Origin of the sequence: Amycolatopsis sp. NPDC004625, from assembly GCF_040609695.1 — a bacterium.
GTDB lineage: Bacteria > Actinomycetota > Actinomycetes > Mycobacteriales > Pseudonocardiaceae > Amycolatopsis.
Genome location: NZ_JBEXKX010000014.1, coordinates 169,568 through 220,202, shown reverse-complemented (window position 1 = coordinate 220,202; position 50,635 = coordinate 169,568). Strand labels below are relative to the sequence as shown.

General features: G+C 72.2%; 43 protein-coding genes (1 of these 43 only partly in view). 27 read left to right on the top strand and 16 right to left on the bottom strand.

Going from position 1 to position 50,635, the window contains the following annotated elements:
• A partial coding sequence (locus tag ABZW17_RS18740) for a GMC family oxidoreductase (protein ID WP_354815090.1) occupies positions 1 to 1,524 on the bottom strand: 1,524 nt, incomplete at its 3' end.
• Positions 1,525 to 1,662: 138 nt separating this feature from the next.
• Between ABZW17_RS18740 and ABZW17_RS18735 the strand changes: the two genes are divergently transcribed.
• The 6 genes from ABZW17_RS18735 to hpaD all read left to right on the top strand — a co-directional run bounded on the left by ABZW17_RS18735 (position 1,663) and on the right by hpaD (position 8,744).
• Positions 1,663 to 3,099, top strand: coding sequence for an aldehyde dehydrogenase family protein (locus ABZW17_RS18735; protein WP_354815087.1), 1,437 nt, complete (start codon positions 1,663 to 1,665; stop codon positions 3,097 to 3,099).
• 72 nt (positions 3,100 to 3,171) lie between these two features.
• Positions 3,172 to 4,590 carry a fumarylacetoacetate hydrolase family protein gene (locus ABZW17_RS18730; protein ID WP_354815084.1) on the top strand — a complete coding sequence of 473 codons (1,419 nt, stop codon included), beginning with the start codon at positions 3,172 to 3,174 and terminating at the stop codon, positions 4,588 to 4,590.
• Complete coding sequence (locus ABZW17_RS18725) at positions 4,572 to 5,240, top strand: GntR family transcriptional regulator (RefSeq protein ID WP_354815081.1); 669 nt, start codon at positions 4,572 to 4,574, stop codon at positions 5,238 to 5,240. The genes ABZW17_RS18730 and ABZW17_RS18725 overlap by 19 nt, the downstream gene beginning before the upstream one ends.
• Positions 5,241 to 5,257: 17 nt before the next feature.
• Entirely contained in the window at positions 5,258 to 6,205 is a 948-nt protein-coding gene (gene dapA, locus ABZW17_RS18720; protein WP_354815078.1) for a 4-hydroxy-tetrahydrodipicolinate synthase, read from the top strand.
• Complete coding sequence (hpaE, locus tag ABZW17_RS18715) at positions 6,202 to 7,707, top strand: 5-carboxymethyl-2-hydroxymuconate semialdehyde dehydrogenase (protein WP_354815075.1); 1,506 nt, start codon at positions 6,202 to 6,204, stop codon at positions 7,705 to 7,707. The genes dapA and hpaE overlap by 4 nt, the downstream gene beginning before the upstream one ends.
• Positions 7,704 to 8,744: a 3,4-dihydroxyphenylacetate 2,3-dioxygenase gene (gene hpaD / locus ABZW17_RS18710; protein ID WP_354815072.1), complete on the top strand. Its 1,041-nt coding sequence runs from the start codon at positions 7,704 to 7,706 to the stop codon at positions 8,742 to 8,744. The genes hpaE and hpaD overlap by 4 nt, the downstream gene beginning before the upstream one ends.
• Here hpaD and ABZW17_RS18705 read toward each other — a convergent pair.
• Together ABZW17_RS18705 and ABZW17_RS18700 are read right to left on the bottom strand one after the other, a co-directional pair.
• Complete coding sequence (locus tag ABZW17_RS18705; RefSeq protein WP_354815069.1) at positions 8,727 to 10,616, bottom strand: prolyl oligopeptidase family serine peptidase; 1,890 nt, start codon at positions 10,614 to 10,616, stop codon at positions 8,727 to 8,729. The genes hpaD and ABZW17_RS18705 overlap by 18 nt on opposite strands.
• A 14-nt stretch (positions 10,617 to 10,630) precedes the next feature.
• Positions 10,631 to 11,062 carry a DUF6292 family protein gene (locus ABZW17_RS18700; protein ID WP_354815066.1) on the bottom strand — a complete coding sequence of 144 codons (432 nt, stop codon included), beginning with the start codon at positions 11,060 to 11,062 and terminating at the stop codon, positions 10,631 to 10,633.
• Between the two features lie 271 nt (positions 11,063 to 11,333).
• Between ABZW17_RS18700 and ABZW17_RS18695 the strand changes: the two genes are divergently transcribed.
• The 5 genes from ABZW17_RS18695 to ABZW17_RS18675 all read left to right on the top strand — a co-directional run bounded on the left by ABZW17_RS18695 (position 11,334) and on the right by ABZW17_RS18675 (position 16,115).
• The gene (locus ABZW17_RS18695) at positions 11,334 to 12,716 is read left to right on the top strand and encodes an FAD-binding oxidoreductase (protein WP_354815063.1); all 1,383 of its coding nucleotides are present in this window, start codon (positions 11,334 to 11,336) and stop codon (positions 12,714 to 12,716) included.
• Positions 12,717 to 12,727: 11 nt separating this feature from the next.
• On the top strand, positions 12,728 to 13,993 hold the full coding sequence (locus tag ABZW17_RS18690; RefSeq protein ID WP_354815060.1) for a class I SAM-dependent methyltransferase: 1,266 nt from the start codon (positions 12,728 to 12,730) through the stop codon (positions 13,991 to 13,993).
• 100 nt (positions 13,994 to 14,093) lie between these two features.
• Entirely contained in the window at positions 14,094 to 14,297 is a 204-nt protein-coding gene (locus tag ABZW17_RS18685; protein WP_004558414.1) for a cold-shock protein, read from the top strand.
• A 286-nt stretch (positions 14,298 to 14,583) separates the two neighbouring features.
• A complete protein-coding gene (locus ABZW17_RS18680; protein ID WP_354815057.1) occupies positions 14,584 to 15,516 on the top strand; it encodes an acyl-CoA desaturase in 933 nt (310 codons plus the stop codon).
• A 56-nt stretch (positions 15,517 to 15,572) separates the two neighbouring features.
• Positions 15,573 to 16,115: a polysaccharide deacetylase family protein gene (locus ABZW17_RS18675; RefSeq protein ID WP_354815054.1), complete on the top strand. Its 543-nt coding sequence runs from the start codon at positions 15,573 to 15,575 to the stop codon at positions 16,113 to 16,115.
• Here the strand turns inward: ABZW17_RS18675 and ABZW17_RS18670 are convergent.
• Positions 16,105 to 17,088 carry an endo-1,4-beta-xylanase gene (locus ABZW17_RS18670; RefSeq protein ID WP_354815051.1) on the bottom strand — a complete coding sequence of 328 codons (984 nt, stop codon included), beginning with the start codon at positions 17,086 to 17,088 and terminating at the stop codon, positions 16,105 to 16,107. The two genes, ABZW17_RS18675 and ABZW17_RS18670, sit on opposite strands and share 11 nt — an antisense overlap.
• Before the next feature lie 113 nt (positions 17,089 to 17,201).
• Between ABZW17_RS18670 and ABZW17_RS18665 the strand changes: the two genes are divergently transcribed.
• Positions 17,202 to 18,272 carry a LacI family DNA-binding transcriptional regulator gene (locus tag ABZW17_RS18665; RefSeq protein WP_354815048.1) on the top strand — a complete coding sequence of 357 codons (1,071 nt, stop codon included), beginning with the start codon at positions 17,202 to 17,204 and terminating at the stop codon, positions 18,270 to 18,272.
• A gap of 179 nt (positions 18,273 to 18,451) precedes the next feature.
• On the opposite strand, the gene ABZW17_RS18660 is transcribed toward ABZW17_RS18665, so the two are convergent.
• Genes ABZW17_RS18660 through ABZW17_RS18645 form a run of 4 tightly spaced genes read right to left on the bottom strand, consistent with a single transcriptional unit; the run spans position 18,452 to position 24,599 of the window.
• The gene (locus ABZW17_RS18660) at positions 18,452 to 21,493 is read right to left on the bottom strand and encodes a glycosyl hydrolase 115 family protein (RefSeq protein ID WP_354815045.1); all 3,042 of its coding nucleotides are present in this window, start codon (positions 21,491 to 21,493) and stop codon (positions 18,452 to 18,454) included.
• A 15-nt stretch (positions 21,494 to 21,508) separates the two neighbouring features.
• Positions 21,509 to 22,333, bottom strand: a complete 825-nt coding sequence (locus tag ABZW17_RS18655) for a carbohydrate ABC transporter permease (protein WP_354815042.1) — start codon at positions 22,331 to 22,333, stop codon at positions 21,509 to 21,511.
• Complete coding sequence (locus ABZW17_RS18650) at positions 22,333 to 23,304, bottom strand: sugar ABC transporter permease (RefSeq protein ID WP_354815039.1); 972 nt, start codon at positions 23,302 to 23,304, stop codon at positions 22,333 to 22,335. Before ABZW17_RS18650 ends, ABZW17_RS18655 begins: the two co-directional genes overlap by 1 nt.
• Positions 23,301 to 24,599, bottom strand: coding sequence for an extracellular solute-binding protein (locus ABZW17_RS18645; protein ID WP_354815036.1), 1,299 nt, complete (start codon positions 24,597 to 24,599; stop codon positions 23,301 to 23,303). The genes ABZW17_RS18650 and ABZW17_RS18645 overlap by 4 nt, the downstream gene beginning before the upstream one ends.
• A 132-nt stretch (positions 24,600 to 24,731) precedes the next feature.
• On the opposite strand from ABZW17_RS18645, the gene ABZW17_RS18640 reads away from it, so the two are divergent.
• The 6 genes from ABZW17_RS18640 (at position 24,732) to ABZW17_RS18615 (ending at position 33,464) form a co-directional block, all read left to right on the top strand.
• Positions 24,732 to 25,742: a LacI family DNA-binding transcriptional regulator gene (locus ABZW17_RS18640; protein WP_354815033.1), complete on the top strand. Its 1,011-nt coding sequence runs from the start codon at positions 24,732 to 24,734 to the stop codon at positions 25,740 to 25,742.
• 39 nt (positions 25,743 to 25,781) lie between these two features.
• Positions 25,782 to 28,079, top strand: coding sequence for a glycoside hydrolase family 3 N-terminal domain-containing protein (locus ABZW17_RS18635; RefSeq protein ID WP_354815030.1), 2,298 nt, complete (start codon positions 25,782 to 25,784; stop codon positions 28,077 to 28,079).
• Positions 28,076 to 29,296 carry an SGNH/GDSL hydrolase family protein gene (locus ABZW17_RS18630; RefSeq protein ID WP_354815027.1) on the top strand — a complete coding sequence of 407 codons (1,221 nt, stop codon included), beginning with the start codon at positions 28,076 to 28,078 and terminating at the stop codon, positions 29,294 to 29,296. Before ABZW17_RS18635 ends, ABZW17_RS18630 begins: the two co-directional genes overlap by 4 nt.
• A gap of 227 nt (positions 29,297 to 29,523) precedes the next feature.
• Entirely contained in the window at positions 29,524 to 30,342 is an 819-nt protein-coding gene (locus ABZW17_RS18625) for an Asp23/Gls24 family envelope stress response protein (protein ID WP_354815024.1), read from the top strand.
• A gap of 357 nt (positions 30,343 to 30,699) precedes the next feature.
• On the top strand, positions 30,700 to 32,517 hold the full coding sequence (locus ABZW17_RS18620) for a ThiF family adenylyltransferase (protein ID WP_354815021.1): 1,818 nt from the start codon (positions 30,700 to 30,702) through the stop codon (positions 32,515 to 32,517).
• Positions 32,514 to 33,464, top strand: a complete 951-nt coding sequence (locus tag ABZW17_RS18615; RefSeq protein ID WP_354815018.1) for a ketoacyl-ACP synthase III — start codon at positions 32,514 to 32,516, stop codon at positions 33,462 to 33,464. The genes ABZW17_RS18620 and ABZW17_RS18615 overlap by 4 nt, the downstream gene beginning before the upstream one ends.
• Positions 33,465 to 33,496: 32 nt before the next feature.
• Here ABZW17_RS18615 and ABZW17_RS18610 read toward each other — a convergent pair whose 3' ends face one another.
• The 5 genes from ABZW17_RS18610 to ABZW17_RS18590 all read right to left on the bottom strand — a co-directional run bounded on the left by ABZW17_RS18610 (position 33,497) and on the right by ABZW17_RS18590 (position 40,130).
• A complete protein-coding gene (locus tag ABZW17_RS18610) occupies positions 33,497 to 34,045 on the bottom strand; it encodes a dihydrofolate reductase family protein (RefSeq protein ID WP_354815015.1) in 549 nt (182 codons plus the stop codon).
• Between the two features lie 69 nt (positions 34,046 to 34,114).
• The gene (locus ABZW17_RS18605) at positions 34,115 to 37,225 is read right to left on the bottom strand and encodes a DUF87 domain-containing protein (RefSeq protein WP_354815012.1); all 3,111 of its coding nucleotides are present in this window, start codon (positions 37,223 to 37,225) and stop codon (positions 34,115 to 34,117) included.
• Positions 37,225 to 37,863 carry a hypothetical protein gene (locus ABZW17_RS18600; protein WP_354815009.1) on the bottom strand — a complete coding sequence of 213 codons (639 nt, stop codon included), beginning with the start codon at positions 37,861 to 37,863 and terminating at the stop codon, positions 37,225 to 37,227. The genes ABZW17_RS18605 and ABZW17_RS18600 overlap by 1 nt, the downstream gene beginning before the upstream one ends.
• Positions 37,860 to 39,479, bottom strand: a complete 1,620-nt coding sequence (locus ABZW17_RS18595) for a CATRA system-associated protein (RefSeq protein WP_354815006.1) — start codon at positions 39,477 to 39,479, stop codon at positions 37,860 to 37,862. Before ABZW17_RS18595 ends, ABZW17_RS18600 begins: the two co-directional genes overlap by 4 nt.
• Positions 39,480 to 39,482: 3 nt before the next feature.
• Positions 39,483 to 40,130: a TIR domain-containing protein gene (locus ABZW17_RS18590; RefSeq protein ID WP_354815003.1), complete on the bottom strand. Its 648-nt coding sequence runs from the start codon at positions 40,128 to 40,130 to the stop codon at positions 39,483 to 39,485.
• 193 nt (positions 40,131 to 40,323) lie between these two features.
• Between ABZW17_RS18590 and ABZW17_RS18585 the strand changes: the two genes are divergently transcribed.
• On the top strand, positions 40,324 to 41,295 hold the full coding sequence (locus tag ABZW17_RS18585) for an SEFIR domain-containing protein (RefSeq protein ID WP_354815000.1): 972 nt from the start codon (positions 40,324 to 40,326) through the stop codon (positions 41,293 to 41,295).
• On the opposite strand, the gene ptsP is transcribed toward ABZW17_RS18585, so the two are convergent.
• On the bottom strand, positions 41,240 to 42,841 hold the full coding sequence (ptsP, locus tag ABZW17_RS18580; RefSeq protein WP_354814997.1) for a phosphoenolpyruvate--protein phosphotransferase: 1,602 nt from the start codon (positions 42,839 to 42,841) through the stop codon (positions 41,240 to 41,242). The genes ABZW17_RS18585 and ptsP overlap by 56 nt on opposite strands.
• A gap of 103 nt (positions 42,842 to 42,944) precedes the next feature.
• Between ptsP and ABZW17_RS18575 the strand changes: the two genes are divergently transcribed.
• Genes ABZW17_RS18575 through ABZW17_RS18555 form a run of 5 tightly spaced genes read left to right on the top strand, consistent with a single transcriptional unit; the run spans position 42,945 to position 46,837 of the window.
• On the top strand, positions 42,945 to 43,706 hold the full coding sequence (locus ABZW17_RS18575) for a DeoR/GlpR family DNA-binding transcription regulator (RefSeq protein ID WP_354814994.1): 762 nt from the start codon (positions 42,945 to 42,947) through the stop codon (positions 43,704 to 43,706).
• Positions 43,703 to 44,647, top strand: coding sequence for a 1-phosphofructokinase (pfkB, locus tag ABZW17_RS18570; protein ID WP_354814991.1), 945 nt, complete (start codon positions 43,703 to 43,705; stop codon positions 44,645 to 44,647). Before ABZW17_RS18575 ends, pfkB begins: the two co-directional genes overlap by 4 nt.
• Complete coding sequence (locus tag ABZW17_RS18565) at positions 44,644 to 45,096, top strand: fructose PTS transporter subunit IIA (RefSeq protein WP_354814988.1); 453 nt, start codon at positions 44,644 to 44,646, stop codon at positions 45,094 to 45,096. Before pfkB ends, ABZW17_RS18565 begins: the two co-directional genes overlap by 4 nt.
• A gap of 2 nt (positions 45,097 to 45,098) precedes the next feature.
• On the top strand, positions 45,099 to 46,547 hold the full coding sequence (locus tag ABZW17_RS18560; protein WP_354814985.1) for a fructose-specific PTS transporter subunit EIIC: 1,449 nt from the start codon (positions 45,099 to 45,101) through the stop codon (positions 46,545 to 46,547).
• Between the two features lie 11 nt (positions 46,548 to 46,558).
• A complete protein-coding gene (locus tag ABZW17_RS18555) occupies positions 46,559 to 46,837 on the top strand; it encodes an HPr family phosphocarrier protein (protein ID WP_354814982.1) in 279 nt (92 codons plus the stop codon).
• Between the two features lie 53 nt (positions 46,838 to 46,890).
• Here ABZW17_RS18555 and ABZW17_RS18550 read toward each other — a convergent pair whose 3' ends face one another.
• Entirely contained in the window at positions 46,891 to 47,445 is a 555-nt protein-coding gene (locus tag ABZW17_RS18550; RefSeq protein WP_354814979.1) for a helix-turn-helix domain-containing protein, read from the bottom strand.
• Positions 47,446 to 47,524: 79 nt separating this feature from the next.
• Between ABZW17_RS18550 and ABZW17_RS18545 the strand changes: the two genes are divergently transcribed.
• On the top strand, positions 47,525 to 48,394 hold the full coding sequence (locus ABZW17_RS18545) for an NAD(P)H-binding protein (protein WP_354814976.1): 870 nt from the start codon (positions 47,525 to 47,527) through the stop codon (positions 48,392 to 48,394).
• A gap of 7 nt (positions 48,395 to 48,401) precedes the next feature.
• Here ABZW17_RS18545 and ABZW17_RS18540 read toward each other — a convergent pair whose 3' ends face one another.
• Positions 48,402 to 48,989 carry a helix-turn-helix domain-containing protein gene (locus ABZW17_RS18540; RefSeq protein WP_354814973.1) on the bottom strand — a complete coding sequence of 196 codons (588 nt, stop codon included), beginning with the start codon at positions 48,987 to 48,989 and terminating at the stop codon, positions 48,402 to 48,404.
• Positions 48,990 to 49,075: 86 nt separating this feature from the next.
• Here ABZW17_RS18540 and ABZW17_RS18535 point away from each other — a divergent pair, with 86 nt between their 5' ends.
• Positions 49,076 to 50,371, top strand: coding sequence for a cytochrome P450 (locus ABZW17_RS18535; protein ID WP_354814970.1), 1,296 nt, complete (start codon positions 49,076 to 49,078; stop codon positions 50,369 to 50,371).
• A protein-coding gene (locus ABZW17_RS18530) for an alpha/beta hydrolase (RefSeq protein ID WP_354814967.1) crosses the window boundary here: on the top strand, positions 50,368 to 50,635 show its 5' portion. Its footprint extends 623 nt past the window's final position; the window shows 268 of its 891 coding nt (coding positions 1–268); it begins with the start codon at positions 50,368 to 50,370; its stop codon lies off the right edge, out of view. Before ABZW17_RS18535 ends, ABZW17_RS18530 begins: the two co-directional genes overlap by 4 nt.

Below are 50,635 nucleotides of genomic sequence, written 5' to 3'. Positions count from 1 at the left end.
TTCGCCGTAGGACACCTGGCCGCCGAACAGGGTGACGCGCCGGCGGATGCCCGCCAGCCCGCGGTGCGCGTGCTCGCCCCCGGCCGGGCGGTTCGATGCGCCGAGGAGGAAGCGGGCGGCCTGCTCACCGACCAGCACGGCCGGGGCGTTGGTGTTGCCCGTCGTCACGCGGGGCAGCACCGACGCGTCGGCGACGACCAAGCCCGCCAGGCCGTGCACCGCCAGCCGCGGGTCCACGACCGCGTCCGGGCCGGTGCCCATCCGGCAGGTGCCGACCTGGTGGTGGTAGGTGATCGCGGTCCGGCGGACGTAGTCGCGGAGGTCGTCCGCCGAGCCCGGGTACCGCGGCCGGGCGCCCCACTCCCCCGCCAGCGCCGGGGCCGCACCGACCGCGAGACACTGCTCGACCGAAGCGACCAGGCTCTCGAAGTCGGCGGGTTCGGCGAGCGCGGCGAGGTCGATCAGCGGCGAGCCGTCCGGGGCCAGCCGCAGGCTGCCCCGGCTCTCCGGCGTCACCATGCCCGCCATCAGCGAAAACCCGGTCGGCGGCCCGGACATCCACGGCTCGTACATCGGCACGCTGAAGCAGATCGGCTGCGTGTCCGGCACCGCGAGCCCGGCCCGGCTGCGCCACCACCAGTGGACCTGCGTCACCGGCCGGCCCGGCGCGGGCGAAACCTCTCGCGTGGTCGTGAAGATGACCGGCGAGAGCAGGTGGTCGTGCAGGTTGCGCCCCACGCCCGGCAGGTCCGCGACGACGTCGAGACCGAGGGCACGCAGCTCGTCCGCCGGGCCGACGCCGCTGCGGAGCAGGATCGCCGGCGAGGCCAGCGCGCCCGCGGCGAGCACCACCAGATCCGCGGCGAGCTCCTGCCGCACCCCGTCGAGGACGACCTCCACCCCGGTCACGCGGGAGCCGGAAAACCGCAGCCGCTGCACCAGCGCTCCCGTGTGGACGGTCATCCGCGCGGCCACCGGTGCGCCGTAGGCGTGCCAGGTGGTGAAGCGCCGGCCACCGCGCAGGGTGACCTGCTCGACGGACACGCCGTCCAGGGTTCCGCTGTTGCAGTCCGGGTTCACCGGCAGCCCGACCGAGACGCAGGCGTCCACTATGGACTGCTGGATCGGGTGCAGCGGCTCGTTCGGGACGACCTCGAGGAGGTCCTTCTCGATCCGCGCGAACACCGGCTCGACGTCGGCCCAGCTCCAGCCGGGCAGGCCCCAGCCGTCGTAGTCGGCCGGGGCGCCGCGGACCCAGATCATCGCGTTGAGCGCGTGCGAGCCGCCGAGCACGCGCCCGCGCGGCAGGTGCAGCCGTCGGCCGGCCGCGTGCTCCTGCGGGACCGTGGACAGGTCCCAGTCTTCGGGGCCGTACCACAGCTCCCCGGCCCGCGCGGGGTCGTGGATCGCCGGGTTGACGTCCTCGCCCCCGGCCTCCAGCAGCGTCACCGCCGCGCCCGCGTCCACCAGCCGCCGCGCCACCACCGAACCGGCCGAGCCGGCGCCCACCACGATCACGTCCATGCCGGTCAGCCTGGCGCGCGGCCCGGGACGCCCGCGAGATCCCTTCGCCGTCGGTCAACGGGCGTGCGGGAGCGGACAAGACCCGCGGCGCCCCGCCGCCCGATACTCGGCTCACCCCAGGCCGAGGAGGACACCGGGATGGCGACACGCCTCTGCATCGACGGACAGTGGACCGAAGCCGGCGGCGGCGCGCTCCCGACCCGCGACCCGGCCACCGGCCGGATCATCGAAGAGGTCGGCACGGCTTCGCGGGCCGACGTCGACGCCGCCGTCGCGGCCGCGCGGCGAGCGCTTTCCGCACCGGCGTGGGCCGGGCTGCCGCCGGTCCGGCGCGCGGCCCTGCTGTTCCGGCTGGCCGACCTGGTCGAGCAGCACCACGAGGAGCTGGCCCGGCTGGAAACCCGGGACCAGGGCCAGCCGATCGGGGTGTCCCGGCAGGTGAGCGTGACCGGCGCGGCCGAGCACTTCCGCTACTTCGCGGGCTGGGTCACCAAGCTGCAGGGCACCACGAACCCGGTGTCCTTCCCGGACACGCTGCACTACACCCGCCGCGAGCCGGTCGGGGTGAACGCGCTGATCACGCCGTGGAACTTCCCGCTGATGATCCTCGCCTGGAAGCTGGCGCCGGCCCTGGCCACCGGCAACACCGTGGTGATCAAGCCCAGCGAGGTCACGCCGCTGACCAGCATCCGGCTGGTCGAGCTGGTGCACGAGGCCGGGATCCCAGCGGGCGTGGTCAACCTCGTCACCGGCGACGGCGCGGTCGGGGCCCTGCTGACCGAGCACCCGGACGTCGACCACGTCTCCTACACGGGTTCGACCGCGGTCGGGAAGCTGATCACGGCCGCGAGCGCGGCGTCCAACCTCAAGCGGCTCACCCTCGAACTCGGCGGGAAGGCCCCGAGCATCATCGCGGCCGACGCCGACATCGACGCGGCCGTCGCGGGCAACCTCGCCGGGGCGACGCTCAACACCGGCCAGGTCTGCGCCGCGTACACGCGCTTCTACGTCGACCGCAAGCGGGAGCAGGAGTTCGTCGACAAGCTGGCGCGCGGCCTCGAAGGACTCCGGCTCGGGCCCGGCGCCGAGGAGACCACCCAGCTGGGCCCGCTCGTGTCGGCCAAGCACCGCGACCACGTCGACCTCCTGGTCGGCAGCGGCCGCGACCAGGGCGCCGACCTGGTCACCGGCGGCCGCCCGGTGGACGGCGACGGCTACTTCTACACCCCGACGCTGTTCGCCGGGGTCCGCGACGACATGGCGATCATGCGCGAGGAGATCTTCGGCCCGGTGCTGGCCGTGACGGCCTACGACGACGGGGACGAGCCACTGGCCCGCGCCAACGACACCGAATACGGCCTGGCCGCCACGGTGTGGACCCGGGACATCCGGACCGCGCAGCGCTACGCGGACGGCATCCGGGCCGGCGCGGTGTTCGTCAACATGCCCCCGATCCCGGACATGGCGGCGCCGTGGGGCGGCTACAAGGCGTCCGGCTGGGGCCGCGAGATGGGGCCGTGGGCGCTCGACGCCTACACCGAAACCAAATCCGTGTGGCTGCACTACGGCGGGTGAAAGGGGTTTCCCCACGCCGTCGATCGTATATCATTTGAAATATCTTCCCGTACCGGCAGGCAGGAACCCCGGATGACCAGCATCGCGCGGCCCGGCAAGATCATCGCGCTGCACCTGAACTACCGCTCCCGCGCGGCCCAGCGCGGCCGGGTGCCGGCGCAGCCGTCGTACTTCCTCAAGCCGCCGACGTCCGCCGCGGCGAGCGGCACCGCCCTCGAACGGCCCGCGGGCACCGAACTGCTGGGCTTCGAAGGCGAGATCGCGCTGGTCATCGGCCGCACCGCCCGCCGGGTGACGCCCGAAGAAGGCTGGTCGTACGTCGAAGGCGTCACCGCGGCCAACGACTTCGGCGTCTACGACCTCCGCTACGCCGACAAGGGCAGCAACCTGCGCTCCAAGGGCGGCGACGGCTTCACCCCGCTCGGCCCGGCGGTCCTGCCCGCGGCGGACGTCGACCCGGCGGCGCTGCGGCTGCGGACCTGGCTCAACGGCGAACTCGTCCAGGAGGACACCACCGGTGACCTGCTGTTCGATTTCGGCCGGCTGGTCGCCGACCTCTCGCAGCTGATCACCCTCGAACCCGGCGACGTCGTGCTGACCGGCACGCCCGCGGGCGCGTCGGTCGCCGTCCCCGGCGACGTCGTCGAGGTGGAGGTCGACGGCGGCGGCCACACCACCGGCCGGCTCGTCACGCCCATCACCGAGGGGACTGTCCCCTTCGGACCGTACGGTGCCCTCCCCCGCGCCGACGAGAAGCAGCGCGCGGACGCGTACGGGACCGCCGAGCCGGGGTTCGAGCTGACCCCGCACCTGCGCGCGAAGCTCGAATCCGTCGGCACCGCCACGCTCTCGGCCCAGCTGCGCAAGCGCGGGTACAACGCCGTGTCGATCGACGGGCTGACCTCGACCCGGCCGGGCGCCCGGCTGACTGGCCGGGCGCGGACCCTGCGGTACCTGCCCTACCGCGAGGACCTATTCAAGGCCCATGGCGGCGGCTACAACGCGCAGAAACGCGCGATCGACAGCCTCGGCCCCGGTGACGTCCTCGTCATGGAGGCCCGCGGCGAGCGCGGCACCGGCACCGTCGGCGACATCCTCGCGCTGCGGGCGCAGGTGCGCGGCGCGGCCGGGATCGTCACCGACGGCGGGGTCCGCGACCTGGCCGCGGTGTCCGCTCTGGACATCCCGGCCTACCACGCCGGGCCGCACCCGGCGGTGCTCGGCCGCCGGCACGTGCCGTGGGACGTCGACGTGGCGATCGCCTGCGGTGGCGCGGCCGTCTGCCCCGGCGACGTGATCGTCGGCGACGGCGACGGTGTCCTGGTCATCCCTCCGGATCTGGTCGAAGAGGTCGTCGACGCGGCCGTCGAGCAGGAACTGCAGGAGACGTTCATCGCCGAGCAGGTCGCCGCGGGTGAGCGCGTCGAAGGGCTCTACCCGATGGACGAGCACTGGCGCGGGAGGTACGCCGCATGGCGCGCGAAACGGTGAACGGCGCCGCGATGAGCAAGTCGCGCATCGCCTACCAGTGGATCAAGGCGCGGATCGCCGACGGCACCTTCTCCCCCGGCTACCGGCTCGTCCTCGGCCAGCTCGCCCAGGAGCTCGGCGTCAGCGTGGTGCCGATCCGCGAGGCGATCCGGCTGCTGGAGGCCGAGGGCCTGGTGACCTTCGAGCGCAACGTCGGCGCGCAGGTCGCGATGGTCGACGAGAGCGAGTACCAGCACACGATGCAGACCCTCGCCCTGGTCGAGGGCTACGCCGCCGCGCTCGCCGCGCCCCTCCTCCCGCCGGGGTCGCTCGCCCGGGCCCGGACGCTGAACACCGAGCTGGCCGCCTGCCTCGGCCACTTCGAACCGGCCCGGTTCACCGGGCTCAACCGCGACTTCCACGCCGTGCTGTTCGAAGCCTGCCCCAACCCGCAGGTCCTGGACCTGGTCCGGCGCGGCTGGGACCGGCTCAGCGGCCTGCGCACCTCGACGTTCAGCTTCGTGCCCGGCCGCGCCCGCGAGTCGGTCGCCGAGCACGAAACCATCCTCGACCTGCTCGAACGCGGCGCCCCCGGCGCGGACGTCGAACAGGCCGTCCGCGCCCACCGGCTGGCCACCCTGGACGCCTACCTCGCCTACCGCCGCCACTGACGCAGGAAGGGAAACCCATGCGATTCCGCTCCGACCCCCGGGCCATCCGCGGGTCGATCGCGCCGCTGATGACGCCGTTCACCGCCGAGGGCGCCGTCGACCACGACGGCCTGAAGAACCTCGTGCGCTGGCAGCTCGCCTCGGGCACGCACGGCATTTCGATCGGCGGGTCCACCGGCGAGCCCGGCTCCCAGACCGTGGCCGAGCGCGCCGAGGCGATCCGGACGGTGGCCGCGGAGGTCGGCGACCGCGTCCCGTTCGTGCCGGGCACGGGCTCGGCGAAGCTCGACGAGACCCTGGAGCTCACGGCGCTGGCGCAGGACGCCGGGATCGACGCCGCGCTCGTCATCACGCCGTACTACGCGCGCCCGACCCAGGACGCCCTGTTCGTCTGGTACCGCACGGTCTGCCGCGAGTTCCCGGACCTGCCGATCGTCGCCTACAACGTGCCGAGCCGGACCGCGGTCGACCTCGCGCCCGAGACCGTCGCACGGCTGTACCGCTCGTGCGAAAACTTCGTCGGGATCAAAGAGACGACGAAGGACTTCGAGCACTTCTCGCGCGTGCTGCACCTCTGCGGCCGCGAACTCGTGGTGTGGTCCGGGATCGAGCTGCTCTGCCTGCCGCTGCTGGCCCTCGGCGGCGCCGGATTCGTCAGCGCGACGGCCAACATCGCCCCCGCCGCGTGCGCCGAGATGTACACCGCCTGGCAGGCCGGCGACCACGAACGGGCGCGGGAAATCCACTACGGCCTGCACCCGCTGGTCGACCTGCTGTTCGTCGAGACCAACCCGGCGCCCGGGAAGTGGGTGCTCGAACAGCGCGGGCTGATCGCGTCCGGGCACGTGCGGCCGCCGCTGATCACGCCGACCGAGTCCGGCATCGCCCGGATCAAGGACTTCATGGCCGAAGGTTCGCAGTACCTCAGCCCGGTCGAGGGCTTCACCGTGGAAGGAAAGCAATGAGCCACTACGTCCCGGAAGGACTCCCGGGCGAGCTGAAGCACTACATCGGCGGTGAACTGGTCGACAGCGTGTCCGGCAAGACGTTCGACGTCCTCGATCCGGTGTCGAACACGCCCTACGTCACCGCGGCCGCGGGCCAGGCCGAGGACGTCGACCGGGCCGTCGCCGCGGCTCGCAAGGCGTTCACCGACGGGCCGTGGCCGCGGATGCTGCCGCGGGCGCGGGCGCGCGTGCTGAACAGGATCGCCGACGCCGTCGAAGCGCAGGACCGGCGGCTCGCCGAATTGGAGACGTTCGACACCGGCCTGCCGATCACCCAGGCCCTCGGGCAGGCGCAGCGCGCGGCGGAGAACTTCCGGTTCTTCGCCGACCTCGTCGTCGCCCAGGCCGACGACACCTACCAGGTGCCCGGGCGGCAGGTGAACTACGTGCACCGCAAGCCGGTCGGCGTGGCCGGGCTGATCACGCCGTGGAACACGCCGTTCATGCTGGAGAGCTGGAAGCTCGCGCCGGCCCTGGCCGCGGGCTGCACGGTGGTGCTCAAGCCGGCCGAGTTCACCCCGCTCTCGGCGAGCCTGTGGGCCGGGATCTTCGCCGGCGCCGGGCTGCCCGAGGGCGTGTTCAACCTGGTCAACGGCTTCGGTGAGGAAGCGGGCGACGCGCTGGTCAAGCACCGGGGAGTCCCGCTGATCTCCTTCACCGGCGAAACCACCACCGGGCAGACCATCTACCGCAACTGCGCGGCGCACCTCAAGGGTATGTCGATGGAACTGGGCGGCAAGTCCCCGGCGATCGTCTTCGCCGACGCCGACCTCGACGCGGCGCTGGACTCCACGCTGTTCGGCGTGTTCTCGCTCAACGGCGAACGCTGCACCGCGGGCAGCCGGATCCTCGTCGAACGCCCGGTCTACGACGAGTTCTGCGAACGGTACGCCGCGCGCGCGGCGAACATCGTCGTCGGGGATCCGCACGACCCGGCCACCGAGGTCGGCGCGCTGGTGCACCCCGAGCACTACGACAAGGTGATGAGCTACGTCGAGCTGGGCAAGACCGAGGGCCGGCTGCTGGCCGGCGGCGGCCGTCCGTCCGGTTTGGACAGCGGGAACTACGTGGCGCCGACGGTGTTCGCCGACGTCCCCTCGACCGCGCGGATCTTCCAGGAGGAGATCTTCGGCCCGGTCGTCGCGCTGACCCCGTTCGACACCGAAGCCGAGGCCCTCGCGCTGGCGAACGACGTCAAGTACGGGCTGGCCGCATACCTGTGGACGGCCGACCTGACGCGGGCGCACACCTTCGCGCAGTCGGTCGAAGCCGGGATGGTCTGGCTGAACTCGCACAACGTCCGCGACCTGCGGACGCCGTTCGGCGGGGTCAAGGCCTCCGGCCTCGGCCACGAAGGCGGCTACCGCTCGCTCGACTTCTACACCCACCAGCAGGCCGTCCACGTCTCGCTCGGGCCGGTGCACACGGCCCGGTTCGGCGCCGGGAAGGAAATCGCATGACCACCACCCCGCCGGACGTCATCCGCTGCGCGTACGCCGAACTCGTCGTCACGGACCTGGCCGCGTCGCGGGCGTTCTACGTCGACGTGCTCGGGCTCGTCGTCACCCACGAGGACGCCTCCGCGCTGTATCTGCGAGCGTTCGAGGAGTACCTGCACCACTCGCTGGTACTGCGGAAGGGCCCGGAACCCGCGCTGGGCGTGCTGGCCTACCGGGTGCGGACGCCGGCCGACCTCGACCTGGCCGAGGCGTACTACCGGGAACTGGGCTGCCCGGTCTCCCGCCGGCCCGCCGGTGCCACCCGCGGGATCGGCGAGGCGGTGCGGGTGCTCGACCCGCTGGGTTTCCCGGTCGAGTTCTTCCACGAGGCCGAGCACGTCGAGCGGTTCACCCAGCGCTACGACGTCCACGGCGCCGGTGCGCTGTCGCGGCTGGACCACTTCAACCTGGACACCCCGGACGTCCCGGCGGCCCGGAAGTACTACGAGGGCCTGGGTTTCCGCGTCTCGGAGGACATCCAGGACGACGAAGGCACGGTGTACGCGGCCTGGATGTTCCGCAAGCCGACGGTCCACGACGTGGCCCTGACCGGCGGCGACGGGCCGCGGTTGCACCACATCGCGTTCGCTTCGCACGAGCGGCACCAGATCCTGCACATCTGCGACCACCTCGGCGCGCTGCGCAGGTCCGGGATGATCGAGCGCGGGCCGGGCCGCCACGGCGTGTCGAACGCGTTCTACCTGTACGTCCGCGACCCGGACGGGCACCGCATCGAGATCTACACGCACGACTACTACACCGGCGACCCCGACAACCCGGTGATCACCTGGGACGTCCACGACAACCAGCGCCGCGACTGGTGGGGCAACCCGGTGGTGCCGAGCTGGTACACCGACGCGTCGGTGGTGCTGGACCTCGACGGCGCCGTGCAGCCGGTCGTCGCGCGGGCCGAGCCGCGCGAAGCCGACGTCACCGTGGGCGCCGACGGGTTCTCGTTCACCGGCGGGGCGGAGTACAAGCTAGGCGAGCAGGTGTGAGAACCACCCGCGGGTGCGGTGCAGGAAGTCGATCTGGTGGCCGCGCTCGCGGAGCGAGTGGCCCTCCCGCGGGTAGACGACGAACTCGTGCGGCCGGTCGCCGAGGGCGTGGTGCAGGAGCTCGGCCTGCGAGAGCGGGACGTTGGTGTCGGCCTCGCCGTGCACGATGAGGACCGGCGTCGCGATCCGGCCGGCGTGGGTGATCGGGCTGTTTTCGCGGCTGCCGAGGCCGAGCTCGAACCGGCTGTGCTCACCGGTCGCGGCGAGCAGGGGCCAGTCGATCACCCCGGCGTGGACGAGGGCCGCCCGGAAGCGGTCGGTTTGCGTGACGGCCCAGGCGGCCACGAACCCGCCGTGGCTCCCGCCGCCGATCCCGAGCCGGTCTTCGTCGGCGACGCCGGCTTCCACCAGCAGATCGATGCCGGTGAGCAGGTCGGTGAACTCGGCGCCGCCGACGTCCCCGGCGACGCTCGCGGCGAAGGCGTGGCCGTGCCCGAGGCCGCCGCGCGGGTTCGGGAGGAAGACGGCGAACCCGGCCGCGGCCAGCCACTGGCCGCAGCGGAACCAGCCGAGCTGGAACCGGTCGGCGAAGCGGTCGTACGGGCCGCCGTGGACCAGGGTGACGAGCGGGAAGGGCCCGTCGGCGCGGGTCCGGCCGGGCGGGAGGACCAGCAGGCCGTCGAGCTCCACGCCGTCGCCGGCCCGGTAGGAGAGCCGTTCCTGGGTGCCCCACCGGATCCCGCGCGGCGGCGGTGCGCCGAGGCGGGTGAGCGGGCCGGCCGGTGGTCCACAGTGGACGGCATCGGGTTCGGTGGCGGTGCTGCCCACGACGGCGACCAGCCCGCCGCCCGCGTCGAGGCCCTGGAGGCTGCCGGTCGCGCGGGTGAGCTCGGTGAAGGTGCCGGCGTCGAGGCGCCGGATCGTGGTGTCGAGCCCTTCGGCGAACAGGGCCAGCAGCGAGCCGTCGCCGGCCCGGGCGAGTTCGGTCGGGCAGTCGGGGCGCCCGGCGGTGAGGTTCCGGTGGCCGGCGGCGTCGAAGATCGCGTCGCCGGCGATCAGGCCGGGCGGGGTGTAGCCGAGGTAGGCCAGGCGCCAGCCGGTGCCGTCGCGCCACCAGGTGAGCGAATCGGCGTCCAGCGCGGGCGCGCCGAGTTCCTGCCGGACCCCGGTGGCGGGGTCGACGAGGTGCAGGCGCGCGTCGAAGAGCCCGGGTTCCCGATCGGCGACGGACCAGGTGAGCACGGCGAGGGTGTGGCCGTCCGGCCGGACGGCGGCTTCGACGACGTGCCGCTCGCCGAAGTCGGCGAGGGGGCGGATCGAGCAGGTTCGGAGGTCGAGGCGCCAGAGACGGCCGGGCCGGGCCGCGGTGTCCCAAACGGCCCCGGCGGTCGGGGTGGGCCAGCCGGGCTCAGCGGCCTGGGGACCCCGCCGCACCACGCGGACCCGCGGGTCGGCCACCCCGTCGTCCTCCGCCGGGGCGATGACCACCACCTCGTCGCTGTCCGGCAGCAGCACATAGGCCTGGACCCCCGCCCGCCACTGCGTCAGCCGCTCCGGATCGCCGCCCGTCCGGCGCACCCGGTACAGCTGCGCCGTCCCGCGTTCGGCTCGATCGGACAGGAAGTAGACCCACGCCGAATCAGCCGACCAGCGCGGGTCCCGATCCTCCGCCGGGCCCGGAGCCGCCTCCCGGGGCAGCTCGCCGCCGTCGGCCGGGGCGAGCCACAAGGCACTCGCCGGATGAGGCCCCTCGCGGCCCACCGGCGCGCTGACGAAGACCACCCACCGGCCGTCCGGTGACACCCGCGAAGTTCCGGGCACCTGCTGGTCGACCACGAACTCCGCCGTCAGTTCCCCCACCGGTTCCCCCACCCGCCCCAGTCTGCCTAGCCGCGGCCGGCCGGCGCCACCTCCGGGACCAGCTTCAGCAGATCTTCGTGGTCGCCCGCCTCGCGCAGGACCGGGGCCTCCGGCGTGCCCGCGTCCGGGTCGTCCGCGCGGACCGCCGCCAGGAAGCGGACCACCGCCCGGGGTTCCGGGAGGACTTCGCCGCCCAGGTAGGCGAGGATCGTCGCCGTGCCGTCTTCGATCGCCGCCGCCCAGCCGTGGACCTCGTCCCACACCAGGGCCAGGTCGTGGCCGGGGAACCGGGCCAGGCGCCAGTCCAGCGCGATGTAGGCGGCCGCGGGGGTGCCCGGGTCGAACGTGCAGGACTCCAGTCCCACCCCCACCGCCCGGGCCACCGCGCCCAGGTAGCCGCGCAACCGCCGCTCGAACGAGAACTCCGTGTCGCGCCCGAAGTCGATCAGAATGCTCAACGCCGCCTCGCTTTCCCCGTTCCGCCGCGGGATCCTCCGCGGTCGCCCGATCGGGTACCCCCGTGTTCCGCCGCTCAATCCCGGCGAACCGGGCACCGGATGTCGTCCATCCGGCGACATCCAGATTGTCATCGTTGCGACGACATGGTAGGAGCGGGGCGCCCGGAGGGCAAGGTGGCACCTGAACCGTTCCCACCACCCGGGACAGGCCGGAAAATCCTGCCCTGGTGGCACAGTGCGCCCGTCGTCGGCGTGAGGCAGGATCGAGCTCGTGACCATCGATCAGGCCGGGGTGCCGGAAGCCCCGCCGTTCCCCGCGCACGAAGCCCGCGTCGACGCTCTGAGACGGCAGCTCACCGCGATCGCCGGTGAAGCGACCGTCCGGCTCGCGAAGCGGACCTCCAACCTGTTCCGCTCCCGGGCCGCCGCGAAGCACCCCGGGCTGGACGTCTCCGGCTTCACCCACGTGCTGCGCGTCGACCCCGCGACCCGCACCGCCGACGTCGAAGGGATGGTCACCTACGAACAGCTCGTCGACGCCACCCTCCCGCACGGCCTGATGCCGCTGGTCGTGCCGCAGCTGAAGACCATCACCCTCGGCGGCGCGGTCACCGGCCTCGGCATCGAGTCCTCGTCGTTCCGCAACGGCATGCCGCACGAGTCGGTGCTCGAGCTCGAAGTGCTCACCGGGGACGGCCGGATCGTCGTCGCCACGGCGGACAACGAGCACCGCGACCTGTTCCACGGCTTCCCCAACTCCTACGGCACCCTCGGCTACGCGCTGCGGCTGAAGATCCTGCTGGAGCCGGTCAAGCCGTTCGTCGAGCTCCGGCACGTCCGGTTCCACGACCGGGACACCTACTTCGGCGCCCTGCGCGAAGCGTGCGAAAGCGGCGAACACGACTTCGTCGACGGCACGGTCTTCGGCCCGGACGAGCTCTACCTCACGCTGGCGAAGTTCACCGACACCGCGCCCGCGACGAGCGACTACACCTGGCTGGACATCTACTACCGCAGCATCCGGCGACGTGAGGTCGACCACCTCACCGTCCGCGACTACCTGTGGCGCTGGGACACGGACTGGTTCTGGTGCTCGCGCGCGTTCGGCGTCCAGCACCGGCTGCCCCGGCTGCTGCTGGGCCGCCGGCTGCTGCGGTCGTCGGTCTACTGGAAGGCCGTCGCGCTCGACCGCCGGTTCCGGATCGCGCAGCGGCTGCTGAAACTCCGGCGGCTGCCGCCGGAGGAGACGATCGTGCAGGACGTCGAGGTCCCGCTCGCCCGCGCCGCGGAGTTCCTCGAGTTCTTCGAACGGGAGATCCCGATCAGCCCGGTCTGGATCTGCCCGCTGCGGCAACGGCCCGGCGGCGTCCGCTGGCCGCTGTACGAGCTGGACCCCGAAGAGCTGTACGTCAACTTCGGGTTCTGGTCGGCCGTGCCGCTGGACCCCGGCGAGCGCGACGGCGTGCACAACCGGCTGGTCGAGGCCGAGGTCACCCGGCTCGGCGGCCACAAATCGCTCTACTCGGACAGCTTCTACACCGAGGACGAGTTCTGGCGGCTCTACAACGGCGACGCCTACCGCGCGCTCAAGCAGGCCTACGACCCGGGCGAGCGGCTGCTCGGCCTCTACGAGAAGTGCGTCCGCCGCCGGTGAAAGGAACGAACGTGACCCAGGACAGCACCACGGTCGGCGAAGTCTTCGAGCGGCTCCTCGGACCCCGCGCCACCGTGTCGATCACCGCCTACGACGGCAGCAGCAGCGGCCCGGCGGACGCCCCGGTGGCCATCCGGGTGCGCTCCCCGCTGGCGCTGGACTACCTGATGTCCTCCCCCGGCGACCTCGGCCTCGCCCGCGCGTACGTCGCCGGCGCGCTCGACGTCGAAGGCGACCTCTACACGGCGCTGCACGCGCTCTCGGCCCAGGTCGACCAGCTCACCCCGGCCGACCGGCTGTGGCTGCTGCGCAAGCTCGGCCCGCGCCACCTGCGCCCGGTCAAGCCGCCGGCCGAGGAGCACCCGAGCCGGTTCCGGCGCGGGATGACCGCGCTGCGGCACTCGAAGGAGCGCGACAGCGAAGCCATCGCCAGCCACTACGACGTGTCCAACCGGTTCTACGAGCTGGTCCTCGGCCCGTCCATGGCCTACACCTGCGCGGTGTTCCCGACCGAGGACGCGACGCTGGAGGAGGCGCAGGCCAACAAGTTCGACCTGGTCTGCCGCAAGCTCGGCCTCCAGCCGGGGATGCGGCTGCTCGACGTCGGCTGCGGCTGGGGCGGGATGGTCGCGCACGCCGTCCGGCACTACGGCGTCGAGGCGCTCGGGGTCACCCTTTCGCGTGAACAGGCGCAGTGGGCGCAGAAGAACATCGTCGCGCTGGGCCTGGCCGACCGGGCCGAGATCCGCCACCTCGACTACCGGGACGTCACCGAGACGGGGTTCGACGCGATCTCCTCGATCGGGCTCACCGAGCACATCGGCGCGCGCAACGTCCCCGGCTACTTCCGCTTCCTCGCCCGGAAGCTCAAGCCGCACGGGCGGATGCTGAACCACTGCATCACCAACCCCGACTCCAGCGTCGCCCACCGGTCGCGCGGGTTCATCGACCGGTACGTCTTCCCGGACGGCGAGCTCGAGTCCCCCGGCGAGCTGATGACGGCCATGCACGACGCCGGGCTGGAGGTGCGGCACTCGGAGAACCTGCGCGAGCACTACGCCAAGACGCTGGCCGGGTGGTGCGCCAACCTCGACGAACACTGGGACGAGGCCGTCGCCGAGGCCGGCGCCGGGCGCAGCCGGGTGTGGGCGCTCTACCTGGCGGCCTGCCGGCTGGCCTTCGAACGCCGCGAGATCGAACTGCACCACATCCTGGGCGTCCGGACCGACAGCGAGGGCGGGATGGGCATGCCGCTGCGACCCGATTGGGGAGTTTGACCACCGGGGGTGGCCTCAGCGGACCGGCAATGGAAGGATGGTCGTGAGACCGGGTGTCCGAACGGGGCGTCCAGGCTCACTACAAAGAGTAGGTATTGGTATGGCTCAGGGCAGTGTCAAGTGGTTCAACGGCGAAAAGGGCTTCGGCTTCATCGCGCAGGACGGCGGGGGTCCGGACGTGTTCGTCCACTACTCCGAGATCCAGGGCAGCGGCTTCAAGTCGCTCGACGAGGGTCAGCGCGTGGAGTTCGAAATCGGCCAGGGCCAGAAGGGCCCGCAGGCCCAGCGCGTGAGCGTCATCTGAGCCACGAGGCACCCTAAGGCCCTCGCCCCCACCCGGGGCGGGGGCCTTACTCGTTCCGGCCACACTGCGGATTCACAACGGTCCGGTAACGTGGAGCGGGTCGAGGGACCCTCGGACGTCGGCGGCCCGCCGGTTTCCCTCTCGGCCGTGGCCGTCGAGGCAGATCACCGGCAGGAGCGGTGACGCGCCCGGGCCGCCCGCAGACCACTGACCGCCGGGTGTTCCCGCTCCCCGGTGTCCCGCGCGGCCCCGTCCGGCGCGGCGCAGACCTCGAAACGAGTAGTGCATGACCGCCTCCGTGAAGGCTTCCCGACCCACCCCGAAACCCGTGCTCGACGGCAGGCAGACCGTCGGCGAGCTGATCACCATCCGCACCTTCCTGCTCGTCCCGTTCCTCGCGCTCGCCGCGGCCGTCCCGGTGTTCTGGGGCTGGGGCGTCAGCTGGCTCGACCTCACCCTCGGCGGCGCGTTCTTCGTGGTGTCGACGCTCGGCATCACCGTCGGCTACCACCGCTACTTCACCCACGGCTCGTTCCGGGCCAAGCGGGCCCTGCGGATCGCGCTGGCCATCGCCGGCGGCCTCGCCGCGCAGGGCCCGGTGCTCGTCTGGGTCGCCGACCACCGCCGCCACCACGCCTTTTCCGACCGCGAAGGCGACCCGCACTCGCCGTGGCTGTTCGGGACGTCGCCGGTGGCGCTGGCCCGCGGGTTCTGGCACGCCCACATGGGCTGGCTGTTCGGCCGCGACAAGACCAACGTCGACCGGTTCGCCCCGGACCTGGCCGCCGACCGCGACCTGCGCGTCGTCGACCGGCTCTTCCCGCTGTGGGTGGTGCTGAGCCTGCTGCTGCCGACGCTGCTCGGCGGGCTGCTCACGCTGTCGTGGTGGGGCGCGCTGACCGCGTTCCTGTGGGCGGGCCTGGCGCGGATCTCCTTCCAGCACCACGTGACGTGGTCGGTGAACTCGATCTGCCACATGATCGGCGAGCGCCCGTTCAGCAGCCGCGACCGGTCGGCGAACTTCTGGCCGCTGGCCATCCTGTCGATGGGCGAGTCCTGGCACAACACCCACCACGCGGACCCGACGTCGGCCCGCCACGGCGTGCTGCGCGGCCAGCTCGACGTCTCGGCCCGGGTGATCTGGGCGTTCGAGAAGCTGGGCTGGGCCTGGAACGTGCGCTGGCCGACCGCGAAGCGGCTGGCCGCGCTGGCCCGCTGAGCGAAAGCCGCCCGAAAGTCCTTGCCCGCCGTCGCCGGGCCGCGTGATCTTGAGGGATGGACACGGTCGCGCTGACGTTCGACGACGGCCCCTACCCGGAGACGACCCCGGCCCTGCTGGCCGCGCTCGGCGGCACGCGGGCGACGTTCTTCCTCTGGGGCGAGCACGCCGCGGCCCACCCGGACCTGGTCCGCGCGATCGCCGCGGCGGGGCACGCGATCGGCAACCACACGTGGACGCACCCACAGCTGACCACGCTGTCCGCGGCCGCGCGCGACCAGGAGGTCCGGCGCACGCAGGACCTGCTGACCCGGCTCACCGGGATCCGGCCCGACCTGTTCCGGCCGCCCTACGGCGACACGGATCCCTCGGTCGGGCCGATGCTGGCCGGCCACGGGCTCACCGAGGTGCTGTGGAGCGTCGACACCCGCGACTGGGCCGGCTGCACCGCGGACGAGATCGTGGCCGCGGCCGGCGAGGTGGAGCCGGGCGGAGTCGTGCTGATGCACGAAGGCCGCCCGGCCACCCTCGATGCGGTCCCCCGCATCCTCGCCGCGCTCGCCGGGCGCGGGCTGCGCCCCGGCCCGGTCAGGGGTTGAGGGCGAAGTACGCCGGCTTCGGGCGCAGGTTTTCGTCGAACAGGCAGGCCGCACCTTCGCCCGGGAAGACGTCCGGGACCCACGAGTGCCGGTCCGTGAAGCCCCAGGTCGTGAACTCGACGCACTTGCGGACCGCCTGGCAGCCGTCCCACAGCTGCCCGAAGTAGCTCGCCTGGGTGGCGAGCTTGGCCGCGTCGGGCGGGGTCGGGATCCGGACGTCCGCCTCGGTGACCGCGGTCTCCACGCCGATCTTGGCGAAGCGGGCCAGGTTCTCGCGGTACTGGCCCGGGAAGCCGTACTGGATCGACAGGTGCCCCTGGACGCCGACGCCGTCGATCGGCACGCCCTGCCGCCGCAGGGTCTTCACCAGATCGTAGACCGCGTCGCTCTTGGGGTTGATCCCTTCGATGTTGTAGTCGTTGAGGTAGAGCTTCGCGTGCGGGTCGGCCGCGTGCGCCCAGCGGAAGACGTCGGCGACGAAGCCGTCGCCGAGCTTCTGCCGGAAGACCGTGTCACGCCGGGTGCCGTCTTCGTTGAAGATCTCGTTGACGACGTCCCAGGCGCGGATCTTCCCCTTGTACCGCTTGACCTCGGTGGTGATGTGGTCGCGCAGCACCCGGCGCAGATCGTCGGCGGGCAGGGCGGCGACCCAGTCGGGGAGCTGGGAGTGCCAGACCAGCGTGTGCCCGCGGACGGTCTTGTGGTGCGTCCGCGCGTACTCGACGATCGCGTCGGCGCCGGACCAGTCGTACTGCCCGCGCACGGCTTCGATCGTGCCCCACTTCATCTCGTTCTCGGGCGTCACGTTGTCGAATTCCCGGGTGAGCACCGCCCGGTAATCGGTTTCCGACGCCAGGTACGCCGCCGCCACCGCGCTCCCGACGTAACGGTTCGTGATGTATTGCAGCGGTACCGACGCCGATGCCGCAGGCGCCTGCCACACCGCAATACCCAGCGTGGCCGCAACCGCCATCAGGACAGTTTTCTTAGGAATTCTTCGCGACATCTTCATCCTCCGCGTGACAATGGAGCTCCGAAAGTTTCCAACCGTTTCAAATCGGGTTTCGATGACCTAGAATCTCCTTCATGACAACGAAGTCCGACGATCTCGAGCCGACTGCGTCCCGGGTGACCATCGCCCGGATCGCCGCCGAGACCGGTGTTTCCGTGCCGACTGTTTCGAAAGTGCTGAACGGCCGACCCGACGTCGCCGAAACGACCCGTGCCCGCGTCGAAGCGGTCATCGGGAAATACGGTTACCGGCGCCGGGCCGACGAACGCTCCCGTCGTTCCCGGCTGCTGGAACTCATGTTCCACGAACTCGAAAGCACCTGGGCGCTGGAAATCATCCGCGGCGTCGAGTGCGTCGCCCGCGAAAACGGAATGGCGGTGGTGCTGGCCGAATCTTCGGGTCGGCACACGCCGGGGCAGAGCTGGCTGGAGAGCGTGCTCGCCCGGCGGCCGGTCGGCATCGTCTCGGTCTGCTCCGACTTCACCGGCGGGCAGCTGGCGAAGCTCCGCGCGCGGGACATCCCGCTGGTCGTCGTCGACCCGGCGGGCGCGCCCGGGCCGGAGACGCCCTCGATCGGGGCGACGAACTGGCAGGGCGGGCTGACGGCCACCCGGCACCTCGTGGAGCTGGGGCACCGCCGGATCGCGATGATCGGCGGACCGGAGGGGGTGCTGTGCAGCCGCGCCCGGATCGACGGCTACCGCACGGCGCTGGAGACGGCCGGCCTGGCGTTCGACCCGGCCCTGGTCCGCCGCGGCGACTTCCACGTCCGGTCGGGTTACCGCGAGCTGGCGTCACTGCTCACCCTCCCCGACCGGCCGACGGCGGTGTTCGCTGGCAGCGACCTGCAGGCGCTCGGCGTGTACGAGGCCGCGCGCGACGCGGGGCTGCGCATCCCGGACGACCTTTCGGTGGTGGGTTTCGACGACCTGCCGATCGCCCGCTGGCTGACCCCGGAGCTGACGACGGTCCGCCAGCCGCTGCAGGAGATGGCGGCGGCGGGCGCCCGGCTGGCGATTTCGCTGGCCCGCGGGGTGGATCCGGAGAGCCACCGCCTGGAGCTGGCGACGAGCCTGGTGGTCCGCCACAGCACGGCGACCCCGGCCCACCAGGGCTACCACGTCCTCTCGGGCGGCCGGCGGTAGCGCGGATCGAGGCCGATCCACGGCCGGCGGGCGCGGCGCCGGCGGTCGATCGGCGGCTTCCGCGCCCCGGAACTGTCGGTGCCCACCGGTAGAGTGGAAAACGGGGGGCGCCCCCGGCGGGTGGGTGTTCCGCGGCCTTCCCCGCCGGAGTAGACCCGGGCCGCACCGCTTCGCCCCGGTCACCACGGGCACCGGACGCTCTCCGGCGGTCCCAGGTAGCTCGCCCGCAGGCCACCCGTGTCGACCACCAGCTTCTGCACGATCACCGCCGGGTCCACCATCCAGAACTTCAGCACGTGCGCCCCCGCCGCCGGAACCACGTGCCGGGTCGACGTCAGGTTCACGTTGTCCGACGTCGTCCGCTCCCACGGGCGGTTCATCGAGGTGTCGTCCGCCCCCGTCGCCGTCGTGGTGTTCACGACCTGCGGCGCCGCGTCGTCGAACGCGACCGCGTACCGCAACCCGTCGCCCTGCAGCACGTTGCTGCGCGGGGACAGGTACGCCCACACCGTCACCGGGCCCGTCGTGAACAGCGTCATCCGGTACTCCAGCCGCGGCCCCGACCCCGGCGGGCGGCTCGCCGCCGTCACCGGGAACGGTGTCATCCCCGCGCCGGTGCGCCCGATGTCCGGGATGCGCCGCCACGCCACGTCGGCCGCGCCGACGTTCGCGCTGCAGTGCTCCGCCTCGATCGACACGTACCCGCCCGCTTCGACGAACCCGCGGACCGGGCCCGCCGGGTTGCGCACGACCGCGTCCACCGTGACCGAACCGCCCGCACCCGACACCGTGATCGGCACGGTCGTGGTGCCCTTCGGCGCGCGGGCCCAGTCGATCCGCACGGTCATGCGCAGCTCCTCCTCCACGCGGCCACCCCGCGGCTCGAGCCGCACCCACGGCGCACCGGCGACGGAAACCTGGCAGCGGAACGGCGTCCGGCCGCGGTTGAACACGTCGATGTACTGCGGTGGCGCGCTCTGGTACGGGCTGAACTCCGGCAGCGCCGGCCGGCCCGCGGCGCCGGGCCAGGCGTCCGCGGAGCCGTCGACGGCGACCCCCATGGCCGCCGCCGTGGGCAGGTCGAGGCGTTTGACCGCCGGGAAGATGACGTCCGGCAGGGCCACGTTGTTCAGCTCCGGCTGCTGCCAGGGCGCGTTCGGGCCGTAGCGGGCGATGTCGCCGTAGTCGATGTGCGGCTGGGTCTGGAACCCCTTCCACTTGCCGCCCGCGATGCCGGTGTTGTACTTCTCCGCCAGGGCGAGGTCGTCGGCGAAACGAGCCTCGGTGACGGCCGCCAAGCCGTTGGCCGAGGCCCGGCCCTGGGCCGCGTACAGCAGGTTCGTGAACTCGGCGCGCCGCAGCGCGTACAGGTTGGCCGTCGCCTCGACCTCGTAGCCCACCAGCTCGTAGAAGGCGTCACGGTACCCGGCGGGCAGCCGCGCGCCGATCTTCGCCGCCCGCGCCGCGAGGTCGTGCCACTCCTGCGTGACCCGGTCCAGCTCGCCGTAGTTGACCAGGCTGAACGGCGTCATCTGGTCGTCGTAGGCGATGGTGCCGTCCGCCTGCAGCGTGATCCGCCGGTTGAGCAGCTCCGGCTTGCGGCGCGACTGCAGCCGGCCGTAGTCGTGCAGCACCCCGGCGATGTCCGCGGCCAGCGCCGCGCCGAAGTTCTCCGAGGCGAACGAACGCTCCCATGTGGACAGCCGCTCCACCGGCAGCGCCGAGGGGTCCCAGGCGTAGTCGAGGAAGAACTGCAGCGGCAGCTCGTTGCCCTTCATGTCGCCGACGTTCGCCACCCACAGCCGGTCGTTGCCGTAGGCGGCCGCCTGGTGCAGCTGCTCCCAGGTGTTCGCCAGCAGCGCGGTGTCGACCCACTTGTAGTTGCGGCCGCCGCCGACGTAGTCGAAGTGGTAGTACAGCCCGTACCCGCCGGGGTGCGGCGGCAGGGACAGGTCGGGCATCTTGCGGATGTTGCCCCAGTTGTCGTCGGTGAACACGACGATGACGTCGTCCGGCGGGCGCAGGCCCTTCGCCCAGTACCGCTGGACCTCCTTGTACAGGGTCCAGACCTGCGGCACGGTCGTGAGGTCGCGGCCGGTTTCGCGGGCGAGGATTTCGCGTTCGGTGGCGATGATCTCGCCCATCAGCTCGATGCCGTCGCCGTCGGGCAGGCCGACGTCGCCGTTGCCCCGCATGCCGAGGGTGACGACGCCTTCGAAGTCCTCGCGGACCATCCGGCGGATCCCGTCGGCCCAGTACGCCTTGATCGCTTCGCCGTTGCGGCGGAAGCTCCACTCCCCCGTGCCGCCGTACGGGTCGTGCCCGGGCGTGGTGATGGTGCCGGCCGCGTCGCGGACCGCGGGGACGGCGTGCCGGTTCCACTCCTCGATGCCGCGCATCATCGGTGCCTCGTGCGAGGTGCCCATGACGATGCCGTACTCCTTGGCCGTGGCGTGGTTGAGCGGGTCGTCCTCGGCGAACGCGCGGCCCCACACGGCCGGCCACAGGTAGTTGGCCCGCAGCCGCAGCATGGTCTCGAAGACCTTCGCGAAGAACAGGTGGTTGAAGCCGTTGGGGAAGCCGGGCGCCTGGCCCGGCCCGAAGAAGGCCGGAGCCCAGGTGCCGAGCGCAGGGTTCTCGTCGTTGATGAAGAACCCGCGGTACTTCACGTGCGGCGTGCCGAGGCTGAACCGCTCGCGCGGCAGGTGCAGTTCCGCCTGCCGCCGCGGCGGCACGTCCGCCCACCAGTACCAGGGCGAGACGCCGATGCGCCGCGACACCTCGTAGACGCCGTAGATCACCCCGCGCTGGTCACTGCCGGTGAGCACCAGCCGTCCGTCGACGACCTGGCTCAGCGACGTCTCCCACTTCCCGGCGATCCCGGTGACGTCGAGCTTCCCGGCCGCGACCAGCCCGTCGACCAGCGGGCTGTGCCCGAGCGTGCCGACCACGATCACCGGCCCCTCGCGGGGGACGACGTCGGCCGACACCACGGGCCGCACGCCCGTGACGCGTTCGACGTCGTCGGCCAGGTCCCCGGCGACCCGACGAACACCGGGGAAGTCGCCGGAGCCGACCACGATCGTCGCGGCCTTCCCCTGCGACACCATCGGAAAGCCGGTTCCGGCCTCGGCGAGACCGAGGCCCGGCAGAGCCACGGAACCCGCCCCGGCCAAGGCGAGCAACTGGAGGAAGGAACGACGGTGGACCTCGGACGGCACGGCAGACCTCCTGAGTCAGCCCTTCACGGATCCGGTCAGCCCGCCGACGATGCGCCGTTCGGCGAGCACGAAGAAACCGAGCGCGGGGATCGCCGACAACGCGGTGAACGCCAGCACCCGGGCGGTGTCCTGGGAGAAAGCGGACTGGAACATCGCGACGCCGAGCGGGAGCGTGAAGTGCCCGGAGTCGTTGAACACCAGCAGCGGCAGCAGGTAGGTGTTCCAGCTGGTGACGAAGGCGAGCACGGCGACCGTGGTCAGCGCCGGGGTCGACAGCGGCAACAGGATGCGCCAGAAGAACCCGAGCCGCGTGGCGCCGTCGAGCACGGCCGCGTCCTCGATCTCGCCGGGGATCGCGTGCATGAACGGGCGCAGGACCACGATGGTCACCGGCAGCGAGAACGCCGCTTCCGGGATCGCCACGCCCCAGAAGCTCTCGAGCAGGCCCAGCTGGCGCAGCCACAGGTACAGCGGCAGCGTCGCCACGCCGATCGGGAACAGCAGGCCGAGCGTGAACAGCGTGTAGAACGCCTCGCGGCCCTTGAACTGGTAGCGCGAAAGCGCGTACCCCGCCATCGAGCCGAGCCCGACCGCGAGCGCGGTCGCGATCACCGCGATCAGGGCGCTGTTGCCGAGGAAGGTCCAGAACGCGCTCGAACCGAGGACCGAGGCGTAGTTGTCGAACACCCACGGCCCCGGCAGCCCGGCCGGGTCGTTGTTGATCTGCGCGTTGGTGCGGAACCCGCCGAGCGCCACGAACAGCAGCGGCACGACGGTCACGCCGACCACCACGAGCGCCGCGAGGTAGCCCATCGACAGGCCGAACTTGCCGGACCGCATCAGCCCACCATCCTCGTCAGGGCACCCTGGGTGTCGCGGCGGAGCGCGAACCGCTGGTACAGCAGGGCGAACACGAAGCAGATGACGAACAGGATCACCGCGACCGCGGAGCCGAACCCGAACTCGTAGCGCTTGAAGCCGTGGTCGATCAGGTAGGTCGCCATCGTCGTCGAGGCGTTCGCCGGGCCCCCCTGCGTCATGATCCACACGACGTCGAACAGCTGGAGCGAGCCGATCACCGAAAGGAAGATCCAGATCCGGATGGTCGGCCCGAGCAGCGGCAGCACGACGTGCCGGGTGGTCTGCCACGCCGAAGCGCCGTCGAGCGCCGCGGCTTCGCGCAGCTCGGCCGGCACCCCCTGCAGGCCGGCGAGCAGCAGGATGATGCCGAACCCGACGTACTTCCAGGTGATCACCGCGAACAGCGTGTAGAGCACGATGCCCGGGTCGGCCAGCCAGTTGTGGACCAGCCCGCCGAGCCCGGCGCTCTTCAGCACCTGGTCGGCGAAACCGCTCGGCTGCAGCATGAGCGACCAGACGACCGCGGTGATCGCCTCGGACAGCACGTACGGGGCGAACACCAGGGCACGCAGTACCGCGCGTCCCCGCAGCTTCCGGTTGAGCAGCAGCGCCAGCCCGATCGACAGCGGCAGCTGCACCACGATCGACAGCCCGGCGATGATCAGGTTGTGGACGATGGCGCTCTGGAACACCGTGCCGCCGAGGGCGTCCGCGTAGTTGTCGAACCCGACGAAGTCGTCGAGCGGGCCGAACCCGTTCCAGTTGAAGACGCTGTAGAACGCCGCGATCCCGATCGGGACCAGGACGAACCCGATGAACAGCAGCAGGGCGGGCCCGAGCAGCAGCACCAGCTCGAGGCGCCGGCGCACGCCGGGCCGGTGCTTCCGGGCGGTGACCGCCGGTGCGGACGCCCGCTGGGGCGTCCGCACCGGAGTCGTCGCCGTGGTCACTTGTTGCCCGCCGCGGCCTGGTTGACGGCGGCCACGATGCCTTCGGGGGTGCCCTGGCCGGCGAACATGTTGGCCACCGCGTCGTTCAGCGCGGCCCCGACCGCGGTCGGGAACGCCCGGTCGAAGTACATCTGCAGGTACGGCGCCTTCGTGCCGTAGTCGTAGACCTGCCGCAGCGTGTCGGTCTTCAGCGACTTCGCGGCGACGGTGTTGACGGGCAGGCCGGCCCCCTGCGCGGCGAGCTGCGTCTGCACCGGCTCGCTGCCCAGGTACTGCAGGAAGTCCGCGCACGCCTTGGCCGCGCGGGTCGTGCAGGCGAAGCCGTCACCGCCGCCGAGCACGGCCGCCGGGTCGCCCTGGCCGCCGGCGACGGACGGGAACGGGAACCAGCCGACCTTGGAGTCCAGCTGCTTGTCGTCGGTCAGCGACGACATCGTGCCGGGCTCCCAGTCGCCCTGCAGCTCCATCGCCGCCTTGCCGTTGGCGACCAGGCCGGCCGAGCTGCCCGCGCCCTGCTGGGCCGGCGTGCCGGCGAACCCGGTCTGGAACGGCTGTGTGGCCAGGAAGTTCTTCAGGTCCTGCCCGGCCTTCGTCCAGCACGGGTCTTCGAGCTTGACCGCCTTGACCGACTGCTTGAGCACGTCGACCGAGCACTCGCGGACGGCGAAGTAGTTGAAGTAGAAGGCATCCGGCCAGCGGTCCTTGCCGCCGACGGAGATCGGCGCGATGTTCTTCGCCTTCAGCTGGCCGACGGCGGCGTTCAGCTCGTCCATGGTCTTCGGCGGCGTGGTGATCCCGGCCTGCTGGAAGAGGTCCTTGCGGTACCAGAAGCCGACGAAGTGCTGCTCGAACGGCACGCCGTACTGCTTGCCGTCGACCTGCCAGTTCTGGCCGAACTTGCCGGTGGTCGGCTCGATCCACGCCTTCGTCGCGTCGGTGATGTCGGCGACCTTGCCCGAGGTGATCTGCGAGGCCAGGTCGCCGGCGCCCCAGGACTGGTAGATGTCCGGCGGCGTCGCCGACTGCAGGGCGAGCGGGACCTTGGTGTTGAAGTCCTCGTTCTGCAGCGGCTGCGCCTTGATCGTGACGTCGGGGTGGGCCTGGTGGTAGTCGGTGACGACCTTCTCCCAGATCGACTTGATCGGGTCGGTGGTGCCGTTGTGCCACCAGGTCAGGGTGACCGGCCCGCTCGGCTGCGCGGGCGTGTCGCTGGTTCCGCCGCTGCACGCCGAGAGCGCGAGCGGGACGACGGCCGCCAGGGCGGCGAGAACGGGGATCCGGTGTTTCAGAGACATCGTGGGTCCACTCCTGACGACTTCGGCCGAGTTGGACGGGGCGACTGCGCCCGGGTTGGCGAAGAGTCTGCTCCCCGGGCAAATGGGATGTCAATCGTTGTCGATAACGTTTTCCATGGTTAGTCTGTGCCGATGCAGCCCAGTTCGAGGGTGACCATCCGTGACGTCGCCGCCCGGGCCGGCGTCTCGGTGGCCACGGTCTCCAAAGTGATCAACGAGCGCTACGGCGTCTCCGCCGCGACGCTCGCGCGCGTCCGTGCCGTCATCGAAGAGCTCGGCTACGAGGCGAGCCTCGTGGCGCAGAGCCTGAGAAACCACCGGACCAACGTCATCGGGATCCTGGTCGCCGACCTCGAACCGTTCTCGACCGAGCTGCTGAAGGGGGCCGCGGACGCCATCCGCGGCAGCGGTTTCGAACTCGTCGTCTACTCCGCGGGCGGGCGCACCGGCGACCCGGCGGGCTGGGAGAAGCGCTACCTCTCCCGGCTGAGCGGCACCCTCGTCGACGGGGCTGTGCTGGTCACGCCGGCCGTCTCGCTGGAAGCCGTGCCCGGCACCCCGGTCGTCGCGGTCGACCCGCACACCGGGCCGTCGCACCTGCCGACGATCGACTCCGACAACCTGCGCGGCGCGCAGCTGGCCACCGAGCACCTGCTGGAGCTGGGGCACCGGCGGATCGCGTTCCTCTCCGGCCGTCCCGACCTGCAGTCGGCCGAGCTGCGCAAGACCGGGTACCTGCGCGCGCTGGCGGCCGCGGGCATCGCCCCGGACGAAGCGCTGATCCGCGACGGCGCGTACGACCCGGAGGTCTCCGCGGCCTCGGCCCACGAGCTGCTGACCGGGCCGGACCGGCCGACCGCGGTGTTCGCCGCGAACGACATCTCGGCCATCGCGACCGTCGGCGCGGCCCGCGAGCTCGGGCTCACCGTGCCCGGCGACCTGTCCGTGGTGGGGTTCGACAACGTGCCCGAGTCCGCGCTCTGCAGCCCGCCACTGACCACAGTGGACCAGCCGATCCGCGAGATGGGCCACCGGGCGATCCGGATGCTCATCGCGCTGATCAACGGCGACGAGGTCGGGCCGACCCACGTCACCCTCGACACCGGCCTGGTGGTGCGGCACTCCACCCGCGCCCTCCCCTGAGCCGTTCCCACGCCTCCCCCAGACGAAGGGCGGAATCCCTTGACCACGCAGCCCACCACGGCCGGAGAGCCGTGGCGAGACCCCGCGGCCGATCCGGGCGAGCGAGTGCGCGCCCTGCTGGCGCGGATGACCCTGCGCGAAAAGCTCGCGCAGCTCTACGGCGTCTGGGTCGGCATCGACGCCGGCGGCGAGATGGCGCCGCACCAGCACGACTTCGTCGACGCCGGCGTCGATCTCGACGACCTGGTCCGGCACGGCATCGGGCAGCTGACCCGCGCGTTCGGCACCCGGCCGGTCGACCCGGTGATCGGGGCGCGCAGCCTCGCCCGCACCCAGCGGCAGATCGTGACCAGCAGCCGGTTCGGCATCCCGGCCGTGGTGCACGAGGAGTGCCTGACCGGCCTGGCCGCGTGGCAGGCGACCATCTACCCCGCGCCGCTGTCGTGGGGCGCCACCTTCGACCCGGACCTGGTCCGCCGGATGGCCGCGCAGATCGGGAAGACCATGCGCGGGCTCGGCGTGCACCAGGGGCTCGCGCCGGTCCTCGACGTCGCCCGCGACCTGCGCTGGGGGCGGGTCGAGGAGACCATCGGCGAGGACCCGTACCTGGTCGGGACGATCGGGAGCGCCTACGTCGCCGGCCTGGAGTCGGCCGGCATCGTCGCCACGCTCAAGCACTTCGTCGGGTACTCCGCCTCGCGGGCCGGGCGCAACCTGGCGCCGGTTTCGGCGGGCCCGCGGGAGATCGCCGACGTCCTGCTGCCGCCGTTCGAACTGGCGCTGCGGGCGGGTGCCCGGTCGGTGATGAACGCCTACACCGACACCGACGGCGTCCCGGCCGCGGCGGACACGACGCTGCTGACCGGCCTGCTGCGGGACACCTACGGCTTCGACGGCACGGTCGTGGCCGACTACTTCTCGGTGGCGTTCCTGCACCGGCTGCACGGGGTCGCGGCCGACCGCGGCGACGCCGCCCGGCAGGCGCTCACCGCGGGCATCGACGTCGAACTGCCCACGATGGACTGCTACGGCGAGCCGCTGCTCGCCGCGGTGGAAGGGGGCGCGGTCGAGGTCGCCGCCGTCGACCGCGCCCTCGAACGGGTGCTGCGGCAGAAGTGCGAGCTGGGCCTGCTCGACGCGGACTGGGCGCCGGAGGTGCCCGAGGAGATCGACCTCGACGACGCCGAGTCGCGGGCGCTGGCCCGGGAGGTCGCCGAGCGCTCGATCGTGCTGCTGCACAACGACGGCACGCTCCCGCTGGCCCCCGGCACGAGCGTCGCCGTCGTCGGACCGCGCGCGGACACGCCCGGCGCGATGCTCGGCTGCTACTCGTTCCCGCTGCACGTCGGCGTCCACCACCCCGACGTCCCGTTCGGCGTCACGGTGCCGACCGTGCTGGAGGCCCTGCAGGAGTCCTACGACGTCACCTACGCCCTCGGCTGCCCGGTCACCGGCGGGGACGACGACGGGATCGCGCAGGCGGTGGCGGCGTGCGCGGACGCGTCGGTGTGCGTGGCCGTGCTGGGCGACCGGGCCGGGCTGTTCGGCGGCGGGACGTCCGGCGAAGGCTGCGACGCGCCCGACCTGCGGCTGCCGGGCCGCCAGGAGGAACTGCTGGACGCCCTGCTGGACACGGGCAAGCCGGTGGTGCTCGTCCTGCTTTCGGGGCGGCCGTACGAGCTGTCCCGGCAGCTCCCCCGGCTCGCCGCGGTCGTCTGCGGCTTCTACCCCGGTGAAGAAGGCGCGCCCGCGCTGGCCGGGGTGCTCAGCGGCCGGCTCGACCCGGCCGGGCGGCTGCCGGTGAGCTTCCCGGCGACCGGCGCGAGCCAGCCGTCGACCTACCTGGCGGCGCCGCTCGGCCGCCGCAGCGAGGTGTCCACAGTGGACCCGACGGCGCTGTTCCCGTTCGGGCACGGGCTGTCCTACAGCCCGGCGACCTGGCTGGACGTCAGCGCGACCGGCTCGCTCTGGCCGACCGACGGCGTCTGCCGGGTCCGGGTCACCCTGCGCAACGACCACCAGCGCGAGACGTCCGAAGTCGTCCAGGTGTACCTGCACGACCCGGTGGCCGACGTCGCCAGGCCCGAGCGCCAGCTGATCGCCGCCCGCCGCGTCGCCGTCGCGCCGGGCGCCACGACCGTGCTCGACATCGCGTTGCACGCGGACCTGACCTCCTACACCGGCCGCGCCGGCCGCCGCCAGGTCGATCCCGGCGACGTCGAGCTGCGGGTCGGGACGTCGAGCGAGCAGATCATCGCCACCCTGCACTGCACGCTGACCGGGCCGCGCCGCTTCGTCGGCTTCGACCGGGTCCTGGCCCCGGAGTTCTCGTCGTGAAGCGTCCGCTCGTGATCCTCTGCCTGGCCGTGCTGACCGCCCTCTTCGTGGGCGCTTCCGGCCGTCCCGCGCCGTCGCACTGGGTGGCGACGTGGACCTCGATGCCCCAGCTGACCGAGCCGGGCAACCTGCCGCCGGCGCCGTTCACCGGCCCCGACCGGGTGCTCGACAACGCGTCCCTGCGCGAAACGGCGCAGGTGACGGTCGGCGGCCCGCGGATCCGGCTGCGGTTCTCCAACGCCTTCGGCGGGGCGCCGCTGCCGCTGACCGCGGTCTCGGTGGCGCGCCCGGTTTCCGGGGCGGCCGGGGTTTCCGCGGTGGTCCCGGGCAGCGTGGTCCGGGTGACCTTCCACGGCAGGCCGTCGACGGTGGTCCCGCAGGGCGCCCAGGTCGTGTCCGACCCGCTGCCCTTCCCGGTGCGCTCCCTGGAGAACATCGCGGTGACGGCGTACCTGGCGAACGGCCAGGCTTCGACGTCGATCACCTCCCACCCGGGTTCGCGCACGACGTCGTACCTGCTGGCGGGCAACCACGTTTCCGACGCCGAGCTGCCGGGCGCGACCCCGGTCGACCACTGGTACTTCCTCAGCGGCGTCGAGGTCCTTTCCCCGGCGTCCGCGGTGGCGGTGATCGGCGACTCGATCTCCGACGGCCGCGGCTCGACGACGAACGGCAACGACCGCTGGCCGAACGTGCTGGCGTCCCGCTTGCCCGGCGTCTCGGTCGTGAACCAGGCGGCGGGCGGCAACCGCGTCCTGCAGGACGGGCTGGGGCCGAACGTGCTGGCCCGCCTCGACCGGGATCTGCTGTCGACGAGCGGGGTTTCGTGGGCGATCGTGTTCGAGGGCGTCAACGACATCGGCACGGCGGCCCCGGCCGACGCGGCGGCCGTCGCCGACCAGCTGATCGACGCCTACGACCAGATCCTGGTCCGCGCGCACGCCCAGGACATCGGCGTCTACGGCGCGACGATCACGCCGTTCGGCGGCAACACGGCCTACGACGTGCCCGAACGCGAGGCGGCCCGGCAGAAGGTGAACGCGTGGATCCGCCAGCCGGGTCACTTCGATGCGTTGTTGGACTTCGACAAGGTCGCCCGCGATCCGGCGGCGCCGGCGCAGCTGCTGCCGGCCTACGACGTCGGCGACCACCTCCACCTCAACCCGGCCGGATATCGCGCGCTGGGTTCGAGCGTTCCGCTCCGGCTGTTTTCGTGAAGGAAACGTTTCCCGCCGAATAGTGGACAATTCCTGGACGCGGTTTTCCCGGTCGTGATCACTGTTCGCCGATCCTCATCTGACGGACGGTGATCACGCCGGATACCTGTTGGGACACAAGCGAGTCTCGATGCCGGGGGCCCTGTGCCGCGGATCACGGCGCTGCCCCTAGTATGTCGCCGTCTGCTCGTCCCCACAGGAAGTCGTCGCTCCCGGAAAGGGAAACCATGTCCGACGTCATCAACAGCATCTTCGGCCGTCCCAAGAACGAAAACACCGGCGGGTACGCCTACGGCACCGTCGAGCCCGAGCCGGTGGTGGTCGCCGAGGCGCCCGCCGTCGAGACCGTCGACACCACCGACGACACCGTCGACGCGGAGGCCGTCGTCGAGGATGCCGCCGTCGAGGAGCCGGAATCCGCACCGGAAGCGGAAGCCACGACGGAAACCGCCGAGGACGAGACCGAAGACGACGCGGCCGAGACCGAAGCCGACGCGGCCGAGACCGACGACTCCGCCGAAGCTGACGACTCCGAAGAGGACGAAGCCGAAGAGGCGGACGAAGACGTCGCCGAGACCGAAGCCGAAGTCGAGGCCGAACCGGTCGCCGAAGCCGACGAGCCCGCCGAGGCCGAGGCGGCTTCCGAGGACGAGACCGTCGTCGCGGAGGCCGAGCCGGTCGCCGAAGCGGAACCCGTCGCGGAAGCCGCGCCGGTCGCCGAGGACGAGCCGGCCGCGGCCCGGCCGGCCGCGGGCACCCGCGGCAGCACCACGGTCGCCGACGGCGTGGTCGGCAAGATCGTGCTCCGGATCGCCGCCCAGACCGAAGGCGTGTACAGCGTCGACGAAAGCGGCGTCACCGTCGAGCTGGCCGACGAGGTCGCCTGGATCACGATCCCGGTGGTGGTCGAGTTCGGTCACGCGGTCAAGGCGCTGGGCGAGCAGGTCCGGGTCGCCGTGATCGACGCCGTCGAGCAGTACCTCGGCCTGGACGTCGAGGTCGTGGACGTGCACGTCACCGACATCCACTTCCCGGAAGCGGGCTGATCGCGGTGCCCGGTCCCGGACTCCGGGACCGGGCACCTCCCCCGCCGGGGTGAAGCGTTCCCGGGACGCGCCCCTCGCCGTCGCACTCCCTCCCCGCCTCCGGTTGCCGTCGGAGATCGACTGCCACCCCTTCGGGTGGGCCGCTTCCGATGATCTTCACCGGAAGCGGCACCCGCCGTCACGCCACGTCGTCTTTCGCCCGTGGGTAAAGGATTTCCCGGCCCGGCCGCCATCATCGGACCGGTGCGCCCGGACCCTGTTACGGTTCCGCCGCCCTGGTCCGGACCACGCCGGCCGGGGCCTTTTCGCGGGCGGCTTTCCGTTGCCGCCCGTGCACTTCCGGAGAAAAGGCGACCCTTGACCCCCCTGACCGACCCCGGCGAGCCGACGCCGGACTGGCACGTCACCGCGTTCCTCGCCCCGCCGGCGGGCGGCAGCCCGCTGCTCGACGCCGTCCGCGCGCTGCGCGCCCGCATCCTGTTCGACCACGGCCGCCGTCCCGCGTTCCGCCGCGCGGACGGCACCCACGCCGATGACCAGGACCTCGACTTCGGCGCCTGGCACTTCCTCGCCCGGCGCAGCCCCGGCGGGCCGCCGCTGGGCTACATCCGGCTGTCCACCCCGGACTCCGGCGCGCTCTTCCAGTCCCGCGACTTCCTCGGCGCCGGACGTTACGAAGAACTCCTGGCGGCCGAAGGGTTCCCGGCCGGGTCCGTGTTCGAGCACAGCAGGCTGGTGGTCGAACACCGGGCCCGGAAGCTCGGGCTCGGGCTGCACCTCAACGCACTGGCGATCGGCGCGGCCCACCACCTCGGCGCGCGGGCGATGATCGGCACGTCCGGCACGAAGGACGGCCAGGACCGGTTCCACGAGCGGTTCGGCTTCCGGCCCGTGCCCGGCACCCGCCGGTACGTCCCGCAGTACACCGAGGACGTCGTGATCATGCTGCACCGCGTCGCCGACGGCGGCGGCCGCCACCACGACCTGGTCACCCGGCTGCGCGACGAGTTCCCGGTGATCGCGGCCGCCGGAGCGGCGCCGCTGCTGCCCGTTCCGCCGGTGCGCCGCACCGCGCGCGTGACACCGAGCGCCACCACCGCGCCCGACCGCGCCAGCTGGCGGCCGGTGCTGCACACCGCGGACGGCGTCGAGGCGCTGCTCGCGTCGGGGATCGTCCGCGAGGTGCACGACACGATCGACGACCAGCTCACCGAACTGGTCCGCAGCCGCGAACCGGGCTGCCGGGACACCGGGGAAATCGAGCGCCGGAAACGGGAGCAGCTGGCCGGCGCCGAGCCGTGGGAGTACGGCACCTGGGCGTGGTACCCGTGGTCGGGGCGGCTGGTGCACGTGCTGCCGCGCGAGGAGTTCCGGCTGGTCCGCACCGACCGCAACCGCGGCCGGATCGAACGGCCCGAGCAGCGGCGGCTGTTCGGCAAGCGGATCGGCGTGATCGGCCTGTCGGTGGGCAACAGCGCGGCGCTGACGTTCGCGCTCGAAGGCATCGGCGGCGCGTTCCGGCTCGCCGACTTCGACGGTTTCGGGCTGTCCAACCTGAACCGGCTGCGCGGCGGGCTGCACGACCTCGGCGTCAACAAGGCGGTGCTGACGGCGCGGCAGCTGTTCGAGATCGACCCCTACCTCGACGTCGAGATCGAGCCGGCCGGGCTGACGCCGGAGACCATCGAGCGGTTCTTCGCCGGTGGTCTCGACCTCCTCGTCGAGGAGTGCGACACGCCGTGGGTGAAGATCGCGGCCCGCGAGTACGCCCGCGACCTCGGCATCCCGGTCGTGATGGACTGCAACGACCGCGGCATGCTCGACGTCGAGCGCTTCGACCGCGAACCGGACCGGCCGCTGCTGCACGGGCTGCTCGGCGACGTGAAGTCCGTCGACCTCCTGGACCCGGCACCGCGGGACCGGACCGAGCTGATCCTGGCGATGGTGGACGCGGACCGCATCAGCCCGGCCCTGGCGGCCTCGTTCGGCGAGCTGGGACGCACGCTCAGCAGCTGGCCGCAGCTCGCGTCCGGCGTCGCGCTCGGCGGGGCGCTGTGCGGGGAAGCGGCGCGGCGGATCCTGCTCGGGCAGCCGTGCGAATCCGGCCGGTTCTACACCGACCTCGACCAGCAGCTGCACCCGTCGCGCAACGTCTACGCCGGAGGTCCGGCGTGACCGCGCTGTCCGTTCCGGTGGCGGTCACGGGCACCGGCGTGCACCTGCCACCGCAGGTCGTCACCAACGCCGAGCTCGCGTCGACCCTGGACACGTCCGACGAGTGGATCGTGAGCCGCACGGGCATCCGCTCCCGCCGTCGCCTGGCCCCGGACCGGGCGACGTCGGACATGTGCGCGGCCGCGGCCCGCCCGGCGCTCGCGGCGGCGGGGATTTCCGCGCGCGAGATCGACGCGATCATCGTCGGGTCGTACACCTCCGACCAGCCGTTGCCGTCGACGGCCCTGATCGTCAAGGAACTGCTCGGCGCGGACCGCGCGCTGACGCTGGACGTCACGCAGGCGGCGTGCGCCAACGGTGTCCAGGCGCTGTTCCTGGCGGCGCACCTGCTGCAGACGTCGGCGGCGGAGACGGTCCTGGTCCTGGCGGCGGACTGCGCGTCCCGCGTGACGGACCCGGCCGACCGCACGACGAGGGTGTTCTTCGGCGACGCGGCGGGCGCGGCGGTCCTTTCGCGGGCGGCCCCGGGGGCGGGCCTGCTGGGCTGGGACTTCGGTAGCGAGCTGTCCTACGACGTGGAGATCCCGGCGCCGGGCGCGTACCTGAAGATGAACGGCCGGGCGGTCTGGACCACCGCGACCCGCTGCCTCCCGGACAGCATCCTGCGCGCGGCGGACCACGCGGGCGTGCCGGTCGAGGACCTCACGCACCTGTTCCTGCACCAGGCGAACCGCAACATCCTGACGGCGGCGCTGGACAAGCTGAGCGTGCCCCGTGCCCGGGCGCCGATGACGGTGGAGCGCCTGGGCAACACCGGATCGGCGGGCGTCTTCACGGCGATGCACGAGCGGTTCGGGACCGGCGAGGTCCGGCCGGGAGACACGTACGTGGTGTCGTCGATCGGCGCGGGTTTCCAGTGGGGCACGCTGTGCTTCCGCCACGGCTGAGGTGACCGGTGGCTCCGGCTTCCGCGCCGGAGTCACCGCACCCGATAGCGCAGGTGGAGGACGTCGCGGTCCTCGAGACGGCGGACGAGTTCGAGCTCGGCCTTCGTGTCGCCGAACAGGCGCCGTCCTTCGCCGAGGAGCACCGGGACGACGTGGAGTTCGATCTCGTCCAGCTGCCCCGCGGCCAGCAAGGCCTGTGCGGCTCCGGCGCCGTGCACCATGACCGCGCGTTCGCCCGCCGCGGCGCGTGCTTCTTCCGCGGCCGCCGTGACGTCGGTGAAGTACCGGGCGCTGCCGGGCGGGGTGTCGGCGGGATCGACGTGGTGGGTGAGCACGTGGATCGGCACGCCGTCGTGGTGGTCGCCGCCCCACCGGCCGGCCAGCTCGTACGTGCGCCGGCCGGAGATGAGCGCGCCCGTCGCCAGCGCTTCGCGGTAGATCTGCCCGCTGGCGCCGTCCCCGTGGCGGTGGTCCAGCCAGTCGAACAGCCGGCCTCCACCGCGGCCGAGTTCCTGGCCGGGCCGGTCGTCCGGCCCGGTCACGAAGCCGTCGAGGGACACGGACATGTAGAGGCGGATCACGGGACTCTCCTTCGGGCCGGGTTCGCTTCACCCACGCGTCGAACGAACCCCGCCCGGATCGACAGCCCCTCAGCTTTCGTTCGCCCGGGCGATCACCTCCTCCAGCCGCAGCGGGCCGGCCGGGTGGTGGGACAGGCACAGCGGCGTCGCCACCTGGCGGAAGCCGAACGCCTCCCCCGCCACGTAGAACTGCGCCCGTTCCAGGCGCGAGATGTCCGCGACCGGGCTGCCCTTCGCCCGGGCCAGCTCGTTGGCCGCGGCGATCTGGGCCGGGCTGTTGAGGCGGCCGAAGAACTGCGTCATCGCGTTGCCGACCACCTGGTTGTGCAGGCCCTTCGGCGCCTGCGTGGCGAACAGCAGGCCCAGGCCGTACTTGCGCGCCTGCGAGGCCAGCACGATCGTGCTGCGCGTGCTCGCGGTGAGGCTCCCCGACGACGCCAGCGTCTGGGCTTCGTCCATCACGAACAGCGCACCCAGCGGCCGGTCGTCCGCCGGGTTCCGCTTGACCCACGCGAACAGTTCCATCTGCAGCTGGTTGACGAAGTTCTGCCGCTGTTCCTCGGCGGGCAGCCCGACGAAGCTGATCACGGAGACCCGCGCCCGCTTCCCGGCCTTCGGCGTCAGCAACGCCCCGGGATCGACCGGCTCGCCACCGCCGGCGAAGAGCGGATCGTTGACCATGGCGGCCTTCAGCACTTCGGCCAGATCCGCGGCGATGCGCTTGGCGTCGTTGAGGTTGCTGACGTCCTCGGGCAGATCGGCCATCAGCTCGATGAGGTCCGGCAGGCTCCGCGACCCGGTCCGCGCGTGGTGCGTGACGGCCTGCCGCAGCACGGCGAGCCCGATGTTGGCTTTCGCGGTGCTCCCGGTGAGCCGAGCCTGAGGGGCGAGCGTGGCGACCGCCACCTCGACGGCCGCGGTGAACTCGTCGGTGTCGTCGAGAACGCCCCCGAAGTCGGGCAGCGGCCGGAAGGCGAGCGGCCGCCCGGTGGACCGCCCCGGCGTCCACACGACGACATCGGTTTCGGCGAGGTACTTCTCGGCGAGCCCGGCGTCCCCGTTCGTCCAGCCGTCCGGCGCTTCCGGCCACGGGTCCCCGAGCCGGGCGAGGTCGTTGTTGGGATCGAGCACGATGGCGGAGACACCCCGCAGCGCACACTCCTCGACGACGCGCCGGAGAAGAACGGTCTTACCGGACCCGGACCCGGCAAAGACGGCGGCGTGCTTTCGAAGAGCGGAAAGTTCGATCCGGACGGGTTCCCCGGACCCGACAACGGTACCGAGGGTGATCTCATCGTCGGCGGGCGGCGGGTGGGTGGCCTCGGCGGTGCGTCCGGCCGGCTGTTCGGCGGACGTTCCGGCGGAAGTTTCGGCGGACGGCGAGGCCGGTTTGTCGGGCAGCACGGCGGAAAGAAGATCCGACCGACTGGCGGGGCGGCGGTCGATCAGCCACTCGTGAAGTTCGCGGCCGCCGCTGCCGAGCATCTTCTGCAACGCCGAGAAGGTCCGCGCATCGGCATCGGAGAGCCGGACCGTCCGGCCACCCGCGGCGGTGAACTTCTCGACCTCTTCCCGCGTCTTGGCTCCGCGTCCCCAGGCGTCCCGGAGGATGACGAGGTGCCGGTTGGCTGCCCCCTGCAGCTGCCCCGCCGCCGAGCGGGCCTTGCGGAACCGGCTCAACGCCGCCCTCGGATCGCGGGCCGCGATCGCCCGGAACGCCCAGTGCTCCTGCAGGTCCGCGGCCTCGTCGAGGGTCCGGGACAGCCAGGCGTGCACCTCGCTGCGCCGGTTCTGGCGTTCGCACGTCCACTCCAGCTCGTCGTCACCGACCTCGGTGACCCAGCAGCGCAAGGCCGCGGAGAGAAGATCCGGCATGACACTGTCCACAGTCATCTCGGCGAGCAGCGAACCGGGATCGGTTTCGGCCTGCAGCTTCTCGAACTCGGCATCCAGCTCGGCGAACCGGTCGGTTTCGACCGTGGTGCGGATGGGCGCGACCGGCACCACGGCCTTCTCGTCGAAGGAGGTGAGTTCCGCGGCTTCCCCGGTGCGCAGGCACAGGTCGATGTGTGCGCCGATGCGCTTGAGAAGCTCGCGGGGAGTCCACTGCTCCCAAGGCCCTTCGAACGCTTCGGGCGCCACCGGCCAGGTGGGGTGTGGCGGGGTGAAGCCCATCGCTTCGTAGGCCACCCCGAGCCGCTTCTCCACCAGCGCCCGGCCGAGGCCGGCGTCGGTGATCCGGCCGAGCGTCATCCATTCGCGGAAGCGGTCCGGGACGGTGCCCGCGGCCTTCGTCTTGATCTGCACCCACGTGCTCGGCAGGCAGGCGAGCACGGTCAGCGTCTTGTGCGTGACCTCCCGCAGCCCCATCAGCCCGTCGGCGATCCGCGCCACGAGCAGGTCATCCGCGGCACCGTCCTTGAGCATGCCCTGCGTCGAGCGCGCGATGAGGGTGTCGAGCTGGTCCACGGCGATCACCACGGGTCCGGTGAGGGCGAGCAGCCGGGTGATCTCCTTAACGAGAACGCGAGCGGGTTTCGGTCGCGAGTAGATGTTCCACTGCCGGGCCTCGGAGGTCAGCTCGGCATCGCCGTCCAAGTAGTCCTCGCCGATGTACTTGGCACTCCGATCCCGGCTCGCGATGAGCACGAGCGCCCGCGCGGTGTCCCCGCATTCCTCGGCGACCACCTCGTCGAGGGACGCCACCCCGTCGACGAAGGCTTCGACATCCTCGGCCGTCAACCCGCGCCCGCGCCGGATCCTCGCCTCGACCTCGGCACCGACGTGCGCGCGGAGGCACACGCGCAGCAGGAACCGCTTCAGCTGCGACTCCCCCGAATCGTCAGGACGGGCCAGACCGCGGCGCAGGGCTTCGGCCGTGTTCTCCCAGAACGCCTCGGCCGCGGTGACGTCGTCGAGGAAGAAGTAGCCTCGCGCGCGGTGGGTCTGGCGCCGGACGAGACCGAGCAGATGCGTCTTGCCGACGCCCTTCAACCCCTGCATGACCAGCCCGATGGGGCTGGGCCCGTCGCTGGCCACGGCGTCGCGGATGCCCGTCTTGAGGGCGGCGAGCGCCTCGTCGTGCAGACCGTCGACGTGGTAGGGCGAATCCCGCCAGACGTGGTCGGGTGTGTCCGCCCAGTCGAAGCTGAGCGTCGCCAATGCCTTGAGCTCGTCCATCACAACGCCTCGAAGGAAAGGAAGTGGTTGTCCTCACCGCCGATGCGGATCGCTGCCTCGTGGTCGGCCGCGGTGAGTGCCTTGCGGTTGTCTTCGGGGACGAGGTGGATCTTCCCCGCGCGGCTCAGTTCCTTGAGCACCACGTCGACCTCCGCCGCCGGCGCACCCAGCTTGGGGCGCAGGTCCACCAGCGCGACCCATCCCCGCGGCTCCCGCACCAGCTCGCGGTAGGCGACCCTGATCCGGGTCTCGAGGTCCTCGACCGGCGCCGGCGCGGACGGGGCCGGCGGGCCGAACACGTCGGCCAGCCGCAGGTTCCGGGTGCGGCGGAAGTCGTCGAACCCGCCCAGCACCAGGTACAGCACCGAGCAGAGCGTGCTCTGCGGCCGCGGCGGCGGGGGCTTCTTCGCCCCGAGTTCCTTCTCGCACCACGCCCAGCCGCTGTCGGTCAGCTGGTGGACGAACGTGCGGCCGGCCTTCTCGCTGGTGACGTACCCGCCGTCGTTCAGCTCCGTGCGTTCCTTGCCGGTGAGGGTGAAGCCCACCAGCTCCTTCAGCTCCGGGTTGGGCACCTCCCGGCCCAGCACCATGAGCGTGAACATCGCCGCGGTCTGCCTGTGTCCCAAGCGGTCGGTCATCCGAGATCCTTCCGGTGCTGCGTGGTTGGGGCGCGGGTGTCAAGCGTTCGCCGGAGCCAGTCGATCGACCGGCGGACTTCCGGCGGCGCCGGGGCGTGGTCGTCGCCGTCCGGGGAGCGGGGTTTCACCGCCACCGCGAGGTCCGTCGCCAGGTCGCGGGCGCGGGCGCCGTCGCCTGCGCCGACGGCCGCCTGCAGGGCCGTGACCAGCTCGTCGACGAGGTCCCAGCGGGACGGGCGCAGGCGGGATTCGCGGGCCTGCTCGAGCAGCACGGACAGGTCGAGGTCGTCGTCGACCAGCGGGGTGAAGCCCTTCAGCTGGCCGACCAGGTCGCGGGCCACTTCGGCGGGGCCGCGCGTGCCGCTCAGGCGCAGGTAGCGGAGGTTGCCGACGTAGCCCGGCAGCGACGACGCCTCGGTGCCCGCCGTCAGGATCGGGATCACCCGGCGGTCCTGGCCGAGCGTGCGGTGCAGGAACAGCTCGACCTCGGCCGCCTGCCAGCGGCTGACCTTGCCGTCGACGAGCAGGCACAGGTGCCGGGCGTCGTCTTCGGCTCGCGCGAGCAGCGACCGGTCGCCCGAGAGCGACTTCACCACGCGCACGTCCCGCTTCTTGAGTTCGTCGACCAGCTCGTTCGCCGGGTGGACGAACGTGCGCGGGATGCTGACCCGCAGCTCGTGCTTGAACTCCCGCCGGCTCGACCGGACGGAAGCAACGTAGGCGTCACGGTTTTCGGCCAGCAGGTCGGTCCGGTCGAGCCGGCAGGCGACCACGGCCGCGACCGTCTCGAGGGCGAACCCGATCTGGTCGGCCCCCGGCGTCTGCTCCGACAGCACCGGCAGCTGCTCGCCGAAACTCCAGTAGGACACGTACGGCAGGGTGAGGTGCCGGGCCATCGTCGCCGGCTCGACCGTCTGGTCGAGCCAGGTCCGGTACAGCTCGGCCGTCTCGTCGACGACGATGCGGCGCCAGGTCTCCGACCGGTCGTACTCCTCGCGGTTGTCGAACCGCGACAGCACCGGCAGCACGGTGAGCCGCGCGCGGTCGAACGGCAGGAGGTTGCGCGCCGCGTCGGCGCGCCGGGCCGCCTCCATCGCGCCGAGGATGCTCTGCCGGTTGGCGGTGAACAGCAGGACGAGGTGGTCGGGCAGGTGCGCCGTGCAGATCCCGCCGATGTCGGAGATCCCGGTGCGGCTGTCGACGAGGACGAAGTCGTAGCGGGCGACCCAGTGCGCACGGCACTGCTCGAGGTATTCGCCGAAGCCGTCGTCGTACAGGCCGTCCCAGTCGATCTCCTGCACCTGGGTGACGTAGCCGGGCTCTTCGCGGCCGGCGGCGACGAAGTCGAGGACGCCGACGCCGGTCAGCCGCTGGACGTGGGTGTCCGGCGCGAACCGGCCGTGGCGGAAGTCGTCCACGAGGTCGACCACGCCACCGGTCGGCCGCGCGGGCAGCTGTGGGCGGAAGTAGTCGCCGAGGCCGGGCGCCTCGAGGTCCCAGTCCAGGCAGAGCACGCGGTGGCCCCAGCGGGCGAGCAGCACGGCGATGTTGGCCAGCGTGAAACTCCGGCCGACGCCGCCCTTGTAGGAGTAGAAGGTGAAGATCGATCCCGGCATCGGTCAGAACCTCGGCATCCGTGCCCGCTTCGGCGGTTCGGGGGCGGGGGTGCGCACCGGCCAGTCGCCCCGCCACTCCGGCGCGCGGTCGATGAGCTGTTCCAGTTCCACGGCGATCTGCTTGATCTGCTGGTTGAAGTCGAGGTAGGCCGGCGCGGTCTGGAAGTGCTCGAAGGGGTGGTTCCACTGCTGCAGGTCACGCGGGCGCCGCGCGTGGGCCCAGTCGGGGAAGTGCCGGGAGTCGCAGAAGATCACCGGGTAGATCAGGGGCTGCCCGCGCTTGCCCGGCGGCGCCGGCGTGAGCGCTTCCCGCTCTTCCATCGAGGCCCATTCGGCCAGGCACCATTCGTCCCGGAAGTACTTGGGAGAGCACACCGGAAGCAGCACCCGCGAGCGTTGCAGCGCCGAACTCAGTTCCAACGGCCAGCTGGATCCGACCCGGACCTGGTCGTCGAAGAAAATCCGGACGTCCTCGTACCGGTTGTTGTCGAGCACTTCCTGGAGACGCGGGTGGAAATGGTGGCGAATCCACGCCGATATGTCACCTGCGGTGCGGAAGTAGCTGATGTACACGTCGTACTCGTACACGCGTGCCGCCGCCCCTTCACCGCTCCCGCCAGGCGGACCGATCCTAGATCCGCCGACGGCCACCGAAGAAGACGGGAAACCTGACAGATTCAGGACAATACCTGGCCAGCGCCCGAACCGGCCGGGAAACGCGCCCTTGACAACCCGCCGACCGGCAGATATATGACAGGCGAACACGGAGCACGAGGGGCCGAATCGTTTGCGGAAAACCGATCTCCCGGATCGGTGATTCACCGACCGATCCGAGGGGAAGCCGATGTCCGAACCCGATCCGCCGAAGGTGTTTTTCAGTTATTCGCACGACACGCCGGAGCACAAGGACCTGGTCCGGCGGTTCGCGACCTTCCTGCGCGGCCGGATCGGCCTCGAGGTCGTGCTCGACCAGTGGTACGACAACGTCCGCATCGACTGGTCACTGTGGGCCACCCGGCATCTCAAGGCCGCGGACTTCGTCATCGTCGTGGCGTCTCCCCTGTACCGGGCCCGGGCCGACGGCGAGGCACCGCCGCACGAGGGCCGCGGCGCCCAGTTCGAGACCGCGATCATCCGGAACAAGCTGACCAGGGACCTCGAAGACGGCACCCGCCGGGTCCTGCCGGTCGTCCTGCCCGGCCGGTCGATCGACGAGATCCCCGAGTTCCTCAACCCGTACTCCATGACCCGGTACGAGATCACGGAGTTCACCGACGACGGGGTCGGCGACCTGCTCGCCGCCATCACCGGTCGGGGGCAGCATCCGATGCCCCGCCGCGGAGTCTGGCTCGGCGGGGTTCGGGAGCCGCGGCGGGTGCTCGCCGGCGAGCTGCCGTGGATGTGCGCCAGCTCCGGCGTGCGGCGGGGCGAGGCGTGGATCGACGGCCTGCACTACGAAAACAGCATCGTCCTGCGGCCGAACACCCCGTCCCCCGGCGGGCCGGGGTTCATCGAACTGGACCTCGGCGGCCACTACCAGCGGTTCACCACGGTGGCCGGGGTGCTCGACAACGCCCGCGACCCCTTCCAGGTCGGGCGCTTCCGCGTGGTCCTCGACGGGACACCGCGGTCGGAACACGAGGTGTCGGCCGGAAAGCCGGCCCAGATCGACGTCGACGTCTCCGGTGCCCGCGTCCTGCGGCTGGAGATGTCCCGGCCGGGGGCGGCGGCGTCTCCCTTCGGCTCCGCGGCCGTCGTCGTCACCCGGCCAGGCCGGCCACCCGAACTGGCTCTGGGCGATCCGACCGTGACCTAACCCGGCACGTCTCCAGGTCCACCGCACGCAACGCCGCGCCCACACCCGGCAGGGCCGCCGCGTTCATCGACAAAGACGTCACGCCCAGTCCCACCAGCACCGGTGCCAACGACGGGTCCGCCGCCGCCTCGCCGCACACTCCCACCGGCTTCTCCCCCGCCGCCTCCGCGACCATTCCCACCAACCGCAGCAATGCCGGCTGGTGCGGGTCGTTCAACGACGCCACCGCGCCCAGCTGGCGGTCCGCCGCGAACACGTACTGGGCCAGGTCGTTCGTTCCCAGCGACACGAAGTCGACGGAGGCCAGGATCGCCTCCGCGCACAACGCCGCCGCCGGGATTTCGATCATCACGCCCACTCGGGCGATGCCCGCCGCGCGTGCTCGGGAGGCGAACCAGGCCGCTTCCGCCGCCGTTGCCACCATCGGGGCCATCACCGACAGCTCCACGCCCGTCTCCGCGGCCGCCGCCGCAATCGCCGACAGCTGGCGGTCCAGCAGCTCCGGGCGGTCGAACGCCACTCGCAGTCCCCGGACGCCCAGTGCCGGGTTGGGTTCCTCGCCCATCGGCAGGAACGGCAGCGGCTTGTCGGACCCCGCGTCCAGGGTGCGGACCACGACCGGTTTCCCCGCGAACGGGGACAGCACCGCCGCGTACGCCGCCCGCTGCTCGGCCTCCGTCGGCTCCGATGTCGCCGAGAGATAGCAGAACTCCGTGCGGAACAAGCCGATTCCCTCGGCGCCGGCCGCCGCGGCCGCCGTGGCGTCGGCCGGTGATCCGACGTTCGCCAGCAGCTTCACGCGGTGGCCGTCGGCGAGGCGGCCGACGCCGTCCCACGTCGGACGGGCGGTGCGGGCCGGTGCCCGGACCGTGCCGTCGGCGGGGGTCACCGTGCCTTCGGAACCGTCGACCGCGAGCCCGGGGCCGTCCAGGCCGAGGACGCCCGCGCACGCGACGACCGCGGGGATGCCCAGCGCCCGCGCCAGGATCGCCGTGTGGCTCGTCGGGCCGCCCTCCTCCGTCACCAGCGCCAGCACCAGGTCCGGGTCGAGGTCCGCGGTGTCGGCCGGCGCCAGGTCGCGGGCCACCAGCACGCTCGGCGACGTCAGCTCGGGGACGCCCGGCGGGGCCACCCCCAGCAGGGCCGCGACGATCCGGTCCCGGACGTCCGCGACATCCCGCGCACGCTCGGCCAGGTAACCGCCCGCGGCCCGCAGCGCCGTCATGAACTCCGCCGCCGCGTCCCAGACCGCCCGCGCCGCGGGCAGCGAACGTTCGAGCACCAGCTTCTCCGCGGACGCCAGCAGAGCCGGGTCCGACGCCATCACCGCGGTCGTCTCCAGCAGGGACCGGGCATCTCCGGACACGGAACGGGCACGATCGGACAACGCGGTCGCCACCGAAGCGGCGGCCGGCCCGATCTTGCCGGCTTCGGCCGCCAGGTCCGGCGGAACGGGCGAGGAAGCGGGTTCCGGCAGGTCAGCGGGCACGACGACACGGGGACCGGCGACCCGGCCCGGGCTGACTCCGACTCCGGACAACTGCATGGAAGGACCTCCGGAAGCAAAGGATCTCGTAACTGGGGATTGACAGTACGGTAACAACGGGCACAATCAAACGGCAACGGGCAAACATCGGAGAGGAACGGGCATGTACGCCGCCGAACGGCACCAGCTCCTGGCACAACGCGCACGTCGCGACGGCCGGGTCGACGTCAACGACGTCGCCGGCGAACTCGGTGTCGCCCCCGAGACCATCCGCCGCGACCTCGGCGTTCTCGAACGCCAGGGCATCGTCCGCCGCGTCTACGGCGGCGCGGTCGCCGTCGAGCGGCTCGACTTCGAACCCGAAGTGGCGCAACGGGACCAGACCAACGCCGCCGAGAAGGACGCGATCGCCCGGGCCGCCCTCGACCTGGTGCCCGACCGCGGCTCGATCCTGCTCGACGCGGGCACCACGACCAGCAGGCTCGCGACGCTGCTCCCCACCGACCGCGAGCTGACGGTGATCACCAACTCGATCCCGGTCGCCTCGATCCTCGCCACCCGCCCGGGCATCACGCTGCACATCCTCGGCGGCCGCGTCCGCGGGACGACGCTCGCCGCGGTCGAAGCCTGGACGCTGCACGCGCTCGACGGGCTGCTCGTCGACGTGGCTTTCCTCGGGGCCAACGGCTTTTCCGCCGAACACGGCTGCACGACGCCCGACATGGCCGAGTCCGCGGTGAAGGCCGCGGTGGTCGCCGCCGCGCGCAAGCGGGTGCTGCTGGCCGACCACAGCAAGTACGGCACCGACCAGCTCAGCCGGTTCGCGCGGCTGGCCGAGATCGACGTCCTGGTCACCGACAGCGGCATCGACGCCGGTGCCGTGGCCGAACTCGAAGAAGCGGGCCCGGAGGTGGTGCTGGCGTGATCGTCACCGTGACCCCCAACCCCAGCCTCGACCGGACCGCGCGCCTGGCCGGACTGCGCCGCGGCGAGGTCAACCGGGCCGAAGCCGTCCGGCTCGACCCGGGCGGCAAGGGCGTGAACGTCGCCCGCGCGCTGACCGCCGCCGGCACCCCGACCGTCGCGCTGCTGCCCGCCGGCGGACCGGTCGGCGAACGGCTGGCCGACCTGCTGGCGCCCGAAGGCGTCCCGGTCGTCGCGGTGCCCATCGCCGGGTCGACCCGCAGCAACATCACGCTCGTCGAGGCCGACGGGACAACGACGAAGATCAACGAGCCGGGCCCGGAGATCTCCGCGGGCGAGCTGGCCACCCTCGAACGCCGCGCCGTCGAACTGGCCGCGCGCGGCGAATGGCTGGTGTGCTGCGGAAGTCTCCCCGCCGGCGTCCCCGACGACTTCTACGCGCGGCTGACGAAGCTCGCCCACGAAGCCGGCGCGAAGGTCGCCGTCGACTCCTCCGGCGCGCCGCTCGCCGCCGCCTGCGCGGGCGGCCCGGACCTGCTCAAACCGAACCTCGACGAGCTGACCGAGCTCGCCGGCCGGCCGCTGCCGCTGCTCGGCGACGTCGTCGCGTTCTGCCGGGAGCTGATCTCCGGCGGCGTCGGCCGCGTGCTGGTCAGCCTGGGCGCGCGCGGTGCCGTGCTCGTCGAGGAGACCGAAACCTGCCACGCGCTCGGCCCGCTGGTCGCCGTGCGCAGCACCGTCGGCGCCGGAGACGCCGCCCTCGCCGGGTTCCTCCACGCGGGAGGAACCGGCCCCCGAGCCCTGCGGACCGCGGTCGCCTACGGCACCGCCGCGGTCACGCAGGAGGGCAGCCGCATGCCCACCCCGCACGACGTGCACCCCGACCAGGTGCGCGTGCTCGACGCCGACCCCACCTTCACCCTCAGCGGAGCCGCCGCATGACCACCCCAGACCTGATCACCGCCGACCTGGTCGACCTCGGCCTCGACGCCGCCGACAAGCAGTCCGCCGTCCGCGGCCTCGCGCAGCGGCTCGTCGACGCCGGGCGGGTGACCGACCTCGACCTGTTCCTCGAGGACGTCGCTGCTCGCGAGGAGCAGATGGCCACCGGGCTCGAAGGCGGCATCGGCATCCCGCACTGCCGGTCGGCCGCGGTCACCGCGCCGACGCTGGCCTTCGGCCGCAGCGCCGCGGGCATCGACTTCGGCGCGCCGGACGGCCCGGCGAAGCTGATCTTCCTCATCGCCGCGCCGGAAGGCGGCGGCAGCGACCACCTCAAGGTCCTGGCCGCCCTCGCCCGGCGGCTGGTCCGGGCGGAGTTCAAGCAGAACCTCCTGGACGCCGCCGACCCCGCCGCCGTCGCCGGCTACATCCGCCAGGAGGTGGCCTGACCATGAAGTTCGTCGCCATCACCGCCTGCCCCACCGGGATCGCCCACACGTACATGGCGGCCGAGTCGCTGGAGCAGACCGCCAAGGCCAACGGCGACGAGATCGTCGTCGAAACCCAGGGGTCGGCCGGCTCCGAGCCGTTGTCCGCCGAGGACATCGCGAGCGCGGACGCGGTCATCTTCGCCGCCGACCTCGCCGTGCAGGGCCGCGACCGGTTCGCCGGCAAGCCGCTCGTCGAGGCGCCGGTCAAGGCCGCGATCAACGACGCCGCCGGGCTGTTCGAACGGGCCAAGGCCGCGGCCCGCGAGCCCGTCGCTCCCGCGGTCGCGCCGGAGCTGACCTCGAAGGTCGGCGCGAACGACAAGGCCGGTACCAAGGTCCGGCAGTGGCTGATGACCGGTGTCAGCTACCTGATCCCGTTCGTCGCCGCGGGCGGGCTGCTCATCGCGCTCGGATTTGCCTTGGGCGGCTACAAGATCTCCGACGCGCCCCCGGTCACCGAGCACTTCGACGCCGGTTCGGTGGCGGGCTGGGCCGCGCTGATGTTCCAGATCGGCAGCGCCGCCTTCAAGTTCCTGGTGCCGGTGCTGGCCGGGTTCATCGCCTTCGCGATGGCCGACCGCCCGGCCATCGCCCCCGGTTTCGTCGGCGGCGCGATCGCCGTCACCGTCGGCGCCGGGTTCCTCGGCGGTCTCGTGGCCGGTCTGCTGGCCGGTGGCGTGGTGCTGTGGCTCAAGAAGATCCGGGTGCCGAAGGCAATGCGGGGCATCATGCCGGTGGTCGTGTACCCGCTGCTCGGGTCCATTGTGGTCGGTGTGCTGATGTACGTCGTGGTCGGCAAGCCGATGGCCGCCGCGACGAGCGGGCTGACGAACTGGCTCAACAGCCTCAGCGGGGCCAGCGCGCTGCTGCTGGGCGCGCTGCTCGGCCTGATGATGGCCTTCGACATGGGCGGCCCGGTCAACAAGGCGGCCTACACCTTCGCCGTCGGCGGCCTGACCACCGGAGCCACCGGGTCGCTGCAGATCATGGCCGCGGTGATGGCGGCCGGGATGGTGCCGCCGCTGGCGCTGGCGCTCGCGTCGGCCGTCCGCACGAAGCTGTTCACCGAGGCCGAACGCGAGAACGGCCGGGCGGCCTGGCTGCTCGGGGCGTCGTTCATCACCGAAGGCGCCATCCCGTTCGCGGCGGCGGACCCGTTCCGGGTGATCCCGTCGATCATGCTCGGCTCGGCCGTCACCGGCTCGCTGTCGATGGCTTTCGGCGCCACGCTGCGCGCCCCGCACGGCGGGATCTTCGTCCTGCCGCTGATCGGCAGCCCGCTGCTGTTCCTGGTGGCGCTGCTCGCCGGCACCGCGGTGGCCGCCGGTTCGGTGATCGCCCTGAAGCAGGTGCGCTTCCGCGCGGCGGAACGCTCCGCCGCCGTCTCCGGTCAGCCGGTCAACGCGTGAAGGAGTCCACTGTGTACCAACGTCGTACGCTCGTCGCCAGCAGCGTCGGTCTGCACGCCCGGCCCGCGGGGCTGGTCGCGAAGACGGCCGCCGGCCAGCCCGCGAAGGTGAAGATCGCCAAGATCACCGGCGGGGTGGCGGGTGACCCGGTCGACGCGGCCAGCGTCCTCGGCCTGATGACCCTGGGCGCGGCCCACGGGGACGAGGTCGAGCTGTCCGCCGAAGGCGACCAGGCGCAGACCTCGGTCGACGCACTGGCCGCGCTGATCGCCCAGGACCTGGACGCGTAACCGGCGCACACCACGAGGGCGCGGCACACCGGTGCCGCGCCCTCGCCGCGCGTTCAGGCGCGGATGCCTTCGAGCTGCAGGTCGATCAGCCGGCGCCACCGGCCGTCGCCCGCCATGTTCGCCATCGCCGCGCGGGTGACGAGGACGAAGTCCCCGGGACCGAAGTCGGCGCGCAGCCGGCCGGCTTCGACCGCGCGTGCCACGATGCGCCCGACGATCGCCGAGAACGCCGCCTTCTGCTCTTCGATGTCGGCCCAGCTCGGTTCTTCCGGGCCGAGGAGGGCGAACCGGAACGCGGCGTCGGGCTCCGCCGCCTCCAGGTAGCCGTAGAGCAGCGACTCGAACGCCACCCAGGGGTCCGCCGCCTCTTCGGCACCCTGGGCGAGGAAGGTCATCTCCTCGAACCGGCGGCCGATGATCGCCGCGCGCAGGGCTTGCTTGTCGGCGAAGTGCCGGTAGAGGGTGCCGACGCCCAGGCCGGCGCGGTCGGCGATCTCCTCCATCTGGACGGCGTCGCCGCGCTGGGCGAACAGGTCGCCGGCGGCGTCGAGGATGGCGTCGCGGTTGCGCCGGGCGTCGGCGCGCAGCACACGTCGGGAAGCGGTCATGGTCGGCCCAGCGTACTTGACGGAGGCGGCTTCCGGGCTATATTCGGAACCGGAATTCACCTTCACCTTAGGAGCCTCCATGATCGTCGTGACCACCCCGACCGGGAAGATCGGCCGCCGGCTCGTCCGGCGCCTGCTCGACGGGGGCAGCAAGGTCAAGGTCGTCGTCCGGGACGCCGCCCGGCTGGACGACGACGTCCGCGAGCGGGCCGAGGTGGTCGAGGGAAGCCACGACGACCCCGCGGTGCTCGACGCGGCCCTGCCCGGGGCCGACGCGCTGTTCTGGCTGGTGCCCCCGAACCCCGCCGCGGAGAGCGCGGAAGCGCACTACCTGGCCTTCGCCCGGGCCGGCGGAGCAGCCGTCCGCCGCCACGGCGTCGGCCACGTGGTCGCGGTGAGCAGCGCCGGACACGGCTGGCCCCGGCCGGCCGGCGTGCTGTCCGCGGCCTTCGCGATGGACGCCGAGCTGCGCAGGTCCGGCGCGGCCCACCGGGCGGTGTCCCCGCCCTTCTACATGGAGAACCTGCTGGGCCAGGTGGCCGCGATCCGCGAGGGGGGCGCGTTCTCCCTGACCTGCGCGGGCGACGAGCCGCTCGCCACGATCGCCACCCGCGACATCGCCGCCACCGCGGCGGACCTGCTGACGGACCGCTCCTGGACCGGCCAGGAGAACGTCCCGCTGTTCGGCCCCGACCGGCTCACCCCCGACGGCATGGCCGGGGTGCTGAGCGAGGAACTCGGCCGCCCGGTCGCCTACCAGCGCATCACCCTGGCCGGCTTCGCCGCGATGCGCCGGTCCCAGGGCGCGAGCGAGCGGGTGATCGCGGACGCGGCCGAGATGTTCGCGGCGCAGGACGAGGGCATCTACGACGCGGACTGGGCGAAGGCGGCGATCGCGCCGACGAGCTTCCGGACGTGGTGCCGCGAGGTGCTCAAGCCGGTGTTCTGACCGGAAGTCAGGCCGGGCCGAGCAGGGCGATCGACGCCCGCACCGCGACCTCGGTGACGTCGCCGGCCCGGCCGCCGTCCTCCACGGTCGTTGCGATCAGCTCGCGCAGGCCGCCCAGGAGCATGATCGACAGCTGCCTGGACGGCGGGCTGATCCCCGCCGCGCGCATCTCCGGGGTGTCGGTCAGGCGGTGCGTCATCGCGATGAACCCCTCCATCGCGTCGCGCTGCAGACCGCGGGCCGGTGCGCCCAGGGCCGGTACGTCGCGGATCCAGCTCAGGGTGATCGCCGGTTCGGACTCCGCGCACGCGATCCACGCTTCGATCGCCTGGCGGACCTGCAGCGCCCAGGGCGCGTGGGGGTCCACCGCCTCGGAAATCTGCTGGATCATCGCGCGGTTGGCCTCGGCCAGGAGGGCGATCAGGCACTCTTCGCGGCTGGAGAAGTGCTCGTAGAACGTCCGCCGGGACGTGCGGGCACGGCGGACGACGTCGGCCACCGTCGTTTCGCGGAAGCCGGCCTCGGTGATCGACTCGGCCAGGCCGTCCAGGAGACGCTGCCGGTGCGGGCGGGTGTCTACGTCCACTGACGTCACGCTATACGCCTCCTCTTGCCCCGGAATGGTACACCGGCGTACCGTACCGACGGTACGCTCGCGTACCACGTTCCCCTGGAGGGTCGATGACGACCGTGACAAGCCCCGTGACGCTGCCGCCGGGCCCGACCGCGCCCCGCGCCGTCCAGGGCGCCTACGCGCTGACGCAACCGTTGCGGGGCATGCGGCGGCTCAAGGACCGCTACGGCGACGCCTTCACGGTGAACGTGCCGATCTTCGGCCGGGCCGTCGTGATCAGCGGCCCCGCCGAGATCAAGCAGCTGTTCACCGCCGGGCCCGACCTCGTCGACAACCTCGAGGTCAACCTCGGGCGGGTGCTCGGGCCGCGGTCGCTGTTCGCGCTGTCCGGCGACGAGCACAAACGGCAGCGCAAACTCCTGGTGCCGCCGTTCCACGGCCGCCGCCTCGCCGCCTACGAGAAGATCGTCGAAGAGGAAACCGTCCGCGAGCTCGCGACCTGGCCGGAGGGCACCGCCTTCGCCACGCTGCCCTCGATGATGCGGATCACGCTCAACGCCATCCTCCGCGCGGTCTTCGGCGCCGAGGGGGCCGAGTTCGCCGAGCTGCGCGAGCTGCTGCCGCCGTTCGTCACCCTGGGCTCGCGGCTGGCCGTCGCGCCGATCTCGAAGAAGGGCCGCTTCAACCCGTGGCGCCGCTTCGAGCGGATGCGCCGCGAGTACGACGCCATCGTCGACCGGCTCATCGCCAAGGCCCGCGCCGAAGAAAAGGACGACGTCCTTTCGATGATGCTGCAGACCCGCTACGACGACGGGTCGGGGCTCAGCCGCGAGGAGATCGCCGACCAGCTGCTGACCCTGCTCACCGCGGGCCACGAAACCACCGCGACCACGCTGGCCTGGGCGGTCGAACGCCTCCGCCGCCACCCCGCGCTGCTCGACGAACTGCGTCGGGACGACAAGCTCCTCGACGCCACCATCCTGGAGGTCCAGCGCACCCGCCCGGTCATCGACCTCACCGCCCGCCAGGTCAAGCAGGACGGCTTCCGGCTCGGCCGGTGGACGCTGCCGAAGGGGTACGCGGTCCTGGTCAGCATCGCGCTGATCCACGACGACGACGCCGTCTTCCCGCACGCGGCCACCTTCGACCCGCACCGCTTCGCCGGCGCGCGGCCGGACCTCTACCAGTGGATCCCGTTCGGCGGCGGCACCCGCCGCTGCCTCGGCGCCGCCTTCGCGACCATGGAGATGAGCGTCGTGCTGCGGACCCTGCTGCGGGACTTCACGCTGGAACCGACGAGCGAGCCCGGCGAACGCTGGCACTCGCGGGGTGTCGCCTACGCCCCCGCCAAGGGCGGCCGCGCGGTGGTGCGCCGCCGGACCACCATCGGAGGTGTTTCTTGACCGAACAGATCGTCGACGCCGGCCGGGGGATTTCCCTGGCCTGCGAACGGATCGGGGACGCCGGCGCCGAGCCGCTGGTCCTCGTGGCCGGGCTGGGCCAGCAGCTGCACAGCTGGCCGGACGCCTTCTGCGCGCAGCTCGCCGGGCGCGGGTACGAGGTCATCCGGTTCGACAACCGGGACGTCGGCCGCTCGACGCACCCGCGGTTCCGGCCGCCGAGCCTGCTCGGCATGCTCGCCGGCCGGTTCCCCGCGCAGCAGTACG

What these genes read in the sequence shown, in the direction of transcription:
- ABZW17_RS18735 (WP_354815087.1), top strand. Translation starts at nt 1,663, where the DNA reads ATGGCGACACGCCTCTGCATCGACGGACAGTGGACCGAAGCCGGCGGC.
- ABZW17_RS18730 (WP_354815084.1), top strand. Translation starts at nt 3,172, where the DNA reads ATGACCAGCATCGCGCGGCCCGGCAAGATCATCGCGCTGCACCTGAAC.
- ABZW17_RS18725 (WP_354815081.1), top strand. Translation starts at nt 4,572, where the DNA reads ATGGCGCGCGAAACGGTGAACGGCGCCGCGATGAGCAAGTCGCGCATC.
- dapA (WP_354815078.1), top strand. Translation starts at nt 5,258, where the DNA reads ATGCGATTCCGCTCCGACCCCCGGGCCATCCGCGGGTCGATCGCGCCG.
- hpaE (WP_354815075.1), top strand. Translation starts at nt 6,202, where the DNA reads ATGAGCCACTACGTCCCGGAAGGACTCCCGGGCGAGCTGAAGCACTAC.
- hpaD (WP_354815072.1), top strand. Translation starts at nt 7,704, where the DNA reads ATGACCACCACCCCGCCGGACGTCATCCGCTGCGCGTACGCCGAACTC.
- ABZW17_RS18685 (WP_004558414.1), top strand. Translation starts at nt 14,094, where the DNA reads ATGGCTCAGGGCAGTGTCAAGTGGTTCAACGGCGAAAAGGGCTTCGGC.
- ABZW17_RS18680 (WP_354815057.1), top strand. Translation starts at nt 14,584, where the DNA reads ATGACCGCCTCCGTGAAGGCTTCCCGACCCACCCCGAAACCCGTGCTC.
- ABZW17_RS18675 (WP_354815054.1), top strand. Translation starts at nt 15,573, where the DNA reads ATGGACACGGTCGCGCTGACGTTCGACGACGGCCCCTACCCGGAGACG.
- ABZW17_RS18670 (WP_354815051.1), bottom strand. Translation starts at nt 17,088, where the DNA reads ATGGCGGTTGCGGCCACGCTGGGTATTGCGGTGTGGCAGGCGCCTGCG.
- ABZW17_RS18665 (WP_354815048.1), top strand. Translation starts at nt 17,202, where the DNA reads ATGACAACGAAGTCCGACGATCTCGAGCCGACTGCGTCCCGGGTGACC.
- ABZW17_RS18655 (WP_354815042.1), bottom strand. Translation starts at nt 22,333, where the DNA reads ATGCGGTCCGGCAAGTTCGGCCTGTCGATGGGCTACCTCGCGGCGCTC.
- ABZW17_RS18645 (WP_354815036.1), bottom strand. Translation starts at nt 24,599, where the DNA reads ATGTCTCTGAAACACCGGATCCCCGTTCTCGCCGCCCTGGCGGCCGTC.
- ABZW17_RS18640 (WP_354815033.1), top strand. Translation starts at nt 24,732, where the DNA reads ATGCAGCCCAGTTCGAGGGTGACCATCCGTGACGTCGCCGCCCGGGCC.
- ABZW17_RS18625 (WP_354815024.1), top strand. Translation starts at nt 29,524, where the DNA reads ATGTCCGACGTCATCAACAGCATCTTCGGCCGTCCCAAGAACGAAAAC.
- ABZW17_RS18605 (WP_354815012.1), bottom strand. Translation starts at nt 37,225, where the DNA reads ATGGACGAGCTCAAGGCATTGGCGACGCTCAGCTTCGACTGGGCGGAC.
- ABZW17_RS18600 (WP_354815009.1), bottom strand. Translation starts at nt 37,863, where the DNA reads ATGACCGACCGCTTGGGACACAGGCAGACCGCGGCGATGTTCACGCTC.
- ABZW17_RS18595 (WP_354815006.1), bottom strand. Translation starts at nt 39,479, where the DNA reads ATGCCGGGATCGATCTTCACCTTCTACTCCTACAAGGGCGGCGTCGGC.
- ABZW17_RS18585 (WP_354815000.1), top strand. Translation starts at nt 40,324, where the DNA reads ATGTCCGAACCCGATCCGCCGAAGGTGTTTTTCAGTTATTCGCACGAC.
- ptsP (WP_354814997.1), bottom strand. Translation starts at nt 42,841, where the DNA reads ATGCAGTTGTCCGGAGTCGGAGTCAGCCCGGGCCGGGTCGCCGGTCCC.
- ABZW17_RS18575 (WP_354814994.1), top strand. Translation starts at nt 42,945, where the DNA reads ATGTACGCCGCCGAACGGCACCAGCTCCTGGCACAACGCGCACGTCGC.
- ABZW17_RS18565 (WP_354814988.1), top strand. Translation starts at nt 44,644, where the DNA reads ATGACCACCCCAGACCTGATCACCGCCGACCTGGTCGACCTCGGCCTC.
- ABZW17_RS18560 (WP_354814985.1), top strand. Translation starts at nt 45,099, where the DNA reads ATGAAGTTCGTCGCCATCACCGCCTGCCCCACCGGGATCGCCCACACG.
- ABZW17_RS18550 (WP_354814979.1), bottom strand. Translation starts at nt 47,445, where the DNA reads ATGACCGCTTCCCGACGTGTGCTGCGCGCCGACGCCCGGCGCAACCGC.
- ABZW17_RS18545 (WP_354814976.1), top strand. Translation starts at nt 47,525, where the DNA reads ATGATCGTCGTGACCACCCCGACCGGGAAGATCGGCCGCCGGCTCGTC.
- ABZW17_RS18535 (WP_354814970.1), top strand. Translation starts at nt 49,076, where the DNA reads ATGACGACCGTGACAAGCCCCGTGACGCTGCCGCCGGGCCCGACCGCG.